Consider the following 40,571-nt stretch of genomic DNA (forward strand, 5'->3'; position numbering starts at 1 on the left):
GCTTCTTATTTTCTGCCTTTCCTCCTCAATCTTCTGTACCCCGGGGGTTGGTGGGGCTGGTGTCCCCACGGCTGCTTTTGGGGTACCCTTCTCGGAGACGGTTCCACGAACGGCAGCGTCCTCTTCCTGGTGGTGGAGGACTCCCGGGAGGACCGGACCAGGAAGAGCATTGGGCTCGAAGAACCACCGCCCCACAACCCGTTACGACGTCGGGAAAACGACCAGACGACCGGAGAGCATCACCGAGCGCGACAGCGTCAGAGGTTAAAAGACAAGCTGAGTGCCTGTGTCTGAACTCTGGGTGGGCTCGGTAGCCTGATAGCCGACGGGCTGATGGTGAAGGTGCTGACCGTCATCAGATCGATCAAGCTGCTGGGCTCCTCGGCGAACGCCGTGGCGGAGCCGGTGGTGTGACGGGCATGAGCGAGGACCGAACCGGTGTGGTCCGGGCCTCTGGGCGCAGGGCTGAGGGGCAGTCAGGGCGGCGCGGATGTGCCTGGTGCGTACTGTGCTGGAAGCGGGGGCAAGCGGCGCAAGTCCCGACGGCGCGGGGGACACTGCCGCAGGCGCGGCCGGTATTCAAGCCGCTGAAGCCTTGAATGTCTCCCGCGACCAGAGAAGGGGAGTGCTGGTCCCAGGCTTCGCCTCCGGGCCCATGGCGGGGCGACGGCGCGCGTTCACGAGACGGGGGCGGCAGGGGGCCGGGGGATCATGAGCGTTCCTGTCGTCGTGGCCGTGTAGTTGGTCGTGGGCCGTGGTGATCTGACGAACGACGAGTGGTGCCGCCTGGAACCCCATCTGCCTGTGGGCGGGCGGCGTGGTGGGCGCTGGGCCCGCCACCGGAGGGTGATCAACGGGATCTTGTTTCGTGAGCGGACGGGGGTCCCGTGGCGAGACTTGCCGGAGAGGTTCGGCAGGTGGAAGACGGTCTACGAACGGCATCGCCGCTGGTCCGCCGACGGCACCTGGGAACGGATACTCCAGGCGGTCCAAGTCGACGTCGATGCCGAGGACCGGATCGACTGGAGCATGGTGGGCGTCGACTCGACGTCCTGCCGTGCCCACCAGCACGCCGTCGCCCGCAGGAAGACTCAGCGGACACCGAAAAAAGGTCAACCCCTCGGCACCACCGCCCCGACTGCGTAGACGCCGGATCAAGCACACCATTCCCGAGCCGAAGGGCCAGAGAGCCAATCGTCGGCGCCGTGGCAGCAGAGGTGGCCGCCCCGTCGGCTTCGACAAGGAACGGTACAAGCGCCGCAACGAGGTCGAGCGGACGATCAACCGCCTGAAGAGCTTCCGTGCCGTCGCGCCCCGCTTCGACAAACGGGCGTACGTCTTCCACGGCACCGTCACGGTGGCCGCGATCCGGCTCTGGCTCCGAGCGTGATGGGCCGCCGACGCCTCAGCCTGTGAAGGGATCTTCCACCGTCGGGATGTATGGGGTCAGCAGTGCCTCCGTGTGCTGCGTGACCATGCCTCGGACGAGCTTTAGCACGCTCACCTTCACCGTGCCGCTTCGGATTCGACTTTCGCATGCGCGGGGCAGCCGGTCACTGGCCGCGGTTCGGGCTGCGGCCCCCCCTTCACTGCTGATGATGGCCGCGGGGGCCCGATCGGGTGATGGCCCGCCCGCGGAGAGTGTCGGCGTTGGCGCGGCCGGGAACGTGGGCAAGTCTTGTCGCGGAAGGGAGGTCCGCCAAACATGGTCGTGCACCACTTCGGATCTCCGCGCCCCGCCCGCGACGGAGTGAAGTTCCGCCAGGCGCGTCTCACCGTCACCCTCCGGGCCGGCAGCTACGAACTGTGGTGCTCCATCGACAAACACCGGGAACCCAGCATGGACACCCACTTCCAGGTCGGCGGGAACGGCCCGGCATCACCGGCCCTCGGCAGCGCCGCCGCGACCGCGACCGGGCAGTAGCGATGGCTCCCGGTCCCGGCGGCCGCCCGCACCGCACCGCCACCAGCATGCGCACGGTCGTGCGCGTGCTGCTCCAAGTGGTGACCGCAGCCGCACTGGCCGTGGACGCCTACGTGCACGCCAGCCTCGCCTCTCCGTATGACCGGGTCGGGCAGCAGATCAGCCAGGGAACGTTGTTCCGCATCGAAGCCGCCGTGGCGTCGCTGGCCGCGCTGTTGGTCCTGCTGCTCGGTCGCTGGCGGCCGGTGTGGGTGTTCGCGTTCCTGGTGTCCGTCTCCGCGCTGGGCGCCGTGCTGCTCTATGGGTACGTGAACGTGGGCGCTCTTGGTCCGCTGCCGAACATGTACGAGCCGTTCTGGGGGCCGAAGAGGACCGGCAGCGCGATCGCCGAGGCCGTCGGCGCCGTGGCCGCGCTCGCGGGCTTTCTGATCACCGGCCCGCCGCGCTCTGCGTCCACTCGGGCCGGCGCTCCTCGGGGCGGCAAGGCCGATGGCGGGGACGGCTGATCACGTGCCACGCCTCACCCTCCGTACCGAACCCGGCAGCTCCTGGGGCTGCTGTGGCAGCTGCTGCCCCTGGCGGTGACCGCCGCCCTGCTCTGGTACGGCCGGGTACACACCCCGGAATACCGGCGCAGCTTGTTCGGGGCGCACGGCCACACCGTGCCCCTGCTCAAGGCCCAGATGGGAAGCGCCCTGTCGGGACGGACTCCGATCCAGTTGCTTCTCGCGCTGTGGATGTACGGCCGGCTGCCCTGCCTGCGCGCCGCGCTGCGGCCGGTGGGCACCGTGTACCGCCTGATCGGTAGGTTCGCTTTCCTGTTCTCCGTCCCGATCGCCCAGCAGTGCATCATCGCCTACGGCGTCAGCCTGACCGGGCCCCGCGAGGCGCTGTACTCCCTCGCCGGCTGCTTTCTCTACGGGGCCTTCGTCGCCAAGGTCGTCGTGGTGCGCCACCGCCGCTGGCCGGGCTGGGCGCTCCCGCTCGCCGGTGGCGCGCTCGTCACGGTGATCGCCCTGGTCTGGTACTCGGTGGCGTTCTGGTACCTGAACGGCTTCCGAGCGCCCGGCCTGTAGGCGGACGACGCCGGATCGGTGCCGTCGTCGGCCATTATCGGCAGTGGTCACAGCTCGCCAACCCGCCGCCTTCCCGAGGTGCTAGGCGGCACTGACCGCCGACTCCGGGGCGACGTTGGCCGGCTGCGGGCCCGGCCCGCAAACACGCGCCTTGTATCCATGTGCTATATGCGAAAAAATTGGACGAACGGCACATGATGCGAAGGCAAGCGAGAGGAGTGCCTCATGATCGCCAAACTGCTCGCCAAGTTGTCCTTCACCCGCAACTACGGTGCGTACGGGGCCCACGACTGGGGCACGCACACCGGCGACAGGGTGTGACTACAGGCTCGGCGGGCGCCCCCGGGCTCCCGCCGACTCCTGGCCACGCTGCCGACGATATCGGCCGGACTGGTACGAGAAGTCAGAGGCGATCCCATGGGCTGCGTGAATGAGCCGCCGCGGTTGCCCGGAGGAAGTTTCGCGGCCTGGAGCCGCGACCGGCTGGGACTCGCGTGCCGTGGCGCTGACGAGTGCGGGGACGTGTGGCAGCTGGAGTCGGGTGTCTACGTAGCCGCTACGGCCGGGGTGTGTGAAGCGGTCCTGCGCCGCGCGCAGGACTTCCCCAAGCCGTCCTCACCTCTCTTCCCGCCGTTGAAGCGGACCGGCGGAGCGCCGATGCCCGAGGAACGGGTGCACGCTCGCGCCGCCCGCATGCGCGGACTGCGCCCGCAGGCGGTCGCGGCCCGGATCGGTGAGATCGCGCCCGGGACCGCTCGATTTGCTGATCAGTGGCCCACGGGGCGGGACGTAGAGATTCTGCCCATGGTCCGGCCCGTCCTGGCAGAGATCGGCGTGCGCTACCTCTTCTCCGAAGACGCTCCTGCCCTGCTGCCCTTCGCGTGGCAGCTCTTCGCGGCCCGGGAGGTGCTGGTACGCCCCTCGCGCTGGGTGTGGCCGCGCTGGGTCCCCACACAGGCACGGCGGTTCCGCACACGGCGGCAAGTCGCCTTCACCAACGCTTTGCGGTCCATCGTCCGCCGGCGCCGTTCATCGGGCCGGCTCGGTGACGACGTGCTGGGACAGATGCTCCTGCCCTCCTCCCGCTACGGCCTGCTGTCGGAAGAAGCCATCCTGGACACTCTCCCCGGAATCACCGTCGCCACCTTCGAGACACCTTCCCGGGCAGCGGGATGGATCTTGCTCCACCTGGCCCGATACGCCCAGGCCGCGGACCGCGTCGCGGCCGAAGCCGCCCTGCTGCCCGCCGACCCGGCCACGACGACCAGCACCCACCTCGAGAACCTGCAGTACACCCAGGCGCTGGTACGCGAAGTGCTCCGACTGCACCCCCCGAGCTGGCTGCTCAGCCGGCGCGCCCCGCGACAGACTCAGCTCGCCGACTACACCATCGACGCCGGATCCACCGTTCTCGTCTGCCCCTACACCGCCCACCGCGACGCACGGGAACACCCCGAACCGGACCGGTTCCGGCCCGAACGCTGGCTCGACGATTCGGGCTCGTCGGCGAACCCCGGGGTCTTCCTCGGCTTCGGTACCGGGCCGCACGGTTGCGAGGGAGCCGCTCTGGCCATGGCCATGCTCACGCTCATGACCGCGCAGACAGCCCGCCGCTACCACTTGAGCGAGCCGCCCGGCGCGGAACCTGGCTACCGGGTCACCACCTTCGAAGGTCTTGCAACCGCCGGCCTGCACCTGCGTGCCACCTTGCGCGGCTGAGGGCACTCCTACTTTCGGTGGCAGGCCGCCTCCACCCGCGAACAACGAACGTCGATCAAGCCCGAGTGCCGTTCCACACGCGCTCGGATCACCGGCTCATGGTTCGCTCATCGTGTGTCGCCGGTCGAACTCGTTGACGAGCATGCCCATCATGACAAGGTCGTGGTGCCGGCCGGCGAAGAAAACGTGTTCCCGCAAGCGCCCCTCCTCGGTGAAGCCGAGCCCACGAAAAAGAGCCAGCGATGCCTCGTTGTGGGCCAAAACCGCCGCCAGGCATTTGTGATAGCGCCGCTCGGCGAACATGAAGCCCAGCAGCAGCACCACGGCTTCCGTCGCGTAGCCCTTGCGCCGGTATCCGGCGCTGATGGTGATGTCGAACTCGAACCAGCCTGAGCGAGGGCCGGTGCGATGTGAGCCGACTGTACCGATCAGCTCTCCCGTGGCCGTCGCTTCGACCGCCAACCGGAAGCGGTCGTCATCGCACTCGGCAACGGCCTGCTCCTTCGCCCAGGCACGGTAGCTCTCGGCAGACCTCGGCAGATCCAGTCGGCCCCCTTGCGGCCCGTCATCGTCGGCCAAACGCGCGAACGCCGTCCAGTCGTCGGGCTCGACAGCGCGCAGGCGTACCAGGTTACCGGTCCAGGACGATGCCATGCCCTATTTGATCACGCTGCTGTGCGCGCGAGGCCGACAGGCACGCCGAGGCAGGCATTGCCCGCCCACGGTTGTGCATATCGGGATGCCGTCATCGGAGCCTGCCTACGCGATCGGCGGAGTCTCGATGGCCCGGTCAAGCGCGGCTGCCCGAGTCAGGCCGAGTGGGCACGCGACGGCATGGGGCTACCGCCGGTCACCGCTACCAGGAGTTCGTTCCGGCCTCTACGACTCGGCGTCTCGCTGCCGTGGCGCGTACGCCGCTTCTCCACCAAGGTAGGCCGCTGTCCAGCGTCGTTGATGTCAACGTTGGATGTCAGGCGTTCGTCTCCCCGGTTATCGGACTCGCCGGTACAGGTGCCGCTGTTACGCTGGTTTTGCGACGGCTTTCCGGCGTACCGTGCCACATGGTTTCCGTCGAAGAACGGCAATCCAAAAGAGCGCCGCTTGCGTAACCAAAATGCATCCACAACATGGATACGTCCCTGGTCAGGCGCGCCGATTGCCTGAGCTCCGATGATCAATTCTTTACCGTGGGGACCTCGACGAGCGCGGTGTACCCTCGCACTTCGCAGGGGAGGCCAGCGGCCGGATCCTCCCTTGCGCGCCGGAGTGGCGCCGGCTTGAGGGTCTGCAGCTCCCGCTCCCTGGCGAGCTCGGGATGAGAGTTGTCGTTGATCTTTCCCGGTGCGAAGGCTACGCGCAGTGCGCGTTCCTCGCCCCGGACGCGTTCCGGATGCACGGCGAAGAAGCGCTGATGTACGACCCGAACCCCGACGACGCCCGGCGCGACCAGGTCCTGCGGGCCGCGGCAGCCTGCCCGGTCCAGGCGATCCTGGTCGACCAGTTGGAGGGGCGGAACGTACCGATGGAGGCGTCGACGTCATGACCAGCGCCGACACCCTGCGAGCGTTCAAGCGCGACGGCCGCGTCGTGGTCGTCGGAGCGTCCCTGGCGGGACTGCGGGCCGCGGAGGCCCTCCGCGACGAGGGATTCACCGGATCGCTGACCATGATCGGTGACGAGACGGGCGAGCCCTACGACCGGCCTCCCCTGTCCAAGCAGGTACTGACCGGCTGGGTGCCGGCCGGGGGCACCATGCTGCCGCGACGCCGTGACATCGACGCGGAGTGGCTGCTGGGCGTGCCCGCCGCCGGGCTGGACCTGGCGGCCAACCACGTGCGTCTCGCCGACGGACGCGAGATTCCCTTCGACCGGGTGCTGATCTCCACCGGGGTACGGGCCCGGCCGTGGTTCGTCGAGGCCGAGGCGGACCTGGACGGAGTGTTCGTCGTACGTACACGCGAGCATGCCGAGAGCCTGCAGCGGGCCCTCGCCGCCGGGCCTTCCCGCGTGCTGGTCATCGGTGCGGGATTCACCGGGTCCGAGATCGCCTCCGTCTGCCGGGAGCGGGACATCCCGGTGACCGTCGCCGAACTCGGGGCGGCCCCGCTGGTCGGGGCGCTCGGCGCCATGATCGGTGAGGTTGCGGCGGACATGCAGCGCGCTCACGGTGTCGACCTGCGGTGCGGTGCCAAGGTCGCCTGGCTGGAGGGTGACGCGCAGCGACGGTTTCGCCGTGCTCACTTCGACGACGGCAGTACGGTTGACGCCGATGTGGCGGTGGTGGCACTCGGGAGCATCCGCAACACCGAGTGGCTGCGGGAGTCGGGACTGGCGGCGGGCGTGTGGGGAATCGCCTGCGACACGGGCTGCCGCGCCCTCGACATCAATGGCCGCGCCCTCGACGACGTCTTCGCTGCGGGAGACGTGGCACGTTGCCCGAACCCCATCTACGAATCCCGGCTCATCGCACAGGAGCACTGGGCCAACGCCGTGGAGCAGGCCGAGGTCGCGGCGCACAACATGGTCAGCGGCCAGGCGGACCGCCGGCCCCACCTGTCCGTCCCGCTGTTCTGGTCGATCCAGTTCGGCGTCAACATCAAGTCCGTCGGCGTGCCGACCTTCGCCGACGAGGTGGTCGTCACTCAGGGATCGCTGGACGACCACCGTTTCGTCACCGCATATGGCTATCGGGGCCGCGTCACGGCTGCCGTGAGCTTCAACAACGGTAAGTGGCTGGACCACTACCGACGGCTGATCGAGGCGGCCGCACCTTTCCCGCCGCCCTGCCCGACGCCGGACCAGTCGGCCGACACGAAGCCGCTGCCCGTCGACTTCCCCGGCCCCGCCCTGCTCGCGCAGGGTGCCACGGTGGTCGTTACAGGCTATGACCCGGGTGAGCGCCGCGCCACGGCCGTGCACCAGCATCGGCAGGAGGTAGGCCTGACGACCACGACCGGGACGCCCGGCATGCTGCAACGGATCTTCGACTACTCCTCCCGGGCCGACCCCTACCCGCTGTATGCCGAGTTGCGCAGGACGCCGGTGGCCCGGCAAGAGGACGGCAGCTACGTCATCAGCACCTATCGCGAGCTCACGGACGTACTGAACGACCCGCATCTGAGTTCCGACCTGCGCAATCTGTCGCGTCCGATGCCCCCAGCCGAGGAGGGGGCCACGTCGTCGTTCATCCACATGGACCCGCCCGAGCACGATCGCCTGCGGCGTATGGCGATGCGTCACTTCGGCCCCCCGCACACCCCTGGACTGGTGACCGGGCTTGAAGGCTTCCTGACCGCCACCGTCGGCAGCCTGATCGCCGATTTGGTGGGCAAGGAGCAGATCGATGTCGTCGACGATTTCGCCTTCCCGTTCCCTGTAACCGTGACCTGTCACTTGCTCGGCGTGCCACGCGAGGACGAGCCGAGGTTCCACCTCTGGGTGAACGACCTCATGAACTCGATCGACTACAACCCCGAGACCGACCCGAAGGAGAAACTGGACAAGGGCGTACAGGCCCGCAAGGACTTGCGCCAGCGCCTCGGCGAGCTGGTGGAACAGCGCCACGGCCGGCCAGGAGACGACCTGCTGTCACGGCTGGCCAACGACGACGGGCCCGACGGCCGGATGGCCGACGCCGATATCATCGCCACCGCCAGACTGCTCCTCATCGCCGGCCATGAGACCGTCGTCAACCTCATCACCAACGGCATGCTGACGCTGCTGCGCCACCCGCAGGTGCTCCAGCGACTGCGTCACGAACCGGACCTCGTCGTGCCGCTGGTCGAGGAACTGCTGCGCTACGAGCCCCCCGTGCACATCATTCCCTGGCGGGCGGCGTACAGCGACATCACCGTCGCCGACACCGTCATCCCCAAGGGCTCGCAGATCATGCTCATGCTGGCCGCAGGCAGCCGCGATCCCAAGCGCTTCCATGATCCGGACCGCTTCGATCCGGACCGACGTGACAACCAGCACCTCGGGTTCGGCAGCGGCATCCACCTGTGCTTCGGAGGCCCGCTGGCCCGGCGGGAAACCCAGATCGCGCTGACCGAGCTGGTACGCCGCCTCGACCGACCCAGGCTGGTCGCCGACCCGCCGCCGTACCGGCCCAGCCCCGTTCTTCGGGGTCCCATCCATCTGGACATCGAGCAGGGTGATGGTTGACACGGCAGCCGAGGGCAGCTGCAAGGTCGCGCCGCGGCCGGCCCGGTCGGCCGGCTCTGCATTCGACAGCAACTCGCTACCCTCCTCAGCTCCCATCCCGTCCACCGTCTGACCGCCACGGTCCTCCTGCCAGGGCGGGAGCGGCATCGCATCGCGCAGGGCTTCGACGCGGGCAAGAAGATCAACGGTCGCAAGCGGCACCTGCTCACCGACACGCTCGGACTTCTCCTGGCCGTGCTGGTCACACCGGCGTCCGTGACCGACCGAGACGGCGCCAGGTCCCTTCTGCCAGCGGCGGCCGGCCGCTTCCGGCGGCTGGCGCGGGTCTGGGCCGACGGCGGCCACACCGGCCACCTCACCGACTGGACCAGCCGGCATTTCGGGCTCGTCCTCGACATCGTTCGCCGCAGCGAAGACGTCCGCGGGTTCCAACCACTGCCCCGACGTGGGTCGTCGAACGGTCCTTCGCGCACTACGGGACCTCGAAGCCCGCAGCACGGGCGGGCTCAGCCTGCTGGTGCTGAACTCCGCCACCGGCCTCGACTTCGAACCCAGGGAGACGCAGTTCGCCCAGGACCTGCTCGCGCAGCCCGCCGACCGGATCGGTGCGCGCGTCAAGGCCTCGTGGCGCGAGCTGACCGCACCGGACACCACCACCGACCGAGCGGCGCAACTGCTGGGCGTGCGCGCCCCCGCACGGGTCCCCGCTGACGAAAGCACGTGCCGATGAGGACCGCGAGGCCGTGGCCGCTGCTTCTCCGCTACGCGCTGCGCTCCTCCCGTACGACACCGCTGCTGGTCTCCGGGTCGGTCGCGCTGCTGCTGATCGGCGTCCCCGCGGCGGTGTCGGGCGGTCTGCGGCTCACCGACGCGGTGCTGCTGATACGCGCCGGCGCCGTGCTTCTCGCGGTGGGTACCGCTTTCATGCTGGACGACCCCGCCGCCGCCACGACAGAGGTGGTGCCGGTACCGCGCTGGGTGCCGCGCGCCGTGCGTGCTGCCATCGCGGTGGTGTCGGTGACGGCGGCCTGGACCGGCGTACTGGTCCTGGGCGTACGGGCGGTGGCACCGGCAGAACGGGACCTGCTGCCCGGGCCAGGCCTTGCTCTGGAAGCCGCGGGCCTGCTCGCCGCGGTGCTCGCACTCGCCGCGCTGGGGCTCCGCCGCACCGCGGGCACAGGAGGCGGGACACTGGCGGCGCCGGGCGCGGTGCTGTGTGTCCTTGTCCCCGTGCCAATCCCCCTTCCGACGGGACCTCAGGCATTCGCCCAGCCCCTGTCGGCGGACTGGGGGCCCTCACGTCGGCTGTGGGCCGTACTGCTGTGTGCGGCTGCCGGGACACTGATCGCCCTGATCGGGGAACCGTCGGCTTCCGCGGCGACCACCAAGAACCACCGACCTGGAAGGAACGTCACATGACCACGGGTAAGAAGGCCGTCGTCGTCCTGTCCGTTCTCGCGGCCCTCGCGATCGCGGATACCTGCCCTTCGCCGCAAGCGGCGATTCGATCGGAGGCGACAAGAAGTCGAAAGGTGCCAGTGCCGGCCGTGTACGCCCACGTGGGCGCGGAGCTCACGTCTCCGTCCGGCACATCAGATCCGCCTCGCACGTACTGAACCTCAGCCGCCCATCCGGCGCTGCTCGTCGGCGGCGTGCGCGTCACGCAGGGGCCGGAGGCCGCCGGGTGGGTCGGAGAACTGGAAGGCCGTTTCCGCTTCTGTGAACGCCCGTCGTGTCGCTGCTGCCGCTGCGGCCGCCCTGGTGGGCGCGGTGGGCTGCCGGCATTCAGTTGCCGACCACGACCACGACCACGACCACGACCGCGGTCGTGCGTATCGTCAGCATGTGGTGATCAGTGGCGTGCAGTACGACTCCCTGGGACGCGACAACCGCTCCAACCGAGGAGTGGACGCTGTGGACGAGGACGGTCACACCTACACCTTCCACCACTACCGGCTGGAGGGCCGCTCCACGGTCCGCGTCCACACCGGCGAGGGTCGCGACAGCCACACCGACCTGTACCAGGATCGGTGCCGGTACGTGTGGAACAACGACCACGACACCGCGACTCTGCGCAACGACCGCGGCCGCTTCGTCGACGACTATTCCTGGGGCCGTGACCACCGCGACCGCCGTGGCCGCGACCGCCACGACGCCCGCCATTGACCCACACCCTCCCGCCTGTGTGCCGGCGACCACCGACCCCAGCACCCGGAGAGCCTCGCACCCGGCGGCGCGCCCCTCGTCCGGAGGGCGCGCCGCAGGTCTGCCGGGCGCGGGGCGGCAGGAAGCCTGTCTCGTGGACTCCTGCCAGGCATCCGGGCCGCCGATCCTGTCGTACGTCTCCGCCGCGGGCGCCGATGCTCCTGGGGGAGCTACCCCGCTCGGTAGGCGCGACCGGTGATAGGGCAGCATCTGCAAAGCTATCCGCCTGCCTGTGAGGGGTCGTCATACGCTTCACCCGCCGTGCTTGGTCTCCGCTGCTCACCTGTCTGTTGCTGGCGGGCTGTTCGTCCGTCTCACTGGGCGAGTCCCGCTGGATTCCATCCTCTCGGCGACGTCCACGAGGCGGTCAGCAAGCGTCTCGACCGACTCGTCGGGCGGCACGAACATGTGCTCGATCACCGCGGCGCGGATGGGGGCAACCCGTTGGGAATGCCCCCCCTTCACCGCCGGGGACGCTCGCCGAGGAGCAACAGGACTGCGAGGCGGGTTGCCTCGTGTGCGTGGGCTGCCTTGAACGGGGCGACGGGATTGGCGGTAGCTCGCCGGCTATGCCGAACAATGCTGTGTTGCGGGCGGCGATGGTCGTGACCGGACTGGTCATCCCCGATGCCGGCCCCTTCGTGCCCGAAGAAGCGCCGGAGGAACTCAGCGCGGCAGTACTGGACTTCCTGCGCTGATCCGGCAATCTCCCACCCCGCCGTCGGCTGTGAGGCAGGAACCGGGTCGCCGGCCCTGTCGCGGCGGGAGCCGCTCGCAGCCCTCGACTCAATCCACTGAGGAGTGACATGCAGAGGCCGGCACCGAGGGTGCGCAGCACCAGCGAGACCGGAGCGATACGACCGGCGCGGGCAACCGCCCCGGCAGCGGTGCCCACGATCGTGAGCGGAGGGCACCCATGAGCGCCGACGTCATCGTCTCGGGCGCAGGCCCGGTCGGTCTGCTGACCGCCGCGCTCCTGGACTCGGCCGGGGTGAAGGTGGAGGTCCTCGAGCGGCTCACCGAGCGCAGCGAGAACTCCCGTGCCGCCGTCCTGCACCCCCGCACGCTGGAGGTCCTCACCACCGTGCGGGCCGAGGACGGCCGCACGCTCACCGACATCCTGCTGTCGCACGGCCGCACGGTGCCCCGGACGTACTTCGGCATGCTCCCGCAACTGCTGGACTACACCGAGCTGGACACCCCCCACCCCTACATCCTGCAGATCACCCAAGCCACCACCGAGAGGGTGCTCGCCTCGCTCGTCGAAGCGCGCGGCATCCCGGTGCACTACGGCCGAGAGGTCACCGGATTCGAGCAGGACGACACCGGCGTGCGCGTGCGCGCAGGCGACACCGTCCACACGGCCCGCTACCTGGTCGGAGCCGACGGCGCATGGAGCCCGGTCCGCCAGCAGGCAGGCATCGAGTTTCCCGGCACGCCCGGCAACACGGTGTCCTACCTTGCAGACGTCCACCTGGACGCGGCACCGGAGCACGCGACCCACGCCTGGGACCAGGAGAACGGCTGGGTCGGTGTCGTGCCGCTCTTCGACGGCATCCACCGCGTGTTCGGCGTACTGCCCGAGGACACCGGCCTGACGCCCGAGCAGGTCGCCGCCCGGCGGAGCCAGCCGCTCACCCTCGAGGACCTGCGCGGCATCCTCAAGCGCATCACCGGCACCGACTACGGGCTGCGCAACGCGGTATGGATCTCCACGGCCGGCAACACCACCCGCCACGCCACCCAGTACCGGGCCGGCCGTGTCTTCGTGGCCGGTGATGCCGCGCACGTGCACTTCCCGGCGGGTGGCCAGGGAGTCAACGTCGGCATGCAGGACGCCGTCAACCTCGCATGGAAGCTCGCGGCCGAGGTCAAGGGCCGGGCCACACCCCTGATCACCGACGGCGCAGCCTCCTACGACCGTGAACGCCGCCCGGTGGCCGAGTCCCTGGCGCAGAACACGCAGGCCCAGACCGCGTTGATGACCACGTTCACCCCCCCAAGGCGCGGCCCTGTGCGAGCTGATGAGCACGCTGCTCGCCCGTCCGGAGACCAACGCGCACCTGGCCGGACTGCTGTCAGGGCTCAGCGTCTCCTGCCGCGCCCCCGATGCGGGCCACCCGCTGGACGGGCACCGTGTGCCGGACCTGCGCCTGCCGGACGGGGACACCCTGCTGCGCCGACGGCGCGTCGACCGCTTCCTGTTGGTGGACTTCACCCCGGCCGGCGAGCTCGACGCGCTGGGCTCGCCGACGGTGGAGGTGGTTCCCGCCAGGCCCTGGTCCGGATTGGCGGCCGCGCTGGTACGGCCCGACGGACGCCTCGCCCGCGCGTGGAACACAGCGGACGCCCACCAGGTCAGAGCGGCACTGACCGACTGGGGGGTCTCCTGGCAGCACGCGTCCACCTGGCCGCTCACTCCTCCCCCTGACGAAAGGACGACCCCCACCGTGTCCTTCACCGAAGGAGAGATCGCTTACATCCGGGCACAGCGCCTGGCCCGCGTCGCGACCGTCTCGGCAGACTGGCAGCCCGACGTCACCCCGGTCGTGTTCGAGTTCGACGGCACGCACTTTTACATCGGCGGATTCAACCCGACCAACACCCGTCGCGCCCGCAACGTGCGCGACGAGGCGGGCCTGCGCCTGAGTGTTGCTGGAGGTGCTTCTGTCTGTCCTGACGGTCATCTGCACGGGTGCAGCCTGTCGTCACCGTTCCGTCACAAGTGGTCGCCGCACGGAACCCTGCCGCTCTCCCGCCCTGTCTGCACTCACGTACCAGGACCACGCGTACCGCGGGGCAACAACCGACGACCGAAACCCGCGGACGAGACGACTCAGGGGGACGACAGCATGCGTCACAGCAACGGCATTCGCAGGGCGGCTCTGGCGACGACGGCGGTCACGGCCGTCGCGGCGGCGGTGACCGGCATCCTGCCCGGCACCGCCTTGGCGGCGAGCACCACCACCTCCACCCCGCCGCCCGCCTGCCCGGCCTCCGCCCTCCAGGTCAGCGCCTGGCAGGCCGTCCACCGGCCCGTCGGGACCGGGACCGGGGCGGCGGTCGTGCAGTTCACCAACGTCTCCCGGAGGACGTGCGTCCTGAAGGGCCATCCGACGGTCGCGGGCGCCGGCAACGGCTCCCCCGCCCACAACACCCCGCTCAAGGTCACCCCCACCGGCAGGGCGGCCACCGTGAAGGTCCGGCCGCACGGCAAGGCGTGGGTGAAGCTGACCTTCGTCCAGGTCCAGGGGGAGGCCGACGGCTACTGCGTGTCGGGCAAGGACCCGGTGACGTATCCGACGATGGTCATCGGGCTGCCGCACTCCGGGAAGCACCAGGTCGCCCTGAACGACGGGGTGTGGGCCGAGTGCGACAACAAGGTGACCGTCACCCCGGTCTCGGCGGTCAAGCCTTCCTGACCCCCCCGTCCCCACAAATTGAGCAGCCTGTATGACGATCGCAAGGCTCTGACCTACACGTTTACGAGGAACTGCCCATAAGTGCAGGTCAGCGACTCAGCGCACCGAAGGTGCGCTGAGTCGCTGACCTGCGGTGATCAAACTCCGATGACACACTCGCGTCCGTCAAAGTCCGATGGCAAACGGTCAAGATCCAGTGGCGGCAGCCGGCCAACGTGGCGCAGCCATCGCAACAGGCCGGCGGAGTGAACATTGTCTGCGTGAGTCGAGCAGTGCCGCCAGCTGTCCGCGAGCGAGCCCGCAGTCGCAGCTGCCCCCAATGCCGCCCGCCTCGACGCGTTCGGCTGGCTCAGCAGATGATGCAGCACGCGAGTTGCACAAGCCCCTCGTGCAGATCAGCGCGGTGTTCGTAGCGGATCCGCAGGCGTTTGAACTGGTGGAGCCAAGCGAAGGTTCGCTCGACGACCCACCTCGTACGTCCCAGGCCGGAGCCGTGAGCGGTGCCGCGTCTGGCGATGTGAGGCTTGACGCCACGGTCCCGAAGAAGCCGTCGGTACTTGTCGAAGTCGTAGCCGCGGTCGGCGAACAGGTGCTTGGGCTTGTGACGCGGACGTCCCCGCAGCCCTCGTATCCGGGGGATCGCGTCCAGCAGGGGAATGAGCTGGGTGCGCGCCAGGTCCTCACCGGCGCGGTGAGCTGATCGAGACCGCGTCCGGCGATCTCCTCAGGTGCGGCCACACACCTCTGGCCGGGGCGAACTCGCCTGTGTGCGGCAGCAGTTGGTAGGAGGTCAATGATGATCGGCCGTCGATCAGCCCCGTCGGGGTGTGACCCCCGGGCGGAATTGCACGTCTTACGTTCGAGACCGCATCCCGACGGCCCCCAACGGAAGGTTCTTCGATGGACAGTCAGATCGTGAAGGTGAAGATTCACCCCGCCATCGGTGTCGCCCGGGTCGGCAACAGTGTCGAAGCACCCTTCATCGGCCCGGAATCACCGGACCAGAAACCAGCGGACCCCGGCTCCTACAAGGACGGTTCCGGGGCGCTCCGCAGGCAGGCCGCACGGTTCCGTGTGTACGGCTACAACGCCGCGGGGGAGGTGGTGAGGGAGCTGAAGCCGGGCACCGAGGGTGTCTCCGAGATCCAGTGGACGGTGCATCTGGCCAACAAGAAGGCCGCCTGGTACCAGTTCCATCTGGCGCTGGACATACCCGAGGGCAACACGCTCGCGGCAGAGCAATACGCGCTGCGCAACGCCGACGTCGTGGGCGCCGAGAGGAAGAAGCTGGTCAACGACCCCGAAAGCCGCACCGTCCGCGGCTCGAAGACCGAGACGCAGAAATTCGACACCGGCAAGATCATGGGCAAGGCGGTGTACCTCGGCGAGATCTCCACCCGTTCCGACGGCCGCCTGCTGGTGCTCGGTGGCCGGGGAAACTCCGCCTCCTACAATAACCAGCCGATCACCGGGGTCGCCAACAACAACACCTGGTACGACGACGTGTCCGACGGCCCGGTGACGGCGACGGTCCGTATCGACGGCAAGGATCTGACCGCCACCCCGGCCTGGGTCGTGGTCGGGCCTCCGCACTACGCCCCCGGCGTGAAGTCCATACGTACCCTCCATGACCTGCTCTTCGACGTCTTCGTCCAAGCCGGCTCGCTGACCCGCCCGCAGCAGATCTCGTTCACCGATCACATCGAGCCGATCCTCCGCCGGTTCTGCGATCTGCAATGGGTCAACCAGGGATTCGCGGCACAGTTCGGCTGGAACGGCCCCCACTTCTTCCTCTCGCCTGCCATGCGGAAGAGGCTCGCAGATCCGTCCGACCGGAACCGGGAACTGCGCCGCCAGACGTACGCTGCCCTGCGCGACTACGACCGGGACGGAAAGTCGCCGCTGCCGTGGCCGTGGATCTACGGCGACGCCATGGCCAGCACGCCCAAGTCCGTGCGTCAGCACCTGGTGCTGTCGCCGACCCAGGACTGGATGCTGCAGCGCTGGGCGGACGGGGCTTTCCTGGCCGGACCCCTGCGGCAGCCGCGCCCCACGGTCGACGACGCCCCTGTCGGCGAGCAGCCGGGGCTGCTGGACCGGGCGGCCCTGGAGAACTGCGCCGCTGACGCGTTCCACCCGGGGTGCGAGGTCACCTGGCCGATCAGGCACCCGAGCATGTTCAGCGAACCCTTCCGCATCCGCCACCGCGCCACCGGCACCGCGGAACCCGACTACGGGCCCACCCTCACCCCGCAGGAAGCGGTCGCCGTCAACGGGCCCCTGCACGCACAGGGGCCCGGAGACCTCACTCGCTGGATGGCCGCCCCCTGGCAGGCGGACACCGCGAGCTGCCGTTCCGGCTATGAGGTGCTGGCCAACCTGGGGCCCCGGTACAGCCCTTACCTGCCGACCTTCTGGCCTGCCCAGGTACCCAACCATGTCCTCAAGCTGGAGGACTTCGAGAAGGTCAACACGCCGTCGACCGGGAGCGACGACAGCGCCCGGGAAGAGGCGTTCGAGCGGCGGGCGACCTGGCTGCGCGGCCTCAACGGCACCATGAACCAGCAGCGCACACAGATGATCAAGGACTGGCCCAAGCTCGGCATCGTCGAGGTGCGCGACTACACAGTGGGCGACGGGAAGTTCCCGGAACGGATCCTGGTGGAGTCACGCCCGGGACAACCGCTCGATCAGGCACCGGACACGGCGAACCTCGTCAACCTGCACGTGCCCGAGGCGGGTCCGCTCGTGTTGTCCGCGGCGGCGGGCATCCGGCCCGAGGGAAGGCTCTCCCCCGAAACCGCCGAGGCCGAGTCCGCGGCACGGGTCATCGGCGAGGCCGCCCGGGCGACCGGCTACCGCGAGGAGGAGATCACCGCCGGATATCTCGAGATACTCGACCCCTTCCGCGACGCGCGGTGAGCGCCGCACTCGCTCCCGGCACGGACACCTACGACGTCGTGGTGGCGGGCGGCGGCCCGGCCGGCTGCGCCGCCGCGCTCGTGCTCGCCCGTGCCGGCCGTACGGTTCTGCTCGCGGACGCCGGCACCGGGCCGCCCAAGGTCGGCGAGACGCTCGTGCCCGCCGGGCGGGTACTGCTCGGCGACCTCGGCGTCGCCGACCGTGTCCTCGACTCCGGGCATCTGCCCTGCTACGGCAGCCTCTCGGCGTGGGGTTCGGCCGACCTGCACGCCGTGGACTTCATCAACGACCCGCACGGCCATGGCTGGCACCTCGACCGGCGGTTGTTCGACCGGCGTCTGCGCGACGCCTCGCGCGCGGCGGGGGCCGAGGTCGCCGAGGGCTCGGCCGTACGCGACACCGCGCGGACGCCGGACGGCGGCTGGACCCTGCTCCTGCGCGGCGGCACCGGCCCTGCCGGTACCCGGTCCGGTGGCGAGCGTACGGTGCGCTGCCGCTGGGTGATCGACGCCACCGGCCGCGCCGCCGCGATCGCCGTCCGCTGCGGGGCCCGGCGGCGGGTCGGGGACCGGCTCACAGCTCTGTACATGCCCCTGGAGGCGGACCCGCTGGACACCGACCGCCGTTCCCTCGTCGAGTCCGACGAGGACGGCTGGTGGTACACCGCCCCGCAGCCCTCCGGCGGGCGACTGGTCGCCTACTTCACCGACGCAGACCTGCCCGCCGCCTCCCACACCGCACGCCACTTCCGCCGACGGATGACGGCCACCCGCCACGTGTCCCGATGGATCCACCGGGACGGACCCCCGCCCACATCACCTGCCGCGCCCCGCCGGGCCGCCGCGCACACAGCGCACCTGGACACGGTGTACGGAGACGGCTGGACCGCCGCCGGGGACGCGGCGGTCGCGTTCGACCCGCTCTCCTCCCAGGGCGTGCTGACCGCTCTCTACACCGGGCTGGGCGCGGGACTGGCCGTCGACACCCGCCTGGGTCGCGCCCCCTACGGCGCAGACTCGGCCCTCGCCGCATACGCGGACAAGGTCGAGGCCGCACGGAGCGCGTATCTGCGCGGCCACCGTGTCATCCACGCCCAGGAGGCCCGCTGGAGCGACCGCTCCTTCTGGGCGCGGCGCCTGGCCGACCTCCCCGACTCGTCCTGCCGACCGCAGGAAGGGCCCAGCAGATCATGAACGGCACCGAGTCGTCGCCGAGATCGGCTGGACCGTGCCGCAGCGAAGGCACTCGGCTGGACGGCGCCTTCCGGCCGACGCCGACCGAGCGCGGCACCCCGGGTGTCGTCGGGGTGCCGCGCTCGGTCGCCGCGTGCCGCCCAGGGCGGCGGTCGGCCCACCAGCCGTTCGTCTCTTCGCCTCGCGACGTCCACGCCGTCCTGGGCGCCTCGCGTGCGAAGGTGCCTACGAGCAAGGGGATCGAGGGATTGGCGCGGTTGACCCAGTCGCCCCATACATTCGCCATCTGGTCGGCCGCCATCTCGCCCATGTGTTCGGCCCACCGCGGATGCTCTGGACCAGCTGTCTGTACTGCGTCATGCCAGGTATCCATCTGCACGTCCTCCAGGGCCTGCCGGTCGGAGAAATTCGACGACGAGGCACTCAGTACCGATACAGATGGCTCGCGAGTCATCGGGCAGGACGCCCTCCGCCCGCTCGCGGTCTGTGTCAGCACCACACCCACGAACGCCGAACACGTTCCCCGAACGCTTTCCCGGAGTGCTCATCTCGGGCTAATGACTCCTGAACTGCTAATACGGGGTTCGGAAACAGGCACTTAGAGGGCGTTTTGCCCGCCATCAAGGTGTTTTGGATGGATATCTGTGCTGGATCTGGTGGGGGCGATGGGGTTGATGCGGTCTGCGTTGCGGGAGGGTTGATTAAGCGGGCGTCTTGGTCTGCCTGCTCCTGTTTCATCCCAAGGCGCCGGATTACGCGCCGCGTGCTTCGAGCGCTGGCACGCGCGCCTGGGCCTTGCGGGTAGTCCCGGATCGTGCCTGAGCGCCGCCGTTACCCGAGCGATCTGTCCGATGCCCGCTGGGAGTTGGTCGAGCCGGTCCTGACTGCCTGGCGGGCCGAACGCCGCGGCAGCGTACTGGACATCGGCCGCCCACCGGAGCACGACCTGCGCAGTCTGCTCGACGCCATCCTCTACGTGAACCGCACCGGGATTCCCTGGCGCTACCTCCCGCACGACTACCCGCACTGGAACACCGTCTACGCCTACTTCGCCCGCTGGCAGGAGGAAGGCGTCTTCGACCAGCTCAACAGCCTCCTGCGCCGCCAAGTCCGCAGGCAGGAAGGCCGAGAGGCCGAGCCCAGTGCCTGCGTCATCGACTCGCAGAGCATCAAGACCTCCGCCAACGTTCCCGCAGCCGGTCAGGGTGTCGACGCGGGCAAGAAAATCGTGGGCCGCAAGCGGAGCATCGTCGTCGACACCGTCGGCCTGCTGCTAGCGGTGCTGGTCACGGCCGCGAGCGTGCAGGACTCCGTCGCCGGCCGGGCCCTCATCGAGAAGGTGGCCGCCGAGCATCCCACGGTCCGCAAGACCTGGGTCGACGCCGGCTGCCGCCAGCACCTCGTCGAGCGCGCCGCGACCCTCGGCATCGACATGCACATCGTCCGCCGCGACCCCACCACCAGGGGCTTCACCGTCCTGCCTCGCCGCTGGACCGTCGAACGTACCCTGAGCTGGCTGATGAACCACCGTCGCCTGGCCCGCGACTACGAGGCCAAACCGCATCGCTCCGCTGTCGGCACGAAGCGACCGGACAACCAGGGGAAGTCGCCCTCCTCAATGAGGATCTCGCCGACCACCTCCTCGCGGCAAAGCCGCCAGACCTTCCCCTTGTTCCACATCGCGACCACCCCTCCACGCTGAACCGATACCGCGGAGCCTTCCACGCCGGTCTGACATGGACCGCAGGAGCACTGACCATGAGGGTCCGGCACGCTGCGCACCAAGGTCACCCGTGGCGCCGGGTCGCGGTCGGCCGCTCTGGCGATGACGTTCAAGCTGATCGAGTCCGCCCAGGAACGCTGGCGCGCGGTCCATGCGCCGCAGCTGGTTGCCCTCGTGCGAGCCGGAGCCCGTTTCAAGCGCGGCGTCCTCGTCGAACGGGAGGACGCCAGCGCGGCCTGAGCCGCGTCCCGATCGCGGGATCCGACAGCCGCACGTTCGTGCCCGGCTTCACACCGAGGGTGTACCTCGTCCGAGCAGCCTGCTGAGCTCGTGGGCCAGGGCGACCGAGGCGTCGATCTCGACCTTGCGGATGGACACGCTCTCCACGAGGAAGCCGAACGGCATGCCGAGCTTGCGGCAGAAGGCGATCAGGTCCCGGGCGTTCGCCAAGCAGTGCTGGTATGACTCGGCCAGGGTGTCGTCCGCATGGCGCAGGGAGTTCTCCAGCCAGCGCGGGACGTCGACGCCGAGCCATTGGAGGAACGCCAGCGTCTTCACCGAGCCGCACACCGAGAGCGTGAACAGGACGGGCCTCGGTTCGAGGTCCCGCTCGCGGCAGGCGTAGTAGTAGTCGGAGACCATGCTTTTCGCCGCGTCGGCGCTGTAGATGACCTGCGAGATGAAGTACGCGCATCCGGCCACCTGCTTGGCGACGAGCCGCAGATGCTCCTCGGGGCGTTCGGTGATGGCCACGCCACCGAGCAGCAGGTCTGGGCGGACATCGCGGCGCAGGTCCTGCGCCTCGGACAGGCCGGTCCGCACCGCCTTCCCCTTCGAGGACGCGCCGACGAAGACGCCGAGCAGCCGGTCGGCCTCGGCCGTCCGCAGCCAGGTCCGCAGCTCGGTCGGGGAGTACTTGCCGACGCACCGGTAGACGACCACCGGGCGGTTCCACTTGCCGAGATAGTCCGCGTGGTACACGGCAGGGTCGATGGTCGGCAGGTACGGAAACGGCCGCTGCGCCGGATTACGGTCGCTCTCATCGTCGATGTCGTACAGCGCCAGACCGTCGACATCAAGGGACTCCAACCGTGCCAGGGTGGCTGCGGTGATCTCCCGGATCCGCTCGGGAGTGTTACTCAGGCGGGGCGGCGTGATGCCGAACAACAGGACACCGCTGTCGGCATCGGCCACCCGGCTTCGTAGATCTGTGCCGTCGCTCTGGTTCGCCATGACGCGGAAGTTAGCAGCTCATCCGTCATACGGCAGGCGAACACCACCCTGTGAGACCGGACTCGGTTCTGAACCAACTGACGTCCGGCCGCGCGGACCAGATCCACAGGATTTGGCAATTGCTCCGTCGGATTGCCCGCAGTTCCAGCAGCTCATCCAGGACTGATACGGGAATCCATCACTCCGGGCCGGGACACACCCCGATGGGTGATGATGTTGCGGTGAGTCTGGACCTGAGTAACTACGAACTCCTCTGGCCCACATCGCTGTTCGTGTCCGAGGGCGAGCGCATCCTTCGGTCCTCGAACACCTCATGGGAGGACCGCCGGGACGGACAAGCAGGAGTGGTTCACCGAGCTGGTCAGCCGTGCAGCCGAGCTCCGGCACGCCGCTGCACCACGACCGGACTGGCCGCAGCGCCGCGGCAGCGGCCTCTCGCACGACGGCAGCACACCGCGGGACACCCGGCGCGACTCCGCTCGGATCATCAACGAGTTCGCCGACAACGGCTACCTGGTCGAAGTGTTCGATGAGGAATGCGTCGACGATCCGCGGGATCTGCCGGACCCTTCCGAAGTCGTCGACCGTCGTCTCGGCATCCCTCACCTGTGGCCCCTGGACCCGCAGACGTGGGACGAGGACACCTTCTACGGCTTGATCGAGGTGTTCCACGACCTGGTCAGCCGCCCCCGCATGCGCCGCTTCCACGACTGGAACATGTGCGGGTGGCACCACTCTGAGTTCCACAACGGACCGGCGCGCGTCCTGTACCGGTGGAAGGTCAACCAGCTGCTGCGCGAGGCCGGCATCGAGTACGAGCTCGCCGCTGAAGGCGAGGTCCTCGGGCGCCTGGTCTCCGTCACCGACGATGCGCGCAGCGCACTGGTGCACCGCGCACTCAACGACGGCGCCCCGGACATCACCACCCGGGTCCGCCATGCCATCGCGCTCTTCCGGGGCCGCGACACGACAGCCGAGAGCAAGCGATCGGCGATCGTCGCCCTCGCGGGCATCCTCGAGGAACGCCGTGCCTTGATCAAAGACCAAGTCGGCAAGCCTGATGAAGGCGCCTTGTTCGAGATCGCCAACCGCTACAGCCTGCGCCACCGCAAGGCGGACCAGCGCGGCGACTACGACGAAGCGTTCCTGGACTGGATCTTCTGGTGGTACCTCGCCACGGTGGAGCTGACCAACCGGTTGATCGAGTCGCGGGGCGCTGGCTGAGGCCTACGGCTCAGTCTTCGAAGCCCCGGTCGAAGCCTCTGAGGACGGGGCCAGTTCGTCGGCGCGCCGTGCAGTGCGCATACCGTGGCCAGGCGAACGGAACGAGCTGACAGCATGTGCTGAGAAGCGTGATCACGCGGCGTCCCTCACTGGGGCTGGTGCCCCCGGGCACGTCACAGCGCGAACGCCGGGGCCCCGGGAGTACGGGTCACACCGCGCACCTCCCGTGCCCGCGAGGGCGCCGCGGGCGGCGGCGAGAGGGCCGACCCGATCAGCGGCATGACGGCCGCCAGCATCTCCGTCTCGCTCGCGGTCCCGTTCACGACCAGATCGGCCGCCGTCCGGGAGGGCGCGACGTGGGCTGCGTGGCGGTCCCTGCCGGTCTGCAGATAGTTGCGTAGGGACAGTCGGGGGTCCTGCCGCTGTACCTCGATCTTCCGGAGGATCTTGCGGGCCAGGCGTATGTCGTCGGGGGTGTCGACATACACCCGCCACGCCGCTCGCCGGAGCACGGACGGCAGTGACAGCGCGAACAGGCCCTCGACCACGACCAGCAGCACGCCGGGGCGCAGCAGCGCCGCGTCAATGGCGTGTGTCACCGCTGTCTCGTCGATCGACCCCGGATGGTTCCAGTCGAGGACGGCGTGCCCGTCGGCACTGACCGTCCACACGCCCCTCAGGGGGTCGTGCGCGGGCACGTAGTAGTCGTCCAGATGGACCAGCGCGATGCTTTCGGGACACTGCAGCGACAGGGCTTCGGCAAGGGTGGACTTGCCGGATGCGGTGCCGCCTGCGACCGCCAGTACACCCGTCATACCGGGCGCTCCTCATGTGCTCAAAGGGGATAGACGAAGCGGCTGGACAAGCCGGGTGCAGGGAATGTACGGCGGCGTGATCGCCCATGGCAAGCGGGGAAACGCGGCCCGTTTCAGCGGAGGCCGGGGCCGCGACCTTTGGTCGATCTGTGCACCGGCCTCGGCGATGCCGCGGACCTTCAGTGTGGCGTAGCGGCCCTTGGGCGCGGGCGTGACGGCGGCGCGCGGGAACGAGGAGTCGAGGCAGCGTACCTGCGACCAGGCGACCCCGCCCGGGCCCCACCTGCACGCCGGGAACAACACCGACGGTTGCCGCCCTCGACGCCCTGACCAAGACGTCTCTGGCAGGTCGCCCGGCCGAGCCGGAGGAGATCGCCCGGGGCGGCCCTCTACGTCGCCAGTGAGGTGGCCACCGGGGCGGGGCACTGGCTGGCGGCTCGCTATACCCAAATCTCGTGTTCGTTGCGGTAGTGCGGCCACGGCTGCCCGGCCTGTCGTGCGGCGAGGACGTGTTTGATGCCCGCAACCCATGAGCCCGGGCGCAGCAGCTCAAGCAGGTAGCGCTCCAGCTCGGAGCGGCGCATCTGCAGCGTCCAGCCCGGCGTCATCGTCAGGCCGCCCGGTAGCGCCACGGCCCGCAGTTGTTCCTGTTGGTGGATCTTCATGACGACCTCGCCCTGTTGCAGGTCGGCCTTCCCTGGCGGGCGGACCCAGCGCGCGTCTAGGCCGGCCACCTGCAGCAGGCGGGTCAGCGCAGGACCGGAGGTCTCCATGGTGGCCACGGTGTAGTCGCCGATCAGACGGGCGCAGGCCACCGGATGCAGCGGGTAGTTCGCCCAGGGCACCCGCAGCGGGTCTCGGGCCGTGCTGTCGAGGCTGGTGGCGTTGATGTTGTGGTCCTCGCGGCCGGCGGCGATCCCTGCCCGTTGCAGGGTGGTGTCGACTGTCTGCTGAAGGCGCTCGTTGAACTGCTTGGAGGACAGTCCTTGCTGGGAACATCCGTACTGGTGGATGACGAACAGGGCTCGGCTGCCGGGCACCTCAGTGGGGCGTCGCCATGCCGCACCGGGCCCTGGACAATCTGGTGGCCTGGCAGAACCGCAGGGCCAGCGGTGCCGTGGGTGGCGCCACGCTGCAGTACGCACCACTGAGCTTCGACGTCTCTTTCCAGGAGATCTTCTCCACCCTCTGCTCCGGTGGCACCCTGCACCTGGTCTCGGAGGAGCAGCGCCACGACATGCCGGGACTGCTGCGGCTCCTGGACGAGCAGGGCGTCGAGCGGGTCTTCATGCCGTACGTCGCCCTGCAGCAGCTGGCGGAGGCGTCCGACGCGCTGGGGCTCGTGCCGCGGGGCCTTCGGGTGCTGGTCTCCTCCGGCGAGCAGCTGCGGGTGACCGGGGAGATACGGCGGCTGTGCCGGCGACTGCCCGGTGCCGTCCTGGAGAACCAGTACGGACCGACCGAGTCACATGTCGTCACCAGCTTCACCCTCACCGGTGACCCGGAGTGGTTCCCCGCTCTGCCGCCGATCGGTACCGCGATCGAGGGAGCGACGGTGCGGGTGCTCGACTCCCGGCTGCGGCCCGTCCCGGTGGGCGCACCCGGAGAGATCCACATCGCGGGCGTGGCCCTCGCCGACGGGTACGTCAACTCACCCGCGCTCACCGCTGAGCGGTTCGTCCAGGGCCCCTCGGGCACGCGGCTGTACCGGACCGGTGACCTCGGCCACCTCCTGCCCTCCGGCGACATCGTCTGCACGGGACGCGCCGACACACAGGTGAAGGTCCGCGGCTTCCGCGTCGAGCCGGCCGAGGTGGAACTGGCCCTCATGGGACTGGGACTGCCCTGCCTGCGGGAGACAGCGGTCGTCGTCCGCCACCGCGGCGCCGACGCCCACCTCGCCGCGTTCCTCGTGGGCGCCGGCGACGGCTGCGCCCGTCCGGACGCGCGTGAAGTGCGCGAGCGGCTGCGCTTGGTGCTCCCCGAGCACCTCGTGCCCTCCCACCTGACCTGGCTGGACGCGCTCCCGCGCACGCCGAGCGGCAAACGGGACGACGCGGCCCTGCGGCGGCTGCCCCTGGACTCGTCCGCGTCGGCGAGCGGCACGGCACCGCGCGACGCGCTCGAGCGGGACCTCGCCGGCCTGGCAGCGGAACTGCTCGGAGTACCCGAACTCGGCGTGCACGACAGCATCTTCGACGCGGGCGGCACCTCGCTCACCGCGATGCGGCTGATGGTGCTCATCGAGCAGCGGCACGGCGTGGCGGTCCCGCTCTCCGACTTCGTCGCCGCTCCGACGATCGCCGGACTCGCCCGCCGGCTGCGCGCCGCGGACGACGAGCCTGGCTTCGACCCGTTGGTGCTGCTGCGCCCCGGTGGCGCCCGCCCGCCGGTGTACTTCGTGCACCCCATGGGCGGCAACGTGCTCTGCTACCTGCCGCTGGCCCGGCAGCTGCCGGAGGACCAGCCCTTCTACGCGCTGCAGGCGCCCGGCGCCGCCCTGGGAACCGAGCCCCTCGCCTCGATCCCCGAGCTGGCCCGCACCTACGTCGAGGCGGTCCGGCGTGCGCAGCCGCACGGCCCGTACACGGTGGGCGGCTGGTCGTTCGGCGGTTTCGTCGCCTTCGAGATGGCCCGACAGCTCCGCGTGGCCGGCGAGGAGATCGCCCACCTGGTCCTCCTCGACACCGTCGCCCTGAACCCCGACGCACCACGGGACGTGAACGACGGCACCCTGCTGACCTTCTTCTTCTGGGAACTGCTGTGGCTGGACGGCGGCAGTGACACTCCGGTCGAGGCGGTCTCCCGCGAGGTGCGCACCGAGGAGCAGGTGTTTCGCCGCATCGCGGAGCTGGCGACGCGCAACGGCGTGCTGCCCGAGGGGAGTTCTCCCGACGCCGTGCGCCGCCTCTACCGCGTCTTCCAGGCCAACTACCAGGCGCTGGTCGACCACCGGCCCGAAGTGCTCGACCAGGACCTGACGTTGCTGCACGCCACGGGCTCCCTCCCGGAGGTCCTCAAGCCGCTGCACGGGGCTGTGGGCAGCATGTACCACGACCCGACGAACGGGTGGGGGGCACTGACCACAGGACGTATCGACATCGTCGACGTTCCCGGCGACCACCTCCAGGTGGTCGAGGAACCATATGTGAAGCACGTAGCCGAACGGCTCGCGGCGCTGACCGGACCCGACCAGGAGCAGGGATCATGAACGCTACTCATCGGCCCAAAGCACTCATCATCGGGGGCGGCATCGGTGGGCTGTCCGTCGCCGTCACGCTCCGCCGCGTCGGATACGAGGTCGAGGTCTACGAGCGTGCGAGCGAGTTGCGCGCGGCGGGCTCCGGGCTGTCCATCATGTCCAACGCCATGACCGCGCTGCGCACCCTCGGGATCGACCTCGGCCTGGAGCGGCGCGGCCAGATCATCGAGCACGTGGAGATGATGTCTCCCACCGGACGCACCCTCAGGGTCCTGCCGTACAAGGAGAACTCCGCGGCGCTCAGCGCACCGAGCGTCTGCATCTCCCGCAGCGAACTCCAGGCGGCTCTGCTGGAGGCTGCGGGGGACTGCTCCGTCACACTCGGTGCGGCCGCGACCCACTTCGAGACCGGTACCGACGGTGTCCGGGTCCGTTTCGCGGACGGTCGCGAGGCGCACGGCGACCTGCTCATCGGAGCCGACGGCATCCACTCCGTGATACGGCGGCAGCTGGCCGGCCCCGCCGCGGTCCGTGAGGCGGGCTACGTCTGCTGGCTCGCCGTCACGCCCTTCGAGCATCCGCGGCTGACCACGGGGTTCACCGGTCACTACTGGGGCCGGGGCCAGCGCTTCGGGCTGCACGACATCGGCCACGGACTGGCCTACTGGTGGGGCACGAGGAACATGTCGAACGAGGCCTCCCGCTCCTGGAACGGCACCAAGGAAGACGTCCTGCGGGCCTTCGACGGCTGGGCGGACGAGGTGACGGCGGCCATCCGGGCCACCGAGCCGGGAGCCGTCATCCCGGTCCCCGCCCAGGACCGTCCGTTCCTGGAGCACTGGGGCGAGGGGCCGGTCACCCTGCTCGGCGACGCGGCGCACCCGATGCTCACCAGCCTCGTGCAGGGCGGGAGCTCGGCCGTCGAGGACGCGGTGGTGCTGGCGGCCAACTGCGCTGCCCACGGCGATCCGGTGCGGGCCCTGCGCGCATACGAGCAGCAGCGCCGCGACCGCACCAAGTGGCTGGTCGAGACGTCTCACAGGCTCAGCGGGATCGAGCAGGAGGACCGCCCGCTGCATCGCTTCCTGCGCGATGCCTATATGCGGTACGCACCCCAGTCCGCGCTGTTCAAGCCCTTCGGGATCTCCATGCGCTTCCCCGGCGTCCCGGCTCCGGCGACGGCGGCGCCCGCCCCCGCCGGCTGACCGATGTGCACCGGGCGGTCACGCCGAGCGCCCTGGCCGTGCCGCCCGGGCCCTGGGGCGGGCCCGCCTGCTACGTCCGCACGGTGTCGCTCATGTGCTCGCGGTCACCGTGCTCGACCCGGATGGGCCGTGGGAGTGGCAGCTTGGCTTCGTTGATCTCTAGGAGGTTCTGGCACACATTCCGTGAGGACGATCAACGGCGCTGGAGTTCGTCACCAGCCGCAGGCGATGCTGTTCAATCAGCCCAGCCCTCGGCGTTCGAGCAGGATTCGTAGGAGTAGCGAGTATCGCGATCCCATTCCTCCCCGGTAATGCGTTCGTATGCCCGGTCCGGTGTGTAGAGCAGGGGCTCGGCCCAGATGAGGTCGGTGGCATTAGGAGTGAAGGCCGCCGGGTCCCGGAGGACGCTGTCGAATGCGGTGCGGCCAGCGGCGACGACCGCAGCACGGGTGTAGAGGAAGGCGTCATCGGACAGGTTCGTGTCCGTATTCCTTGCGGTCCAGTCGGTAGAGCGCCCATGACAGCTGTTCGGCAAAGCCGATGACCAGCGACAACGGGGACTGGGCAAGCCGCTCGGTCAGCGTGGCTGCAAGGACCTCGGCGTCCGGGTCAGGTTCTGTGGGCCTGCAGTCCTCGATGAGCTGCCAGAAGGCGTCTTCGTTCATGCGGGTGAGCATGCCGCAGGGGTCTGACAGGCCTGGCTTCCGGGTCACCTGTTTGCTGCCGCTGTGAGAAGGACGCGTTTGCGGAGCAGGGGGAGCTTGGCTCGTCCGAACAACTGGCGTTTGATCATCTTGATGTGATTGACGCACCCCTCGACGAGGCCGGAGTTCCAGCGTGTGCTCAGGCCCTGGAGCACGGCATCCTGGTCCTTCTCGAGACCGGTGGCGAATGCATGCAATCGGGGCAAGTCCGCGGTGCGGACAGCGACGATCCAGTCTTTGATGTGCTGACCGGAGCGAGTTTGAAGGATCTCTGCGAAGCCGCGGACGTGCTCGTGGAGGACCTTCAGCTCAGGGCAGTGGGCAAGTAGGACGGCGAACGGTTGGCGTTCTCCGTCGGCCAGATTCTCGGGGTGCCGCATCAGATGACCCGCTTCACCGATCCGGCGGCAGCGTGATCCGCCGGACACGCCTTAGAGGCTCCTAGACCACGTCACATCGTGCCCGGCAGCGCGGACACCTGAGCCCGGCTGGCCGCAACCATTTCCGCACCTCGCGGGTCACACCCGTGAAGCACGGCGGGCCGGGACCCTCCCGGCGCACGGGGAAGGTTTCGGTCGTATGGCACGACGATCACGGGTACGCGCGGTCGCGACGGCGGCGGCGGGTGCGGTGGCGCTGGTGGCGGGGGTGTTCGGCACGGGTCCGGCCCGCGCCGACACGGCGGACGCCGCACGAGGGATGACGGTCCGGTTCACCGAGCACGACGTCTTCATCGGGACGGAGCCTGCGAGCGTGAACCTGGTCTACCGGTGGAAGGTGGCCGGCGGGGGCACGGCACACCACGTCCACCTGACTGTCGACCTGTCCAAAGTGGCCGACTTCGCCGAGCCGGCACCGTCGGAGCACTGCAACGGCAACCTCTGCACGCTGGACCTGGCGTCCGCAACCTCGGACTACCACGTCATCACGCTGGTGCCGAAGCCCGGTGCGGCCGTCGGCAGCAGCGGCACCGTGACCGTCTCCGGCACGGCGTCGGACGCCACCGTCACCGGCGACCACCTCACCCTGACCAACGGCAAGACGCAGCTGAAGGTGAGCGCGTCCGCCGAGCAGCTGGACCAGGTGCCGGGCGACATGCTGACCTTTCCGCTCGACGTGTGGAACAACGGCCAACTCCCTGCGGCCAAGGGGGTGGAGCTGCGGATCGACACCACCGCCGGGCTGCACCTCCAGGGCCACTGGGCCAACTGCCGCGACGTGCCCGCGAGCGACCGCGGGGGGCACATCGTGCGCGAGACCCTGTGCGACTTCCCCACCCCGGTGGAGCCCGGCCGGCAGTACGCGTTGTCGTCGCCGCTGCGCGTCAAGGTCGGCGACGAGGCCCTGCGCGACAAGATCTTCTACGAGTTCACCCCGCTGACCAGCGCCGCCCCGGCGAACGGCCCCGGGATCCCGCTGGCCCTGGTCCCGAGGGGCGCGATGCCGTCCGACGGGAACATCGACCCGTACTTCACCACCTACGTCAACAGCGTCAACCACGCCGACTTCGCCGTCACCGGGGACACCGTCACCGGGCGGCGCGGCGGTCACGCCACGCTGCACGCCACGGTGATCGACCGGGGGCCAGCGGTGGTGCAGGACCTCCTCGACGAGGACGCCTTCCTCCCGGTCCTCGTCAAGCTGCCGCCGGGCACGAAGGCCACGAAGATCCCGGACAACTGCCAGCCGCCGCCCACGGACGACGGGTCGGACCCCGGCCCCCGGATGGGCCGGTCCTCCTACCAGTGCACCTTCGGCGACCCCGCCCCGGGGGACAGACACGTCCTGTCGTTCACCGTCGCTATCGGCCCCCGTACCCCGGCCGTCTCCACGGGCCAGGTCCGCACGCTGGAGTTCATGAAGGGGCTCGACCCCGACGCCTCCAACGACAGCGCGGCGCTGACCCTGCGGCTGGCGCAGGGCGGCTCCGCGGGCGGCGGCACGGCCGGCGGGTCCGGGGGCGGCGGTACGCCCGGAGCGTCCAGCTCCGTTTCGGGCGGCCCTTCCGCAGGGTCCGGACCGCTGGCCGACACCGGATTCGGCGGCGGCCAGATCGTCTGGGCGGCCGGCGCGCTGTTGCTGGCCGGTGGTGTGGCCGTAGCGCTCTCCCGACGGTCCCGCGGCGGGAACTGACACGTTGTCCGGGGGGCCGAAGAGGCCCCCGGACGGGTCAGGGACGGAAGCAGTCGGTGATGGTCGCAGCAGCAGCCGCGCCCGCGACGGCATGTTCTACGCCGACCCGATGCAGCCCGGCACCGGGATCGGGGCTGTGGCCCCCGAGGGCGGGAGCGCGCTCGGCTTCACATCGCCCGGAGCCGGCCTCACTCAGAGGTCTTTGAGCCAGATCATCGAAGCGCGAAAGTGGAGGCCGACGAGGTAGTTGTCCGGGGTTTTGTCGTATCGGGTGGCGATGCCTCGCCAGGCCTTCAGCTTGTTGATCAGGCGCTCGGCGGTGTTCCTCTCCTTGTAGAGGTCGGCGTCGTGGCTGACGGGCCGACCGCCCCTAGGTGTATGAGGCCAGGACGTTGGTGACGGTCTGCCTGAGTGTTGTCGCGGGTGGTTGTCCGTCGAGGGCGGTGTGAGGTCGGTGGTAGTTGTAGTGGATGTTCCACACCGCCAGCGCCTGGGCGCGCTGGTTTTCGGAGGTCCAGGTGCGCGCGTACAGGAACTCTTCTGCCAGGATCCGGTTGTACCGTTCCACTTTCCCGTTGTGCCGGGGCGTGTACGGTCGGATCCGTTGGTGCCGTGAGCTGAGTAGGGCGCGGGTGAACGCGTCGGCCCGGTAGCAGGCACCATTGTCGGTAACGAGCCGTTCGATGCGGGTAATGCCGTGTGCAGCAAACCACGCCCTGGCTCGGTGCAGGAATGCAATCGCCGTCGAGGCTTTCTCATCAGGCAAGGGCTCGGTGTAGGCGAGGCGGGTGTGCCCGTCGACCGCGGAGTGTAGGTACACGTACCCTCCACGGCCGGTCTTCTTCTTGTTCCGGCTGACTGCCCGGGAGTGGTCGCTGTCTCGGCCGTGGGCTCGCCATCCGCCGCCGTCAGGTATCTGTCCGACCTTCTTCACGTCGATGTGCACCATGTGTCCCGGCCGGCGATCGGTGATTGTGCGTGGTTTCCGAGTGGTGTGGCCGTCGGGATCGATGAATCGGAGTCTGCTCAGACCGAGATGGGAGAGGTGCCGGGTGACGGTGCGACGGCTCACAGTGGGCCGAGTTTGGCTGAGTTCGAAGGCGATTCGTCCTGCGGACCACTTGTGGGTTCGGCGAATCTGCTCGATCCGCTCCACTACCTCGCCCGTTGTGGCTGTGGGTTGACGGTGCGGTGTGGAGGACCGGTCGTGCAGGCCGAGCTCACCATGGCGACGGTACCGATTGACCCACTTGGACGCGCATGCCCTGGAGATGCCCATCTCCGCAGCAACGTGGACGATCGGACGTGACTGGCATCGCTCGACAAGTCGCCTGCGGCCCTCAATGGAGAGCGGCGCGTTGGCATGGGTGCCCATCAGATCGCGGCGAGGTTGTTGAGCAGGCGCCCCAGCTCTGCCGGCGCCTGAATGTGGGCCAGGTGACCCTGGCCAGGAAGTTCGTGGACTCCGGCATGCGCGACGTGCTGCCGCACGAGGTCGAACGACGTTCCGTAGGGGGCCGTTCCGCGATTACGCTGGCCGATGATCAAGTCGACTTGCTCCGCCTGCTGTGCCATCACATCCGGAGGCGGTGTCGCGTTGAGCGCGCCGAGTTCGGCGTACAGCGGTCCGCTCAAGCGACGCAGTATCGCCCAACCATGAGGATCGGCCCGAAGGTCATCGACATACGCTGCGGAGAAGCCGGAGATCTGCCGATTGACGATCTCGACGCAGCGATCCCAGTCCACCGTCTCCGCTGCCACCTTCAGGTCCGGCAGCGCATGGCGTCCGAACGGCTGCATCACCGGCTCATAGGCGATCATCTGGTGAATCGGGCGCTCGTTGGCGGCCAGCAAGGTGATCACGCCGCCGTAGCTCCAACCGAAGAGAGCCCTCGCGCTGTCGAACTCGTCAAGGACCACGCCGAGGTCCTCAACCTCTGTCCGCAGCGAGTACGAGTTGGTCAACGGCCCCGAGGGGGCACGGCCACGACGGTTCACGACTACCACTGAGGGCCAAGCGTCGATGGCGCCAGCCACATCGCGCCACGTATGTGCATCGCTCATCACGCCCGGGACGACGACGAGGCCCGGACTGTCCGGCTCCCCGTACACATCAACCGTGACCCAGCTGTCCCCGCCGACCGACAGCTTCTTCTGAATCGTTCGCTCCATAAATCTATTATGGAGCGAACGATCTACAATGCAAGCGTGACTGAACGCAACCGTGGACGCCCCCGAGCCTTCGACCGCGACCGTGCGGTCCTTGACGCCGCTCGCCTCTTCTGGCGACGCGGCTACTCCGGCACCTCGACCCGCACCCTGGCCGCGACCCTCGGGCTTTCCACCTCCAGCCTCTACGCCGCCTTCGGTAGCAAGGCCGGACTGTTCGAGGAAGCGGTGCGAACCTACGCCGAGCGTTACCGCGAGATCTACCAGCAGGCAGTCGCCGAGAACGACATCCAGATGGTCATCGAACGCATCCTCACCGACTCGGTCCACGAGTTCACCCAGCCAAGCGACACGCACCCCGGATGTCTCATCAGCAGCGCCGTGATGACCGACAGCACGAGCACGCTCGATACCAGCGCCTACGTCGCCGAGCTGCACAGCTCGAACGAGCAGGCCCTCCTCGTGCGCATCGAACGAGCGATCCAGGACGGGGAACTAGCCGCGGGCACCGACGCGGCGGTCCTGACCGGGCTCATCCAATCCGTCTGGCACGGATTGTCGGTGCGATCCAACGTCGACACGGCTCGCGAGGACCTGCTCGCGACGGCGCAACTTGCTCACCAGCTGATCTGCCAACAACTCACGTCACCAACGTCCTGACCCGCAACATCTAGCCCGTCCAGGCGGGCGCGGCGCACCGGCCTTGCGCCCATCCGCGCCGCCGTCCGGACGCGAGTCCACAGCGCGGCCGGCAGGTCCTCGCGCACCTCTCGACCTGCGGGGAGTGCGACTGCCAGGCGGGTCCTCCGTCCGCTGCTTGTTCTTCTTCCACATCTTCGGACGGTTCCGCAGTTCCGTGCCGCCCCATATGCACAGCGCGGAACTTACAGAGACGCTTTCATCCGGGGATAAAACGTACAATTATGAAGAATGTGTACGACGTATCCGGAGCACCCCCATGGCCCAGCGCGACCTTCCCGAGCGGCGCGGGCGCCTCAGCCGTCCGCTGGTGCTCGGCGCGGCCGTCGCCCTCGTCGATCGAGCCGGGCTCGCGGCCCTGACCATGCGCGCCCTCGCGGCCGACCTGGGCGTGGAGCCCATGGCCCTCTACCGCTACGTCGACGGCAAGGAAGCCCTTCTCGACGGCCTGGTCGAGGCCTTCTTCGAGGAGGTCAACGAACGGCTGCGCACCACGGCGCGGGAACCGCGCGCCGACACGAGCGGTGCACCGGCCGAGCCCCCCCTGGCGCACGGAACTGCGCCGGGTGGTGCGGTCCTTCGCCTGCGTCGTGCACGCCCATCCGGAGATCCTGCCCGTGGTCGCCACCCGGCCGCTCGCCGTGCCCGTGGCGCGGCGCCCGAAGGCATGGCTCCAGCTCACCGAGCACATGCTGGCGGTCCTCGCCCGCGCCGGGTTCGACGACGCCACCGCGCTGACGGTCTACCGCACCGTCGTGGCCTGGAACCTCGGCTGCCTCCTGATGGACAAACGCCAGGTCGTCGACGACCCCGACGAACCGGACGTCCTGCTGCGCCTCGGCCTGCACCGGTTGCCCGCCGCCGAGTACCCGCGGCTGCGCGCGCTTGTTCCCCGCTTCGCCGACTACGACGACGAGCGGGAGCTGATGGCAGACCTGGACGCCCTCCTCACCCGCCTCCCCGAGCCCCCGGCCGACACCTTCTACGGTGGCTGTACCCCCTGAGGAGCGGCGCGCGGAGATGAGCGGGGCCGGGGCCGCCTCGTGCGGACGGCCCCGGCACCGAACGCGGGACGCTAGGCGGCCCAGTGGTAGAAGAACGGGTCGATGGACGGCGGCACACGCGTGGCGTTATCCAGGTCGAGCAGCTGGTGGTGCGCGAAGTCAGCGTTGCGCTGGAACACCACCTCGTCGGCGTCCGGGAAATGGGACCTGCCGGGCGTGTTGTTGCCCGAGAAGACCCCGTAGAGGTCCCGGTCGACGGCGAGCAGCCCCATGTAGTCGCCGAGGTACGGCAGGAACTCGGCGACCGGCATGTCCGCCCGCGCCCGGTGGAGCACGAGCGGCTGGACCGGGGTCTGCCAGGCGTCACCCGTCACCTCAAGGGCCGTCTCCCACTGCCCCTGTGTGAACTGCTGGTAGGCCAGCCCGAGCACGGAGTCGGAGGTCACCGCCAGCGCCGGGTTCTTGGCGTCGGTGACCGTGCGCACATTGTCCGCCCAGGTCTGCCCGTGGTCGGTGGAACGGCGCACGTGCAGGGTGCAGCCCGGCTGATGGCTCACCCGGTCGCACCAGGCCACCCAGACATGGCCGGCGTCCGTGGGGTCCACCGCGATCGACAGATCACCGCCCAGCCGCTCCTGGCCCATCAACGCGCTGAACCGCTCGGACATCCCTGTCACCACCCGCTGGCCGATGGCCGAGTCTGTGGCGTCCTTCAGGTTCTGGAAGGCGTTCGGCCCGATGCCTCCGCTGTCATCCCGGGTGACGACGACGTCGAAGACGACGTCGACGATGCCGCCACCGAGGTCCCTCGCCTTCTGCCAACTCTCGTAGGCGGCGTACACCGTCCCGCCGGGGTGCAGGGCGAGCCGCACGGGCGGTCCGTCCTGGCCGACGGTGGGGCGCTGTTCGAGGGTGCCCTCGCGGAACCCGGCGTTCGGCGTGGCCGCCCGGCCGTCGGCGGACAAATCCACGGCGGCGGACCTCGGGCCCCGGCCCAGGTCGTTGTTGGTGACGTAGACCCGGTCACGGGCGATGCCACCGGCCTGGACGCTGCCCGCCACGACCCACGGCTGGTCCACCTGGTCCCGGGAGACCACGACCTCCATGGGCGCCGCCGAGGAGACGCCCGGCGAGCGCAGGATCTGCAAGCGGGTGATCTTCTTGACCGCCGCCGCGCCGTTCAGGATGCCCGCGTACACGACACCGCCCTTGGTGGCGAAGCCGACGGAGATGTCCCCGGTGCCCAGGTCGGGGGTGCCACCCGGGACGATACTCCGCATCACCCAGCTGTTCCCGCCGTCGGTCGACACGAAGACGGGGGCGAGGGGGCCGCCCATGGGGTCGGGGGTGAGCGCGGTCGCGACCATCTCGTTGGGATGCTCGGGGTTGACGGCGAGGCTCGGCTCAGAGTCCTGAGTGCGGTTGCCGCTCAGTGCGGCAGGGGTGATGTCGACGACTTTGAGCGTGGGCATGTCCGTTCACCTCCGGGCTGCCTGCATGGTTTCCAGCCGGTGCACCGGTTGGACGTCGTGCCGGTCGCGGATCTGGAAGCGCGCGACCTCGGCCAGATCGCCCTCGGTGGCGTGCAGGAGGAACATCCCCTCCTGGGAGGCTTCCGGGGCCGGCGCCGTGTGCCAGTGGATGTCCCGGCTGTTGGAGTACAGCACGTCGAGAGGGCCCTCGGACACGTCCCCGCGTTCCACATGGACCACGTTGATGTGCGCGAGCCACCAGTCGGGGTCGTGCTCCGTCACCGGCGTGTCGGCGGTGTGCTCCGCGCCGAGCTGTTCTTGGCCCACCACGATGCCGACCACGACCGCGGCCGCCTGCTCGGCGTGGGACAGCAGCGTGTTGTTCTGACGAGTGCGCTCCAGGTCGGACAGCGGCATCCGCTCGCCGAGCGTCGCCGCGTGTTCGACGTGCTGCCGCACATCGTCGGTGGGCAGCCGGCCGATCTCCTGTACGACGAGCCCCTCGCCGTACACCGCCCCACCGGTGAAGAACGCGTCCGTCTCGCCGACGGCCGGCGGGTCCCGGTCGTCGGTCAGCCGCACGGTGACCTCGCTGCCGGCGAGCCGTGCGAAGGCGTCCTTGGCGTGCAGTACTTGGGACACCCGGACCACGGCCGTATGCTCGTCGGCCGGGACGCTGGCGACCCGGCTCTCGCCGAGGTGGGTGACCGTCCCCTCGAAAATCAGATCGCTCTTGTCGAAGAGTTCGGTGACCGTGTCAGGCATGGCAGCCTCCTCTCACCTCAGCCGCTACCGCGGAGAATGCGCGGTGACCGGGTGGGTCCGGCGCCACTCGATCCGCGCGCCGAGGACGCTCACCACGGTGACCAGGGCTGTTACGGCGACGACCAGCCACTCGGCCGTTCCGTCGCCGGCGTCGGGGTCGACGGCGAAGACCGTCTCGATCCACTGCGGCCAGGCAAGCGTGACCAGGAGGAGCAGCCCCGACAGGGCGCCGAGACTGGCCTCCAGCCAGAACCGTGTACGGAAGGCCATGACAGGCCTCCCCCCATATGGGGAACCCTCATGTGCGAGGCATATGTACGAAAGACATGTACTTCGTACACAGTGTCCGTTTGTGGCGGCGACCGGGTCAAGGCCTGGCTGGCTATCGGGCGGCCCCGCCTTTGCGGCGCCTCACCCGCAGGTCATCAGCGACCTACGGGTGAGGAATCGAGCCGAGCAGGTCTGTCCCGCCCCGAGCGCAGGGTGGGGAGATTCAAGGCTCTGTCCGCAGTTCCGTGAATGATGTTGGTGCTGCGGCAGGCTGCTGCCGAACCGGTCCCACCTCTCGATTGCCGAAGTGCCGCGTCGTCTGCACAGTCATCGGCCCGATGTTTTCCCATCACGGCGCGGGTTCAGGCTTCTTGGCCCCTTGTGGTTCCGGAACGGCAGCGCGAGCGGACGCCGGATTACCGATGGGGCGTTCGCCTTCGGCACGATGGGCGCATGACCGAGATCCGCACGCCCCGTCTCCTCCTCCGTAGCTGGCACGACGACGACCTCGTGTCGATGGCGGACATCAACGCAGACCCACGGGTGATGCGCTGGATCGACGACGGCTCGGTGCGCGACCTGGGCCACACGGCCGAGGCCATCGAGCGATGGGAGGAGGAGTGGGACGAGGAGGGCTTCGGACTCTTCGCGGTCGAGTTGCTGGCCTCGGGCGAACTGATCGGCTTTACGGGACTGTCCGTGCCCGAGTTCCTGCCGGAGGTGATGCCCGCCGTGGCGATCAGCTGGCGGCTCGGCTCACAGTTCTGGGGCCAGGGGTACGCGTCCGAAGCCGCGCACGCCACGCTGGAGTTCGCGCTTCAGGACCGCGGCCTGGACCGCGTCATCAGCATCAGCCGGGTGGGGGACAACGCCTCCGAGAACGTCATCCGCAAACTCGGCATGGTGCCCGAGCGGGAGACGGTACACTCGGTGTACGGCTACCCTCTGCGCGTTCACGCCATCGACCTCACTGAGTTCCAGGCGTAACTTGAAGAACCGAGTTGCATTCCCCTCTTGCGTCTCGACCCGGGACAGGAGCAAATCTGTCCACCGCGCCAAGCACGTTGCGAACCCTATACAACCGTAAACAGAAGTAGCCTCTCGAACCTCAAGCCCAGATCCTGTCCCTCAGGCATCTCAGCTCGTTCGAAGTCCTCCTGAGCAGGTAGGTAGCGGCCTGCCTGCCGGTGGGCGACACCTCGCTCGACGAGGGCCCAGCAGGCCATGCAGGGCCGTGTCCGCCCACGCACTGCGTGGCGGGGGCTGAGAGTTGCTCTTGCAAGCGTGTGTCGGAACTCGTCTGCGGCGCCGGTCTGGCGGAAGACTCCTCGCTGGTGGGCTTCATCGAGGAAGGCCATGAGACGCCAGGGGAGTCGTCCGGCAACGCACAGCCACAGCCGGGTGATGAGAAACCAGCCCCGGCGCTGAGAAGGACGGCGAAGGGGCTGAAGAGCAGCCAGGCCCGGAGAGAGATGTAAATATCTTCCACTGAGGCTTTAAGCTTAAAAACCGGATATGTGCAGTAGGAAAGGAGGGGGATCAGGATCGCCGAAGTCATTAGGGCGACGCCTAGCGTGATGACGGTGGCCCGATCGGTGCGCAAGCTGGCCCGAGGGCTGACGGCTCGTGCGGTGCCGGTTGGGGAGCCGAGACAGGCGTGGAGGCCGGCGGCCAGGCCGCTGACCAGGCCGAGTGCGAGGCAGGTCGTCAGGCTCAGCTTCAGGGTGCGGCCGATGAGGACGATCGGGGACAGTGCGGTCAGCCAAGCGGCCTCACGGTGGGGCATTCGATGGATGGGATCAGGGTCCGAGGTGTATGTGCCGTTTGCAAGCCTGATCTGAAGATAGTCCTGGGGGGTCTGCCTCTTCCGAGGATGAAGGAACTCCCGCACGTCCACACGCACATGGAAGTCGCCGTCGGACCAGTCTGAGGACGCTGTGCGGCGCCAGAGGATCTACGAAGCCCGGCGCCTCGGCGCCATCCGCCTTGAACGTCACTGCCTCGGAAACACGGACGGAGTAATCGACAGCTGCAAGGCGATGGCTAGGACGATAGCTGCCGTCATCTGATGCAACACCGGACCAGTGATCCTGCACAGGTAGGAGAGCCGTGTGCAGCGGCCGTCCGGGGGGTGCTGACTGGATGGAGGGAAATCAGTCAGAGTGGTTCATCCGCGGCGGACGACTCGCAACACCGGCTCCAGCGACTCCACTATCAGTTCGGCACCGGCCTCCCTCAAATGCTTGGCCGTCCGTTCGTTGCGCGCAAAGCCGAGAAACGAGACGCCGACGCTGCTCGCAGCGATGAAGTCTGAAGGCGTGTCACCGATCATCAATGTGGCCGAAGGCGTCGCTCCCATGGCGTGCAACGCCCGGTTCAGGTTGTGCGGGTTCGGTTTGAGGCCATCGAGGGCTGCGGTACGACCGTAGATGCGGGAGACAAAGCACTCCATGAGGCCGCGGCTACGCAGGTACTCCTGGGCCACCCGCGAGGAGCGGTTCGTGACGATCGCAAGCTGTGCACCGACGGCTGTCCAGGTACGGATCAGCGGGTCCGCGTACGCTGTGGGCATCGCTGAGGACACCGCCCTCATCTCCTCGAAAGTGACGCGCTCCTCCAGCTCCGACACCAAGTCGCTACTCGGGTGCCGCCTGTCGACAGCATGCAAGATGACCTGCAGGTTTGGGCCATCCCGTTCGGCCTCCGTCAACAGACCACGCAGGCCCCGCCCCTCGAGCCATTCCACCAAGTCGTTCGCTGCCCATTCTGCTGCATGTCCCGCGAACAGACGGCAGATCGGCCCGTCGAACCCGAACAGGACGAACCGAGCCCGGGTAACGAGACCCCGTAGATCCTCAGCAGCATCACCGGCTGGCGAAGGAGGCACCACCGTGGTGACCCGGGCGGTGTTGGACACGGGTGACTCGCGTTCGCTTCCCTGCGCCGGCTGGCGCGGCTGCGCACCTGAACCGTCTGGCGCGGAGTGAGCCAGGGGACGAGATCGAACGGAAGGGCGCTGCTGTGCGCGGACGCGTTGGGTGGTCTGATGGGCTTCCGCGAGCGCGGCGCGGGCTGATCCGGCCTGAGGATGCCGTGCGCCGAGCAGGCTCGCGGACCGTTGCACCGCCGTTGCTAGGACGTCGGTTAGCCGGTCCATGGCCTCCAGATCTTCTCGCATCTCGGCGATCGCATGCTGTGCCGAGGTCATGACGACTGAGCTTGTTCCGCTTTGACGGACACCATCGGTGTGGTGGTCAGGCTGCGAGTGCGGTCTCGTATTCGGCGGGACTGCGATAGCCGAGGCTGCTGTGCAGACGGTGCAAGTTGT

At 69.0% G+C, this 40,571-nt stretch carries 31 protein-coding genes and 10 pseudogenes; 27 read left to right on the forward strand and 14 right to left on the reverse strand.

Annotated elements, in window-relative coordinates:
* Positions 1-747: 747 nt before the first annotated feature.
* From ACH45E_RS39035 to ACH45E_RS39055, 5 genes and pseudogenes are all read left to right on the forward strand, one after another.
* Positions 748-1,390: pseudogene (locus ACH45E_RS39035) on the forward strand (IS5 family transposase).
* Between the two features lie 315 nt (positions 1,391-1,705).
* A complete protein-coding gene (locus ACH45E_RS39040) occupies positions 1,706-1,924 on the forward strand; it encodes a hypothetical protein (RefSeq protein ID WP_361458234.1) in 219 nt (72 codons plus the stop codon).
* Between the two features lie 2 nt (positions 1,925-1,926).
* The gene (locus ACH45E_RS39045) at positions 1,927-2,430 is read left to right on the forward strand and encodes a hypothetical protein (RefSeq protein ID WP_361458231.1); all 504 of its coding nucleotides are present in this window, start codon (positions 1,927-1,929) and stop codon (positions 2,428-2,430) included.
* 75 nt (positions 2,431-2,505) lie between these two features.
* Positions 2,506-3,000 carry a DUF6529 family protein gene (locus tag ACH45E_RS39050; protein WP_361458228.1) on the forward strand — a complete coding sequence of 165 codons (495 nt, stop codon included), beginning with the start codon at positions 2,506-2,508 and terminating at the stop codon, positions 2,998-3,000.
* Between the two features lie 426 nt (positions 3,001-3,426).
* Positions 3,427-4,719 (forward strand): cytochrome P450, encoded by a 1,293-nt coding sequence (locus ACH45E_RS39055; RefSeq protein WP_361458225.1) that lies wholly within the window; start codon positions 3,427-3,429, stop codon positions 4,717-4,719.
* 96 nt (positions 4,720-4,815) lie between these two features.
* On the opposite strand, the gene ACH45E_RS39060 is transcribed toward ACH45E_RS39055, so the two are convergent.
* Positions 4,816-5,373: a GNAT family protein gene (locus tag ACH45E_RS39060; protein ID WP_361458222.1), complete on the reverse strand. Its 558-nt coding sequence runs from the start codon at positions 5,371-5,373 to the stop codon at positions 4,816-4,818.
* A gap of 661 nt (positions 5,374-6,034) precedes the next feature.
* Between ACH45E_RS39060 and ACH45E_RS39065 the strand changes: the two genes are divergently transcribed.
* The 11 genes and pseudogenes from ACH45E_RS39065 (at position 6,035) to ACH45E_RS39115 (ending at position 14,510) form a co-directional block, all read left to right on the forward strand.
* Entirely contained in the window at positions 6,035-6,262 is a 228-nt protein-coding gene (locus ACH45E_RS39065; protein ID WP_399042116.1) for a ferredoxin, read from the forward strand.
* A pseudogene (locus ACH45E_RS39070) lies at positions 6,259-7,635 on the forward strand (NAD(P)/FAD-dependent oxidoreductase); the annotation flags it as partial. The gene ACH45E_RS39065 and the pseudogene ACH45E_RS39070, both read left to right, overlap by 4 nt.
* Positions 7,636-7,686: 51 nt before the next feature.
* A complete protein-coding gene (locus ACH45E_RS39075; protein WP_399042474.1) occupies positions 7,687-8,883 on the forward strand; it encodes a cytochrome P450 in 1,197 nt (398 codons plus the stop codon).
* A gap of 201 nt (positions 8,884-9,084) precedes the next feature.
* Positions 9,085-9,177, forward strand: a pseudogene (locus tag ACH45E_RS39080) (IS5/IS1182 family transposase); the annotation flags it as partial.
* A gap of 151 nt (positions 9,178-9,328) precedes the next feature.
* Positions 9,329-9,613 carry a hypothetical protein gene (locus ACH45E_RS39085; RefSeq protein WP_361457155.1) on the forward strand — a complete coding sequence of 95 codons (285 nt, stop codon included), beginning with the start codon at positions 9,329-9,331 and terminating at the stop codon, positions 9,611-9,613.
* Positions 9,610-10,302, forward strand: a complete 693-nt coding sequence (locus ACH45E_RS39090; RefSeq protein ID WP_361457158.1) for a hypothetical protein — start codon at positions 9,610-9,612, stop codon at positions 10,300-10,302. The genes ACH45E_RS39085 and ACH45E_RS39090 overlap by 4 nt, the downstream gene beginning before the upstream one ends.
* 339 nt (positions 10,303-10,641) lie before the next feature.
* Positions 10,642-11,049, forward strand: a complete 408-nt coding sequence (locus tag ACH45E_RS39095; protein WP_399042476.1) for a lamin tail domain-containing protein — start codon at positions 10,642-10,644, stop codon at positions 11,047-11,049.
* Between the two features lie 608 nt (positions 11,050-11,657).
* Positions 11,658-11,786: a hypothetical protein gene (locus tag ACH45E_RS39100; RefSeq protein WP_361457164.1), complete on the forward strand. Its 129-nt coding sequence runs from the start codon at positions 11,658-11,660 to the stop codon at positions 11,784-11,786.
* Between the two features lie 218 nt (positions 11,787-12,004).
* Positions 12,005-13,039 (forward strand): annotated as a pseudogene (locus ACH45E_RS39105) (FAD-dependent monooxygenase); the annotation flags it as partial.
* 73 nt (positions 13,040-13,112) lie between these two features.
* A pseudogene (locus ACH45E_RS39110) lies at positions 13,113-13,703 on the forward strand (hypothetical protein); the annotation flags it as partial.
* Between the two features lie 237 nt (positions 13,704-13,940).
* Positions 13,941-14,510: a DUF4232 domain-containing protein gene (locus ACH45E_RS39115; RefSeq protein ID WP_361457217.1), complete on the forward strand. Its 570-nt coding sequence runs from the start codon at positions 13,941-13,943 to the stop codon at positions 14,508-14,510.
* Between the two features lie 349 nt (positions 14,511-14,859).
* On the opposite strand, the pseudogene ACH45E_RS39120 reads toward ACH45E_RS39115, so the two are convergent.
* Positions 14,860-15,177: pseudogene (locus ACH45E_RS39120) on the reverse strand (transposase); the annotation flags it as partial.
* 233 nt (positions 15,178-15,410) lie between these two features.
* Between ACH45E_RS39120 and ACH45E_RS39125 the strand changes: the two are divergent.
* The 4 genes and pseudogenes from ACH45E_RS39125 to ACH45E_RS39140 all read left to right on the forward strand — a co-directional run.
* Positions 15,411-17,432 (forward strand): LodA/GoxA family CTQ-dependent oxidase, encoded by a 2,022-nt coding sequence (locus tag ACH45E_RS39125; protein ID WP_361457167.1) that lies wholly within the window; start codon positions 15,411-15,413, stop codon positions 17,430-17,432.
* A complete protein-coding gene (locus ACH45E_RS39130; RefSeq protein ID WP_361457170.1) occupies positions 17,429-18,625 on the forward strand; it encodes an FAD-dependent monooxygenase in 1,197 nt (398 codons plus the stop codon). Before ACH45E_RS39125 ends, ACH45E_RS39130 begins: the two co-directional genes overlap by 4 nt.
* Before the next feature lie 814 nt (positions 18,626-19,439).
* Positions 19,440-20,327: an IS5 family transposase gene (locus ACH45E_RS39135; RefSeq protein ID WP_361457173.1), complete on the forward strand. Its 888-nt coding sequence runs from the start codon at positions 19,440-19,442 to the stop codon at positions 20,325-20,327.
* Between the two features lie 72 nt (positions 20,328-20,399).
* Positions 20,400-20,588: pseudogene (locus ACH45E_RS39140) on the forward strand (IS256 family transposase); the annotation flags it as partial.
* A 48-nt stretch (positions 20,589-20,636) separates the two neighbouring features.
* On the opposite strand, the gene ACH45E_RS39145 reads toward ACH45E_RS39140, so the two are convergent.
* A complete protein-coding gene (locus tag ACH45E_RS39145) occupies positions 20,637-21,581 on the reverse strand; it encodes a 5,10-methylenetetrahydrofolate reductase (protein ID WP_361457176.1) in 945 nt (314 codons plus the stop codon).
* 221 nt (positions 21,582-21,802) lie between these two features.
* On the opposite strand from ACH45E_RS39145, the pseudogene ACH45E_RS39150 reads away from it, so the two are divergent.
* Positions 21,803-22,805: pseudogene (locus ACH45E_RS39150) on the forward strand (hypothetical protein).
* 173 nt (positions 22,806-22,978) lie between these two features.
* On the opposite strand, the gene ACH45E_RS39155 reads toward ACH45E_RS39150, so the two are convergent.
* Positions 22,979-23,620 (reverse strand): hypothetical protein, encoded by a 642-nt coding sequence (locus ACH45E_RS39155; protein ID WP_361457179.1) that lies wholly within the window; start codon positions 23,618-23,620, stop codon positions 22,979-22,981.
* A gap of 440 nt (positions 23,621-24,060) precedes the next feature.
* A complete protein-coding gene (locus ACH45E_RS39160) occupies positions 24,061-24,660 on the reverse strand; it encodes a hypothetical protein (RefSeq protein ID WP_361457182.1) in 600 nt (199 codons plus the stop codon).
* A gap of 17 nt (positions 24,661-24,677) precedes the next feature.
* Here ACH45E_RS39160 and ACH45E_RS39165 point away from each other — a divergent pair, with 17 nt between their 5' ends.
* Positions 24,678-26,831: a non-ribosomal peptide synthetase gene (locus ACH45E_RS39165; protein WP_361457185.1), complete on the forward strand. Its 2,154-nt coding sequence runs from the start codon at positions 24,678-24,680 to the stop codon at positions 26,829-26,831.
* The gene (locus tag ACH45E_RS39170) at positions 26,828-28,027 is read left to right on the forward strand and encodes an FAD-dependent monooxygenase (RefSeq protein WP_361457188.1); all 1,200 of its coding nucleotides are present in this window, start codon (positions 26,828-26,830) and stop codon (positions 28,025-28,027) included. Before ACH45E_RS39165 ends, ACH45E_RS39170 begins: the two co-directional genes overlap by 4 nt.
* Before the next feature lie 235 nt (positions 28,028-28,262).
* On the opposite strand, the pseudogene ACH45E_RS39175 reads toward ACH45E_RS39170, so the two are convergent.
* Both ACH45E_RS39175 and ACH45E_RS39180 read right to left on the reverse strand, forming a co-directional pair.
* Positions 28,263-28,704 (reverse strand): annotated as a pseudogene (locus tag ACH45E_RS39175) (DUF4240 domain-containing protein).
* A gap of 32 nt (positions 28,705-28,736) precedes the next feature.
* Positions 28,737-29,159 carry a transposase gene (locus ACH45E_RS39180; protein ID WP_361457191.1) on the reverse strand — a complete coding sequence of 141 codons (423 nt, stop codon included), beginning with the start codon at positions 29,157-29,159 and terminating at the stop codon, positions 28,737-28,739.
* A gap of 151 nt (positions 29,160-29,310) precedes the next feature.
* On the opposite strand from ACH45E_RS39180, the gene ACH45E_RS39185 reads away from it, so the two are divergent.
* Positions 29,311-30,864 carry a hypothetical protein gene (locus tag ACH45E_RS39185; protein ID WP_361457193.1) on the forward strand — a complete coding sequence of 518 codons (1,554 nt, stop codon included), beginning with the start codon at positions 29,311-29,313 and terminating at the stop codon, positions 30,862-30,864.
* A 192-nt stretch (positions 30,865-31,056) separates the two neighbouring features.
* On the opposite strand, the pseudogene ACH45E_RS39190 reads toward ACH45E_RS39185, so the two are convergent.
* From ACH45E_RS39190 to ACH45E_RS39200, 3 genes and pseudogenes are all read right to left on the reverse strand, one after another.
* Positions 31,057-31,236: pseudogene (locus ACH45E_RS39190) on the reverse strand (IS5/IS1182 family transposase); the annotation flags it as partial.
* Positions 31,235-32,239 carry an IS481 family transposase gene (locus ACH45E_RS39195; protein WP_361457196.1) on the reverse strand — a complete coding sequence of 335 codons (1,005 nt, stop codon included), beginning with the start codon at positions 32,237-32,239 and terminating at the stop codon, positions 31,235-31,237. The pseudogene ACH45E_RS39190 and the gene ACH45E_RS39195, both read right to left, overlap by 2 nt.
* Positions 32,239-33,036 (reverse strand): alpha/beta hydrolase, encoded by a 798-nt coding sequence (locus ACH45E_RS39200; protein WP_361457199.1) that lies wholly within the window; start codon positions 33,034-33,036, stop codon positions 32,239-32,241. The genes ACH45E_RS39195 and ACH45E_RS39200 overlap by 1 nt, the downstream gene beginning before the upstream one ends.
* Before the next feature lie 36 nt (positions 33,037-33,072).
* Between ACH45E_RS39200 and ACH45E_RS39205 the strand changes: the two genes are divergently transcribed.
* Both ACH45E_RS39205 and ACH45E_RS39210 read left to right on the forward strand, forming a co-directional pair.
* Entirely contained in the window at positions 33,073-33,693 is a 621-nt protein-coding gene (locus tag ACH45E_RS39205) for a TetR/AcrR family transcriptional regulator (protein WP_361457202.1), read from the forward strand.
* Between the two features lie 605 nt (positions 33,694-34,298).
* On the forward strand, positions 34,299-34,736 hold the full coding sequence (locus tag ACH45E_RS39210) for a hypothetical protein (protein ID WP_399042470.1): 438 nt from the start codon (positions 34,299-34,301) through the stop codon (positions 34,734-34,736).
* Positions 34,737-34,807: 71 nt separating this feature from the next.
* Here ACH45E_RS39210 and ACH45E_RS39215 read toward each other — a convergent pair whose 3' ends face one another.
* From ACH45E_RS39215 to ACH45E_RS39225, 3 genes are read right to left on the reverse strand one after another with little or no spacing between them, the layout of a single operon-like run.
* Complete coding sequence (locus tag ACH45E_RS39215; protein ID WP_361457205.1) at positions 34,808-36,208, reverse strand: hypothetical protein; 1,401 nt, start codon at positions 36,206-36,208, stop codon at positions 34,808-34,810.
* Positions 36,209-36,214: 6 nt separating this feature from the next.
* Positions 36,215-36,973, reverse strand: a complete 759-nt coding sequence (locus tag ACH45E_RS39220) for a hypothetical protein (RefSeq protein WP_361457208.1) — start codon at positions 36,971-36,973, stop codon at positions 36,215-36,217.
* 24 nt (positions 36,974-36,997) lie between these two features.
* The gene (locus tag ACH45E_RS39225; RefSeq protein WP_361457211.1) at positions 36,998-37,243 is read right to left on the reverse strand and encodes an ABC transporter permease; all 246 of its coding nucleotides are present in this window, start codon (positions 37,241-37,243) and stop codon (positions 36,998-37,000) included.
* 453 nt (positions 37,244-37,696) lie between these two features.
* Between ACH45E_RS39225 and ACH45E_RS39230 the strand changes: the two genes are divergently transcribed.
* Positions 37,697-38,230 (forward strand): GNAT family N-acetyltransferase, encoded by a 534-nt coding sequence (locus ACH45E_RS39230; RefSeq protein ID WP_361457214.1) that lies wholly within the window; start codon positions 37,697-37,699, stop codon positions 38,228-38,230.
* Between the two features lie 1,180 nt (positions 38,231-39,410).
* On the opposite strand, the gene ACH45E_RS39235 is transcribed toward ACH45E_RS39230, so the two are convergent.
* Positions 39,411-40,130 carry an HAD-IA family hydrolase gene (locus ACH45E_RS39235; protein ID WP_361457223.1) on the reverse strand — a complete coding sequence of 240 codons (720 nt, stop codon included), beginning with the start codon at positions 40,128-40,130 and terminating at the stop codon, positions 39,411-39,413.
* Positions 40,131-40,571: the final 441 nt, after the last annotated feature.

Origin of the sequence: Streptomyces sp. NPDC020299, assembly GCF_044387825.1 — a bacterium.
Classification (GTDB): Bacteria; Actinomycetota; Actinomycetes; order Streptomycetales; family Streptomycetaceae; genus Streptomyces.

What these genes read in the sequence shown, in the direction of transcription:
- ACH45E_RS39040 (WP_361458234.1), top strand. Translation starts at nt 1,706, where the DNA reads ATGGTCGTGCACCACTTCGGATCTCCGCGCCCCGCCCGCGACGGAGTG.
- ACH45E_RS39045 (WP_361458231.1), top strand. Translation starts at nt 1,927, where the DNA reads ATGGCTCCCGGTCCCGGCGGCCGCCCGCACCGCACCGCCACCAGCATG.
- ACH45E_RS39060 (WP_361458222.1), bottom strand. Translation starts at nt 5,373, where the DNA reads ATGGCATCGTCCTGGACCGGTAACCTGGTACGCCTGCGCGCTGTCGAG.
- ACH45E_RS39065 (WP_399042116.1), top strand. Translation starts at nt 6,035, where the DNA reads ATGAGAGTTGTCGTTGATCTTTCCCGGTGCGAAGGCTACGCGCAGTGC.
- ACH45E_RS39075 (WP_399042474.1), top strand. Translation starts at nt 7,687, where the DNA reads ATGCTGCAACGGATCTTCGACTACTCCTCCCGGGCCGACCCCTACCCG.
- ACH45E_RS39090 (WP_361457158.1), top strand. Translation starts at nt 9,610, where the DNA reads ATGAGGACCGCGAGGCCGTGGCCGCTGCTTCTCCGCTACGCGCTGCGC.
- ACH45E_RS39100 (WP_361457164.1), top strand. Translation starts at nt 11,658, where the DNA reads ATGCCGAACAATGCTGTGTTGCGGGCGGCGATGGTCGTGACCGGACTG.
- ACH45E_RS39115 (WP_361457217.1), top strand. Translation starts at nt 13,941, where the DNA reads ATGCGTCACAGCAACGGCATTCGCAGGGCGGCTCTGGCGACGACGGCG.
- ACH45E_RS39125 (WP_361457167.1), top strand. Translation starts at nt 15,411, where the DNA reads ATGGACAGTCAGATCGTGAAGGTGAAGATTCACCCCGCCATCGGTGTC.
- ACH45E_RS39145 (WP_361457176.1), bottom strand. Translation starts at nt 21,581, where the DNA reads ATGGCGAACCAGAGCGACGGCACAGATCTACGAAGCCGGGTGGCCGAT.
- ACH45E_RS39155 (WP_361457179.1), bottom strand. Translation starts at nt 23,620, where the DNA reads ATGACGGGTGTACTGGCGGTCGCAGGCGGCACCGCATCCGGCAAGTCC.
- ACH45E_RS39165 (WP_361457185.1), top strand. Translation starts at nt 24,678, where the DNA reads ATGCCGCACCGGGCCCTGGACAATCTGGTGGCCTGGCAGAACCGCAGG.
- ACH45E_RS39170 (WP_361457188.1), top strand. Translation starts at nt 26,828, where the DNA reads ATGAACGCTACTCATCGGCCCAAAGCACTCATCATCGGGGGCGGCATC.
- ACH45E_RS39185 (WP_361457193.1), top strand. Translation starts at nt 29,311, where the DNA reads ATGGCACGACGATCACGGGTACGCGCGGTCGCGACGGCGGCGGCGGGT.
- ACH45E_RS39195 (WP_361457196.1), bottom strand. Translation starts at nt 32,239, where the DNA reads ATGGGCACCCATGCCAACGCGCCGCTCTCCATTGAGGGCCGCAGGCGA.
- ACH45E_RS39200 (WP_361457199.1), bottom strand. Translation starts at nt 33,036, where the DNA reads ATGGAGCGAACGATTCAGAAGAAGCTGTCGGTCGGCGGGGACAGCTGG.
- ACH45E_RS39215 (WP_361457205.1), bottom strand. Translation starts at nt 36,208, where the DNA reads ATGCCCACGCTCAAAGTCGTCGACATCACCCCTGCCGCACTGAGCGGC.
- ACH45E_RS39220 (WP_361457208.1), bottom strand. Translation starts at nt 36,973, where the DNA reads ATGCCTGACACGGTCACCGAACTCTTCGACAAGAGCGATCTGATTTTC.
- ACH45E_RS39225 (WP_361457211.1), bottom strand. Translation starts at nt 37,243, where the DNA reads ATGGCCTTCCGTACACGGTTCTGGCTGGAGGCCAGTCTCGGCGCCCTG.
- ACH45E_RS39230 (WP_361457214.1), top strand. Translation starts at nt 37,697, where the DNA reads ATGACCGAGATCCGCACGCCCCGTCTCCTCCTCCGTAGCTGGCACGAC.